The 57,671-nt window shown below is 58.4% G+C and carries 35 protein-coding genes, 2 tRNA genes and 1 pseudogene (1 of these 38 running past the window's edge); 26 read left to right on the forward strand and 12 right to left on the reverse strand.

Annotation, left to right across the window (positions count from 1 at the left end; translation table 11 throughout):
* Window positions 1–325 precede the first annotated feature (325 nt).
* Window positions 326–4,018: a methionine synthase gene (gene metH / locus E8F11_RS10910; protein WP_280288859.1), complete on the reverse strand. Its 3,693-nt coding sequence runs from the start codon at window positions 4,016–4,018 to the stop codon at window positions 326–328.
* A 212-nt stretch (window positions 4,019–4,230) separates the two neighbouring features.
* Between metH and E8F11_RS10915 the strand changes: the two genes are divergently transcribed.
* On the forward strand, window positions 4,231–6,489 hold the full coding sequence (locus E8F11_RS10915; RefSeq protein ID WP_280288956.1) for a fatty acid cis/trans isomerase: 2,259 nt from the start codon (window positions 4,231–4,233) through the stop codon (window positions 6,487–6,489).
* 97 nt (window positions 6,490–6,586) lie between these two features.
* Entirely contained in the window at window positions 6,587–7,171 is a 585-nt protein-coding gene (nfuA, locus tag E8F11_RS10920) for a Fe-S biogenesis protein NfuA (RefSeq protein WP_280288860.1), read from the forward strand.
* Window positions 7,172–8,074: 903 nt separating this feature from the next.
* Here nfuA and E8F11_RS10925 read toward each other — a convergent pair.
* From E8F11_RS10925 to E8F11_RS10950, 6 genes and pseudogenes are all read right to left on the reverse strand, one after another.
* Window positions 8,075–9,241, reverse strand: coding sequence for an MFS transporter (locus tag E8F11_RS10925; RefSeq protein WP_280288861.1), 1,167 nt, complete (start codon window positions 9,239–9,241; stop codon window positions 8,075–8,077).
* Window positions 9,242–9,263: 22 nt separating this feature from the next.
* Entirely contained in the window at window positions 9,264–9,506 is a 243-nt protein-coding gene (locus E8F11_RS10930; RefSeq protein WP_280288862.1) for a DUF1272 domain-containing protein, read from the reverse strand.
* Between the two features lie 10 nt (window positions 9,507–9,516).
* A complete protein-coding gene (locus E8F11_RS10935; RefSeq protein ID WP_280288863.1) occupies window positions 9,517–10,524 on the reverse strand; it encodes a DJ-1/PfpI family protein in 1,008 nt (335 codons plus the stop codon).
* Window positions 10,525–10,613: 89 nt separating this feature from the next.
* A complete protein-coding gene (locus E8F11_RS10940) occupies window positions 10,614–10,742 on the reverse strand; it encodes a hypothetical protein (protein WP_348529763.1) in 129 nt (42 codons plus the stop codon).
* A 58-nt stretch (window positions 10,743–10,800) separates the two neighbouring features.
* Window positions 10,801–11,112: pseudogene (locus E8F11_RS10945) on the reverse strand (DUF421 domain-containing protein); the annotation flags it as partial.
* Window positions 11,113–11,316: 204 nt separating this feature from the next.
* Window positions 11,317–11,586, reverse strand: a complete 270-nt coding sequence (locus E8F11_RS10950; protein WP_280288864.1) for a hypothetical protein — start codon at window positions 11,584–11,586, stop codon at window positions 11,317–11,319.
* A 316-nt stretch (window positions 11,587–11,902) separates the two neighbouring features.
* On the opposite strand from E8F11_RS10950, the gene E8F11_RS10955 reads away from it, so the two are divergent.
* Window positions 11,903–12,571, forward strand: a complete 669-nt coding sequence (locus E8F11_RS10955; RefSeq protein WP_280288865.1) for a PA2778 family cysteine peptidase — start codon at window positions 11,903–11,905, stop codon at window positions 12,569–12,571.
* Between the two features lie 126 nt (window positions 12,572–12,697).
* On the opposite strand, the gene E8F11_RS10960 is transcribed toward E8F11_RS10955, so the two are convergent.
* Window positions 12,698–13,981: an FAD-binding oxidoreductase gene (locus E8F11_RS10960; RefSeq protein WP_280288866.1), complete on the reverse strand. Its 1,284-nt coding sequence runs from the start codon at window positions 13,979–13,981 to the stop codon at window positions 12,698–12,700.
* A gap of 184 nt (window positions 13,982–14,165) precedes the next feature.
* Between E8F11_RS10960 and E8F11_RS10965 the strand changes: the two genes are divergently transcribed.
* Window positions 14,166–14,242 (forward strand) — tRNA-Val (locus tag E8F11_RS10965).
* Window positions 14,243–14,542: 300 nt separating this feature from the next.
* On the opposite strand, the gene E8F11_RS10970 is transcribed toward E8F11_RS10965, so the two are convergent.
* Together E8F11_RS10970 and E8F11_RS10975 are read right to left on the reverse strand one after the other, a co-directional pair.
* Complete coding sequence (locus tag E8F11_RS10970; RefSeq protein ID WP_280288867.1) at window positions 14,543–15,028, reverse strand: DUF1643 domain-containing protein; 486 nt, start codon at window positions 15,026–15,028, stop codon at window positions 14,543–14,545.
* 309 nt (window positions 15,029–15,337) lie between these two features.
* Window positions 15,338–15,694: a hypothetical protein gene (locus tag E8F11_RS10975; RefSeq protein WP_280288868.1), complete on the reverse strand. Its 357-nt coding sequence runs from the start codon at window positions 15,692–15,694 to the stop codon at window positions 15,338–15,340.
* Window positions 15,695–16,067: 373 nt separating this feature from the next.
* Here E8F11_RS10975 and E8F11_RS10980 point away from each other — a divergent pair, with 373 nt between their 5' ends.
* From E8F11_RS10980 to E8F11_RS11075, 20 genes are all read left to right on the forward strand, one after another.
* Complete coding sequence (locus tag E8F11_RS10980) at window positions 16,068–16,274, forward strand: hypothetical protein (protein ID WP_280288869.1); 207 nt, start codon at window positions 16,068–16,070, stop codon at window positions 16,272–16,274.
* Between the two features lie 439 nt (window positions 16,275–16,713).
* Entirely contained in the window at window positions 16,714–17,253 is a 540-nt protein-coding gene (locus E8F11_RS10985; RefSeq protein WP_280288957.1) for a DUF4345 domain-containing protein, read from the forward strand.
* A gap of 497 nt (window positions 17,254–17,750) precedes the next feature.
* Window positions 17,751–19,673: a threonine--tRNA ligase gene (gene thrS, locus E8F11_RS10990; protein WP_280288870.1), complete on the forward strand. Its 1,923-nt coding sequence runs from the start codon at window positions 17,751–17,753 to the stop codon at window positions 19,671–19,673.
* Window positions 19,673–20,224, forward strand: coding sequence for a translation initiation factor IF-3 (gene infC, locus E8F11_RS10995; protein ID WP_280288958.1), 552 nt, complete (start codon window positions 19,673–19,675; stop codon window positions 20,222–20,224). Before thrS ends, infC begins: the two co-directional genes overlap by 1 nt.
* 61 nt (window positions 20,225–20,285) lie before the next feature.
* Window positions 20,286–20,480 carry a 50S ribosomal protein L35 gene (gene rpmI, locus E8F11_RS11000; RefSeq protein ID WP_280288871.1) on the forward strand — a complete coding sequence of 65 codons (195 nt, stop codon included), beginning with the start codon at window positions 20,286–20,288 and terminating at the stop codon, window positions 20,478–20,480.
* 28 nt (window positions 20,481–20,508) lie between these two features.
* Window positions 20,509–20,865 (forward strand): 50S ribosomal protein L20, encoded by a 357-nt coding sequence (gene rplT / locus E8F11_RS11005; RefSeq protein ID WP_068826439.1) that lies wholly within the window; start codon window positions 20,509–20,511, stop codon window positions 20,863–20,865.
* 94 nt (window positions 20,866–20,959) lie between these two features.
* A complete protein-coding gene (gene pheS / locus E8F11_RS11010) occupies window positions 20,960–21,976 on the forward strand; it encodes a phenylalanine--tRNA ligase subunit alpha (RefSeq protein ID WP_280288872.1) in 1,017 nt (338 codons plus the stop codon).
* A 36-nt stretch (window positions 21,977–22,012) separates the two neighbouring features.
* Window positions 22,013–24,391 carry a phenylalanine--tRNA ligase subunit beta gene (pheT, locus tag E8F11_RS11015; protein WP_280288873.1) on the forward strand — a complete coding sequence of 793 codons (2,379 nt, stop codon included), beginning with the start codon at window positions 22,013–22,015 and terminating at the stop codon, window positions 24,389–24,391.
* A gap of 3 nt (window positions 24,392–24,394) precedes the next feature.
* A complete protein-coding gene (gene ihfA / locus E8F11_RS11020) occupies window positions 24,395–24,697 on the forward strand; it encodes an integration host factor subunit alpha (protein ID WP_044874623.1) in 303 nt (100 codons plus the stop codon).
* A complete protein-coding gene (locus E8F11_RS11025; RefSeq protein WP_280288874.1) occupies window positions 24,678–25,034 on the forward strand; it encodes a MerR family transcriptional regulator in 357 nt (118 codons plus the stop codon). The genes ihfA and E8F11_RS11025 overlap by 20 nt, the downstream gene beginning before the upstream one ends.
* An 87-nt stretch (window positions 25,035–25,121) precedes the next feature.
* Window positions 25,122–25,198, forward strand: a tRNA-Pro gene (locus tag E8F11_RS11030).
* Window positions 25,199–25,629: 431 nt separating this feature from the next.
* Entirely contained in the window at window positions 25,630–29,811 is a 4,182-nt protein-coding gene (gene pglW / locus E8F11_RS11035) for a BREX system serine/threonine kinase PglW (protein WP_280288875.1), read from the forward strand.
* Between the two features lie 62 nt (window positions 29,812–29,873).
* Window positions 29,874–33,566 carry a BREX-2 system adenine-specific DNA-methyltransferase PglX gene (gene pglX / locus E8F11_RS11040; RefSeq protein WP_280288876.1) on the forward strand — a complete coding sequence of 1,231 codons (3,693 nt, stop codon included), beginning with the start codon at window positions 29,874–29,876 and terminating at the stop codon, window positions 33,564–33,566.
* Window positions 33,567–33,582: 16 nt separating this feature from the next.
* Window positions 33,583–37,257: a phage resistance protein gene (locus E8F11_RS11045; protein ID WP_280288877.1), complete on the forward strand. Its 3,675-nt coding sequence runs from the start codon at window positions 33,583–33,585 to the stop codon at window positions 37,255–37,257.
* A gap of 4 nt (window positions 37,258–37,261) precedes the next feature.
* Entirely contained in the window at window positions 37,262–40,051 is a 2,790-nt protein-coding gene (pglZ, locus tag E8F11_RS11050; protein WP_280288878.1) for a BREX-2 system phosphatase PglZ, read from the forward strand.
* 15 nt (window positions 40,052–40,066) lie between these two features.
* Window positions 40,067–41,386 (forward strand): BREX system ATP-binding protein BrxD, encoded by a 1,320-nt coding sequence (gene brxD / locus E8F11_RS11055; protein WP_280288879.1) that lies wholly within the window; start codon window positions 40,067–40,069, stop codon window positions 41,384–41,386.
* A gap of 24 nt (window positions 41,387–41,410) precedes the next feature.
* On the forward strand, window positions 41,411–43,522 hold the full coding sequence (locus E8F11_RS11060; protein ID WP_280288880.1) for a DEAD/DEAH box helicase: 2,112 nt from the start codon (window positions 41,411–41,413) through the stop codon (window positions 43,520–43,522).
* Window position 43,523: 1 nt separating this feature from the next.
* The gene (locus tag E8F11_RS11065) at window positions 43,524–43,718 is read left to right on the forward strand and encodes an AlpA family transcriptional regulator (protein ID WP_280288881.1); all 195 of its coding nucleotides are present in this window, start codon (window positions 43,524–43,526) and stop codon (window positions 43,716–43,718) included.
* Window positions 43,719–43,896: 178 nt separating this feature from the next.
* Entirely contained in the window at window positions 43,897–48,951 is a 5,055-nt protein-coding gene (locus tag E8F11_RS11070; RefSeq protein ID WP_280288882.1) for an AAA domain-containing protein, read from the forward strand.
* Window positions 48,951–50,384 (forward strand): hypothetical protein, encoded by a 1,434-nt coding sequence (locus E8F11_RS11075; RefSeq protein ID WP_280288883.1) that lies wholly within the window; start codon window positions 48,951–48,953, stop codon window positions 50,382–50,384. The genes E8F11_RS11070 and E8F11_RS11075 overlap by 1 nt, the downstream gene beginning before the upstream one ends.
* A gap of 139 nt (window positions 50,385–50,523) precedes the next feature.
* On the opposite strand, the gene E8F11_RS11080 is transcribed toward E8F11_RS11075, so the two are convergent.
* Window positions 50,524–50,739, reverse strand: coding sequence for a hypothetical protein (locus E8F11_RS11080; RefSeq protein ID WP_280288884.1), 216 nt, complete (start codon window positions 50,737–50,739; stop codon window positions 50,524–50,526).
* A 3-nt stretch (window positions 50,740–50,742) separates the two neighbouring features.
* Between E8F11_RS11080 and E8F11_RS11085 the strand changes: the two genes are divergently transcribed.
* Window positions 50,743–55,665: a RecQ family ATP-dependent DNA helicase gene (locus E8F11_RS11085; RefSeq protein ID WP_280288885.1), complete on the forward strand. Its 4,923-nt coding sequence runs from the start codon at window positions 50,743–50,745 to the stop codon at window positions 55,663–55,665.
* A gap of 15 nt (window positions 55,666–55,680) precedes the next feature.
* Window positions 55,681–56,817: a DUF3883 domain-containing protein gene (locus E8F11_RS11090; RefSeq protein ID WP_280288886.1), complete on the forward strand. Its 1,137-nt coding sequence runs from the start codon at window positions 55,681–55,683 to the stop codon at window positions 56,815–56,817.
* 113 nt (window positions 56,818–56,930) lie between these two features.
* On the opposite strand, the gene E8F11_RS11095 is transcribed toward E8F11_RS11090, so the two are convergent.
* Window positions 56,931–57,671 carry the final stretch of a helicase-related protein gene (locus E8F11_RS11095; RefSeq protein WP_280288887.1) on the reverse strand. 2,391 nt of this gene lie beyond the right edge of the window, so the window shows 741 of its 3,132 coding nt (coding positions 2,392–3,132); its start codon lies beyond the right edge, outside the window — the gene reads right to left on this strand; its stop codon occupies window positions 56,931–56,933.

The raw sequence follows: 57,671 nt of genomic DNA on the forward strand, positions 1-57,671 counted from the left end.
GAGGCGTGCGGGGCCATGGATGGCCCCTCACGCCGGGCCCCCGGAGCAACGATGGAGCGAGGGAACCCGACGAAGTCGGGCCGGATGCAGGGGCAAGTTTTTTGGTTCCTTTTCAACGATTGGAAAAGGGACTCGCCTGGGAAGGCGAAACAGGGACTCGCAGACCACTCGATAAGCAACTCGGCTCAGGACGTTCTAGCAACCCTTAACGCAGACATAGCCAATTCATTCGCTAATCGGGCCTTCAGGTTCGGCCCGCACATCCGATCGGGGGCGCTGCGCGCCCCTTGGCGAATGAATTCGCCCCCACAAGTAAGAGCTGGGATCAGCTCTCGTAACCCAGGTTCGGCGACAGCCAGCGTTCGCTGACGGCCTGGTCCTGGCCCTTGCGCTTGCTGTAGCTCTCCACCTGGTCGCGTTCGATCTTGCCGACGGCGAAGTACTGCGCCTCGGGGTGGGCGAAGTACCAGCCGCTGACCGCGGCGGCGGGGAACATGGCGTAGTGCTCGGTGAGGGTCACACCTGACGTGCTGTGCGGGTCGAGGAGGCGGAACAGGGTGCCCTTCTCGGTGTGGTCCGGGCAGGCCGGGTAGCCGGGAGCGGGGCGGATGCCCTTGTACTGCTCCTTGATCAGCGCCTCGTTGTCCAGGTGTTCGTCCGCCGCGTAGCCCCAGTACTCCTTGCGCACGCGCTCGTGCAGCCACTCGGCGCAGGCCTCGGCCAGGCGGTCGGCCAGCGCCTTGACCATGATGGCGCTGTAGTCGTCACCCTTGCCCTCGAACTGCTTGGCCAGCTCTTCGGCGCCGATGCCGGCGGTGGTGATGAAACCGCCGACATAGTCGGTGATGCCGCTTTCCTTCGGCGCAACGTAGTCGGCCAGGCAATAGTTCGGCTTGCTGTCGGGCTTGATGGTCTGCTGGCGCAGGTGGTGCAGCTTGGCCAGCGGCTTGCCATGGGCGTCGTAGACCTCGATATCGTCGTGGTCCACCTGGTTGGCCGGCCAGAAGCCGAATACCGCGCGGGCCTTGATCAGCTTGCCGTCGATCAGCTGTTTGAGCATGGCCTGGGCATCGTTGAACAGCGAAGTGGCGGCTTCGCCCACCACTTCGTCGGTGAGGATGCGCGGGTACTTGCCGGCCAGGTCCCAGGCGATGAAGAAGGGCGTCCAGTCGATGTACTTGGCCAGCACCGCCAGGTCGATGTCTTCCAGCAGTTGCATGCCGGTGAAGCTCGGCTTCTGCGGGCGGTAGCCGGCCCAGTCGAACTGCGGTTTGTTCGCCAGCGCGTCGGAATAGGCCAGGCGCTCGGTGCGGGCGGCGCGGTTGGCGGTGCGCTCGCGCACTTCCACGTAATCGGCGCGGGTCTTCTCGACGAAGCCGGCCTTGAGCTCCTTGGACAGCAGCTGGGTGGCCACGCCCACGGCGCGGGAGGCGTCGGTGACGTAGACCACGGCATCGTTGCTGTACTGCGGGTCGATCTTCACCGCGGTGTGCGCCTTGGAGGTGGTGGCGCCACCGATCATCAGCGGCAGCTGGAAGCCCTGGCGCTGCATTTCCTTGGCGACGTGGACCATCTCGTCAAGCGACGGGGTGATCAGGCCGGACAGGCCGATGATGTCGCACTTCTCGGCGATGGCGGTCTGCAGGATCTTCTCTGCCGGCACCATCACCCCCAGGTCGACGATGTCGTAGCCGTTGCAGCCCAGTACGACGCCGACGATGTTCTTGCCGATGTCATGCACATCGCCTTTCACCGTGGCCATGAGGATCTTGCCCTTGGCTTCCGGCTTGTCGCCTTTTTCCGCCTCGATGAAGGGGATCAGGTGGGCCACCGCCTGCTTCATCACGCGGGCGGACTTGACCACCTGGGGCAGGAACATCTTGCCGGCGCCGAACAGGTCGCCGACCACGTTCATGCCGGACATCAGCGGACCTTCGATCACCTCGATCGGGCGCGCGCATTGCTGGCGGCATTCCTCGGTGTCTTCGACGATGAAGGTGGTGATGCCTTTGACCAGGGCGTGCTCCAGGCGCTTGCCCACCGGGTAGCTGCGCCATTCCTCGCTCTCGGCTTCCTTCACCGCGCCGCCGCCCTTGTACTCGTCGGCGATGGCCAGCAGGGCATCGGTGCCTTCGGGGCTGCGGTTGAGCACCACGTCCTCGACCTTCTCGCGCAGCTTGGCCGGGATCTCGTCGTAGATCTCCAGCTGGCCGGCGTTGACGATGCCCATGGTCAGGCCGTTCTTGATCGCGTGGTAGAGGAAGACCGAGTGGATCGCCTCGCGCACCGGGTTGTTGCCGCGGAAGGAGAAGGACACGTTGGACACGCCGCCTGAAGACAGCGCATAGGGCAGCTCGTCGCGGATGTAGGCGCAGGCCTCGATGAAGTCCACCGCGTAGTTGTTGTGTTCCTCGATGCCGGTGGCGACGGCGAAGATGTTCGGGTCGAAGATGATGTCTTCCGGCGCGAAGCCCACTTCGTTGACCAGGATGTCGTAGCTGCGTTTGCAAATTTCCTTCTTGCGCGCGGCGGTGTCGGCCTGGCCGGCCTCGTCGAAGGCCATCACCACCACCGCGGCGCCATAGCGCTTGCACAGGCGGGCGTGGTGCTTGAAGGCCTCGACGCCTTCCTTCATGGAGATGGAGTTGACGATGCCCTTGCCCTGGATGCACTTCAGGCCGGCCTCGATCACGTCCCACTTGGAGGAGTCGATCATGATCGGCACGCGGGAAATGTCCGGCTCGCCGGCGATCAGGTTGAGGAAGGTGACCATGGCCGCCTTCGAGTCCAGCATGCCCTCGTCCATGTTGATGTCGATGACCTGGGCGCCGGCTTCCACCTGCTGCAAGGCCACTTCCAGGGCCTCGGTGTAGTTCTCTTCGCGGATCAGCCGGGCGAACTTGGCGGAACCCGTGATGTTGGTGCGCTCGCCGACGTTCACGAACAGCGAGTTGCGGTCGATGGTGAAGGGCTCCAGGCCCGACAGGCGGCAGGCCTTGGGAATCTCCGGGATCGCCCGCGGCGGGTACTTGGCCACGGCTTCGGCGATGGCCTGGATGTGCGCCGGGGTGGTGCCGCAGCAGCCGCCGACGATGTTGAGGAAGCCGCTGGCGGCGAACTCCTCGACCACCGCGGCCATTTCAGCCGGGGTCTCGTCGTACTCGCCGAAGGCATTCGGCAGGCCGGCGTTGGGGTGGGCGGAGACATGGGTCTCGGCCTTGTTCGCCAGCTCTTCCAGATAGGGACGCAGGTCCTTGGCGCCGAGGGCGCAGTTCAGGCCCACGGAGATCGGCTTGGCGTGGCGCACCGAGTTCCAGAAGGCCTCGGTGGTCTGCCCCGAGAGGGTACGGCCGGAGGCGTCGGTGATGGTGCCGGAAATCATGATCGGCAGCTCGATGCCCAGTTCCTCGAACACGCCCTGCACGGCGAAGATCGCCGCCTTGGCGTTGAGGGTGTCGAAGATGGTCTCGATCAGGATCAGGTCCGAGCCGCCCTCGATCAGGCCCTTGGTGGCCTCGGTGTAGTTCTCCACCAGCTCGTCGAAGGTGACGTTGCGGTAGCCGGGGTTGTTCACGTCCGGGGAGATGGAGCAGGTGCGGCTGGTCGGGCCGAGCACGCCGGCGACGAAGCGCGGCTTGGCCGGGTTCTCGGCAGTCTTGGCGTCGGCCACTTCTCGGGCCAGGCGCGCGCCTTCGACGTTCAGCTCGTAGACCAGCGCTTCCATGCCGTAGTCGGCCTGGGACACGCGGGTGGCGTTGAAGGTGTTGGTCTCGAGGATGTCCGCGCCGGCATCCAGGTAGGCCTTCTCGATGGCCTGGATCACGTCCGGGCGGGAGAGCAGCAGCAGGTCGTTGTTGCCCTTCACGTCGCTGGGCCAATCGGCGAAACGCTGGCCGCGGTAGTCCGCCTCATCCAGCTTGTAGCTCTGGATCATGGTGCCCATGCCGCCGTCGAGGATCAGGATGCGCTCTTTGAGCGCCTGTTGCAGGGCTTGCTGGCGGGCGATGCGGTCGGACATGGGAACTACCTGAGGGGTGGCGTGAACAAAGGCGAGGATGATAGCAAAACCTTAGTAATTTTTAGCTTATCCGCAATTTTCATGAATTCTGCTCATGTTGCCGGCGGGGCGGGCTCGCCGTCCCGCGCTGCAAGCCAGTAGAATCCGCCCATTTGCTCTTCAGGGATTGAGTCATGTCGCAGCGCCTGCTTGCTGTCCTGTTTGTCTTGTTCATGCTGCCGGTCCGCCCGGCCCTGGCGGACGAGCTTTCCTACAGCCGCGACATCCAGCCGATCTTCACGCAGAAGTGCGTGGCCTGCCACGCCTGCTACGACTCGCCCTGCCAGCTCAACCTGGGCAGCGCCGAAGGTGCCGCGCGCGGCGCGAGCAAGCTGCCGGTTTACGACGGCGGCCGTACCAAGGCACAAGACACCAGCCGCTTGTATTTCGATGCCCAGGGTGCCGAGGCCTGGCGACGCAAGGGTTTCCATTCCGTGCTGGACGCCAGCGGTGCCCAGGCCGCGCTGATGGCGCGGATGCTTGAGCTGGGCAAGGCCAATCCGCCGGAACCCAACGCCAAGCTGCCGGCCGACCTGGATATCAGCATCAACCGCCAGAACCAGTGCCCGCTGCCGGGTGAGTTCGATGCCTATGCGCGCAAGCATGTCCGGGCCGGCATGCCCTTCGCCGTCACCGGCCTCAGCGAGGCGGAGTACCAGACCCTGCAGCGCTGGTTGGCCGAGGGCGCCAAGGTGGAAGAGCAGGCCGTGTTGCCCAGCGCCGCCGAGGCGCGCCAGGTGGCCCAGTGGGAGGCGCTGCTGAACGCGGCGGGGGCCCGCGAGGCCCTGGTGGGGCGCTGGTTGTTCGAGCACCTGTTCCTCGCCCATCTCTACTTTGAAGGCGGTGAGCCCGGCCATTTCTTCCAGCTGGTACGTTCGCGCACCCCCAGCGGCCAGCCCATCGACCCCATCGCCACCCGGCGGCCCAACGAGGATCCGGGCAACAGCTTCTATTACCGCCTCTGGCCCATCCAGGGCGTGATAGTGCACAAGACCCACATCACCTATCCCCTCAGCGCGTCGAAGCTGGCGCGGGTCAAGGAGCTGTTCTTCTCCGGCGACTGGACGGCGGAGCAGGTGCCCGGCTATGGCGCACAACGTCGCGCCAACCCCTTCGAGACCTTCCAGGCCATCCCGGCCCAGGCGCGCTACCAGTTCATGCTGGATAATGCCGAGTACTTCGTGCGTACCTTCATCCGTGGCCCGGTCTGCCGTGGGCAGATCGCCACCGATGTGATCCGCGACAACTTCTGGGCGCTGTTCCAGGACCCGGCCCACGACCTCTACATCACCGACGCCGAGTACCGCGCCGAGGCCACGCCGCTGCTGGCGATGCCCGGCCAGTTCGACGAGATCGGCGACCTGCTCGGCCTCTGGCGCGCCTACCGCGATAAGCGCAACGAGTACGAGGCGTTGCGTCTGGACGCATACGCGGATGCGCCGCCGCCCAGCTGGGCGCACATCTGGACCGGCAACGACAACGCCCTGCTGTCGATCTTCCGCCAGCACGACAGTGCCTCGGTGCGCAAAGGCCTGATCGGCGAGATTCCCCAGACCATCTGGTGGATGGACTACCCGTTGTTCGAGCGCACCTACTACCAGCTGGTGGTCAACTTCGACGTGTTCGGCAACGTTTCCCACCAGGCGCAGACGCGGCTCTACTTCGACCTGATCCGCAATGGCGCCGAGGTCAACTTCCTCCGCCTGATGCCGGCACAATCCCGCGTGGCGCTGCTCGACGACTGGTACCAGAACAGCGGCAAGGTGAAGATGTGGCTGGACTACCAGAGCATCGACAAGGACACCCCCAGCGGCCTGACCTTGGCCGAGGCCAATGCCAATGCCAATGCCAAGCGCGCGTTCGCCCAGGAGCTGCTGCAGCGCTACGCCGGCCTCAATGCGCGGCCCGATCCGATCAACCGCTGCACGGGCGCCCACTGCTTCCGGCCGCGAATCGCTCCCGAGCTGCAGCAGGCCGAACAGGCCTTCAGCCGCCTGGTCAGCCGGCCAGCGGCGGGGCTCAAGGTGATCGAGCAACTGCCGGAAGCGACCCTGCTGCGGGTGGAACTGGCCGACGGCCGGCGCGAGGTCTACAGCCTGCTGCGCAACCGTGCCCACAGCAACGTCGCCTTCATGATGGGCGAAGCGTTGCGCTATCAGCCGGGGCTGGACACCCTGACCCTCTATCCAGGCGTGCTGAGCAGCTACCCCAACTTCGTTTTCAACCTCAAGGCGGAGGAGGTGGAGGCGTTCGTCGGCGCTATGGAGCAGGCCAGGGACAGTGCCGCATTCGACAAGCTGGTACAGCGCTGGGGCATCCGCCGCACTCATCCGCAGTTCTGGTTCTACTTCCACGACCTGGCGGCCTACATCCGCGACACCGAGCCGGTGGAGGCGGGGGAGCTGGACATGAACCGCTACCAGAACCTTTGAATATGAGCTGGACGCGAATTATTCCTACTAAATTGGTAGGGCTTTAACCCATGTTCCCCTTTGGCGTACACTGCGCCCATGTTTGCGAGGAGTTGCCATGAGCGCCATCACCATTACCCAAGCTGCCCAGGACTATCTGGCTGACCTGCTGGAAAAGCAGAACGCCCCGGGCATCGGCATCCGTGTCTTCATCACCCAGCCGGGCACCCAATACGCCGAGACCTGCATCGCCTACTGCAAGCCCGGTGAGCAGAAACCCGAGGACAGCCCCCTGGCCCTGGCCGCCTTCACCGCCTGGATCGATGGCGTCAGCGAGCCCTTCCTCGAAGACGCGATCGTCGATTACGCCACCGACCGCATGGGCGGCCAGCTGACCATCAAGGCGCCGAATGCCAAGGTGCCGATGGTCAACGAAGACAGCCCGATCACCGAGCGGATCAACTACTACCTGCAGACCGAGATCAACCCCGGCCTGGCCAGCCACGGCGGCCAGGTGAGCCTGGTGGACGTGGTCGAGGAAGGCATCGCCGTGCTGCAATTCGGCGGCGGCTGCCAGGGCTGCGGCATGGTCGACATGACCCTGAAGGACGGCGTCGAGAAAACCCTGATGGAGCGCATCCCTGAGCTCAAGGGCGTACGCGACGTCACCGACCACAGCAACAAGGAAAACGCCTACTACTAAGGCGTGCGCGATACGAAAAAGGCGACCTGCGGGTCGCCTTTTTTTATTTCACGGATTTCCTTGTTAGGGCGATTTCAATCGCGAAGAGGCACGCCTGGTAGGTTGTGGCTGAACTACGCGAAGCCCAACGTCGGTGGCCCAGGTTGCACCCCGCGTTGGGCCGCGCTGCGCTTGGCCCAACCTACAAAGCGTTGGCGACGTTCGTAGGTTGTGGCTGAGCTACGCGAAGCCCAACGTTGGTGGCCCAGGCTGGACCCCGCGTTGGGCCGCGCTGCGCTTGGCCCAACCGACAAAAGCGTTGGAGGCGTTCGTAGGTTGTGGCTGAGCTACGCGAAGCCCAACGTTGGAGGCCCAGGTTGCACCCCGCGTTGGGCCGCGCTGCGCTTGGCCCAACCGACAAAAGCGTTGGAGGCATTGGTAGGTTGTGGCTGAGCTACGCGAAGCCCAACGTTGATGGCCCAGGCTGGACCCCGAGTTGGGCCGCGCTGCGCTTGGCCCAACCTACAAAAGCGTTGGAGACATTGGTAGGTTGTGGCTGAGCTACGCGAAGCCCAACGTTGGTCGCCCCAGGCTGGACCCCGCGTTGGGCCGCGCTGCGCTTGGCCCAACCTACAAAAGCGTTGGAGACGTTTGTAGGTTGTGGCTGAGCTACGCGAAGCCCAACGTTGGTGGCCCAGGCTGCACTCCGCGTTGGGCCGCACTGCGCTTGGCCCAACCTACAAAAGCGTTGGAGACATTCGTGGGTTGTGGCTGAGCTACGCGAAGCCCAACGTTGGTGGCCCAGGCTGCACTCCGCGTTGGGCCGCGCTGCGCTTGGCCCAACCTACAAAAGCGTTGGAGGCGTTCGTAGGTTGTGGCTGAGCTACGCGAAGCCCAACGTTCGTGGCCCAGGCTGGACCCCGCTCACTCCGCCGCCAGCCGGCGCCGCACCGGCAGCAGCATCAGCAGGGCAAGCGCCAACAGGGGCAACATGCCCAGGTTCACCGCATCCCAGCCGATCCCGGCGATGAGTGCGCCCGAAGCGAAGGAGCCGCAGGCGGCCACCAGGCTGTTGCCGAACTCCATCATGGCCTGCGCCTGGCCGCGCTCTTCGGCACTGTGGCCTTCGCCGAGCAGGGTGGTGCCGGCCACCAGCATCAGGTTCCAGCCGACCCCGAGGAGGAAGGAACTGGCCAGGAAGTGCGCCGGCTGCAAGCCAGCCAGGGCAATGGCAGCGCTGCCGAGCAGGATCAGGCTGCCGAGCAGGGCGACGCGCCGGCTGCCCAGGCGGTCCACCAGCGGGCCGGCGACGAAGGCGGGAAGGAACATGCCGAGCATGTGCCAGCGAATCACTTCGGCACTGGATTCCAGGGGCAGGCCGCAGAACTTCATGGCGAGCGGCGTGGCATTCATCACCAGGATCATCAGGCCATGACCGACGGCTGTGGTGGCAAGCGCGGCGCGCACCAGTGGTCGCGCCAGCAGTGCGCGGGTTGCCACGAGGCTGGCCCGCGCTGGGCTTGGCGCCTGGCCTTCCCGCAGGCGCGACATCAGCAACAGGCCCACCAGTGCCAGGGCCGCGATCATCAGGTAGGCGCCGACGAAGGGCGCGTCCAGGGCATCGCGCGACCAGAGGGAAAGGCTCGGTGCCAGCAGGGCCGCGCAGACGCCGCCGCCGACGACATAGGCGGTCGCCCGGCCTTTGTGCGCCTCGCCCACGGCCTCCAACGCGGCGAAGCGGTAGTACATGGCCGAGGCCTGGTAGGCGCCTATGGGCAAGGCACCCAGGCAGAACAGGATGAAATCCCCCAGCCACACGCCAAGGGCGCATAGCAGGCCGCCCGCCACGCCGCAGCCGGCGCCGAGCATCAGCCCCGGCCGGCGCCCATGGCGTTGCATGAACAGCGACAAAGGCTGCACCGCCATCAGGTTGCCGAGGACCATCAGCGCCAGAGGCAGGGTCGCCAGGGCATTGAGTGGCGCCAGTTGCAGGCCGACCAGTGATGTCAGGGTGATGCCGATCATGGCGCAGCTCCAGTAGAGCGCCTGGCCGGCGAAGAGCAAGCGAATGGAGGGGTTGTTCAGCAACATGGTTCGTCCTTGAAGCGAGTGGTCAGTTGGGGCAGCCGGCAGTCTTGACGACGCGCTGGCTGGAGGCCGGGAACTTCTCCAGCTTCCTCGCCGGGCGGATCGGCCGGCGCACCAGTTCGCCGCCGCAGTTGGGGCAGGTGCCGTGCAGGCGCTGGTCGGCGCAGCTACGGCAGAAGGTGCATTCGAAGGAACAGATCAGCGCCTCGGCCGAGTCGGGCGGCAGGTCCTTGTCGCAGCATTCGCAGTTGGGGCGGAGTTCGAGCATGGCGTCATCCTCAATCGGAGGTTGGGCGTCCGAAGCGTTCCGCATATTCCTGCGGGCTGACGGACAGGTGCTTGTGAAAGGTGCGGCGCAGGTTCTCCGGGTGGCCGAAGCCGGTCAGGCGCGCGACTGTGGCGATCGAAGCCTGGGCGTCCTGCAACAGCGTGCGGGCCGCTTCCAGCCGGACCCGCTCGACGTACTTGCCCGGCCCCAGTCCGAGTTCCTGGACGAAGGCACGCGACAGGCTGCGCGGCGCCATCTTCGCCTGGGCCGCCAAGGCTTCCAGTGACAGGTCCGCGCTCAGGTTGGCCGGGATCCACTCCAGCAGCGCGGCCAGCCGGGGCGTGCGGCTGGGTTCGGGAGTGAGCAGCGCGCTGAACTGCGTCTGGCCACCGGGCCGGCGCAGGAACAGCACCAGGCGGCGGGCCACCGCCAGCGCCATGGGACGGCCGAGGTCCGCTTCCACCAGGGCCAGCGCCAGGTCGATACCTGCGGTGACCCCGGCCGAGGTGAATACATGGGCGTCGCCGTCCCGGCCGGTCGGGTCGTAGGTGTGCAGGCGGTCGCCCTGTACCTCGATGCCTTCATGGCAGCAGAGCGCTTCCACGTCCGACCAGTGGGTGGTGGCCTGGCGCCCCTGCAGCAGGCCGGCCGCGGCGAGGACCAGGGCGCCCGAGCAGATGGAGCCCAGGCGGCGTACCTGCGGCTCTGCGTTCCGTAGCCATTCCAGCAGCGCCTGGTCCTGGCACTGGACGTCCATGGTCATGCCGCCGGGAATGAGCACGGTGTCCAGGCGGGCCGGATCGACTTCGCTCCAGGCCTGTTCAGCCACCAGGGCGAAGCCGGCGGAAGTCTTCACCGGGCCGGCGGCGGGCCCCAGTAGGTGAAGGACGTAGCAAGCTGGCAAGCCTTGGCGTTCGCGCTCGACATTGGCTGAGGCGAACACCTGCAGGGGGCCGGTGACATCCAGGCTCATGACGTCGGCGAAGGCCAGGCAGGCGATGTGGCGAATGGCGTCCATGACAGCCTCGAAACAAGCGTTGGAGTCAGTCTGCAGCGAAAACAGGGTGGCAACAATGACAATAGCCCCACAACTATTGCCAATCCCGTTCAGGCGCTGCCTTCCCTCGCCTCGACCAGCTCTCCCGCGATGAAGGCCTCGACAATGGCGGGATGGATGTAACACTTGCGGCAGATCGCCGGGCTGTTTCCCAGGCGCTGGGCCATCTGCTTGACCACCTCGGTCACCTGCTGGCTAGGGACGCCATGGTGTTCCGGGCGGCATGGCGCAAGCCTTCCAGGTGCCGAAGCGCGGGCTGCGCTCCATTGCGTAGGTGGTCAGGCGGTAGAGGCAGAGCAGGGTGGCGAACACCGCGAGTATCGGCAGGAGCGGGACGTCCTCATAGAAGGACACGTCGCCGGCGGCGGAGCCCGGGGTGAGGATGACCAGGACTTCGAACAGTGACAGCTGGCGCACGCCGCGCCGTCCGGAAAAGCGCAGGAAGGCGAAGACCAGGATGAAGGCGCATAACGAGCGCAGGATCACTTCGCCGAGGAAGGCGAGCGGGAACTCGTCGAGGAAGATGCGTTGCCAGTCGAACGGATTCATCGCCAGTCCGCTCCTTGCATCCAGCACGGGCCTACGGGGGCAGTACAGGGATAGACAGCGGATTCCGGCGACTTGCGTCGTGCAGTGGCTGGGCGGTGCTAGCGGGGGAGGGAATCGGGAAGGCGGGTAAAGCGAGGCGAAAAAGTCGCCGGAGCGAGCAGGGGAGGCCTGCCCGCCGCGCATTGGGCACTGGCGCTGGAGTCGTTACTCCGGCATGGACCAGGGGTCGAGGTCGTAGCCCTTGCGGCTCAGCTCCTCGCGGGATTGCTTGAGAATGTCGGCCAGTTGCTCCGGGTCGGAATAGGTGCTGCTGGGGATCTTCGAGCGGCCGAGCAGGCGGGTGCTGGTGCGGTCGATCACGCTGATGCTGAGTTCGCCGGTGCCGTCCTGGAGGGACCAGGCAACGCACTGGAAGGGTTTGAACGCACGACCGGCGATGATCAGTGCCTCGTTGAAGCGCAGCGGAGTATTCATGGGAGGGGTCTCTCCATATTGTGCCCAATGAAGGTGACGGCGAGGCTGCATGCCTTTATTACACCGTCGTGAATGTGGATGGCGAGACTCGACCAATAAGTCACAGGGCGTCGTGAAAAACTAAGTTTTTGTCGCTGAAATGAACGGATAAGCGACTTTTGTACCGGGCGTTGTGCGTCTTTGCTGCGCCCGGCGGTATACATCGCCCCGTTGGCATTGTCGCGAATCGCCTCAGCGGGCGCTGTGATGTACCGCGCCGGTTCACGCAAGTATCATCGGCGACCATCCAAATTCATTTCGTACAGCGAGTGATGCCTTGCCTGTCCTGAATCGCCTGCTCCGTCCCTTGCTCGTCGCCAGTTGCGTTGCACTGCTGGCGGGTTGCTCCGCCCAGCCGCTGTCGCCGAAGTTGCGCGCGGTCCCCGAGCGGGTCGAACTCAGCGGCGTGCCCTTCTTCGCCCAGAACGCCTACCAGAGCGCACCGGCCTCGATGGCCGCCCTGCTGACCCAGCAGGGAGAAGTGGTAACGCCCGGGATGATCGAACATGAATTGCAGCTGCCGCAGAAGGAGGCCTCCCTGCAGGAAGGCTTGGCGGCGACGGCGCGCCAGCATGGTCTCCTCGTCTACCCGTTGAACAACCAGTTGGATGAGCTGTTGGAGCAAGTGGCCGCGGGCAACCCGGTGCTGGTGCACCTGCGTGAAGGCTTCGGCTGGATGCCGAGCTGGCGCTACGCGCTGCTGATCGGTTACGACCGCAAGAACCAGCAGGTGCTGCTGCGCCAGGGGCATGAGCGCCGCGCCCAGATGAGCTTCAGCTCGTTCCAGTCGAGCTGGGACGAGGCGGGCAACTGGGCGGTACTGCTGCAGGCGCCCAATCAGCTGCCGGCTTCCGTTGAGCGCACGCGCTGGCTGAAGGCCGCCGACGAACTCGCCGCCGCTGGCCAGGCCAACGCCGCCAAGATGGCCAGGCTGCAGATGCCCTGACCAGGTCTGCTTTTGGTAGGTTGGGCCGGGCGGCGTTCCGAGAGCGAAGCGAAGCCCAACAAGGCGGCGCCCGCGCCGCCCAATAAAAACGGCGCCCTAGGGCGCCGTTTTTCATTTCTGGGGCGATCAGACCCCCAGCTTGTCACGCAGGCTGTAGTACCAGGCTCCCATGGCCGTGAAGGGCACGCGGAACGCGCGGCCACCCGGGAAGGGGTAGTGCGGCAGGCTGGCGAAGGCGTCGAAGCGCTCGGCCTGGCCGCGCAGGCTCTCGGCCAGCACTTTGCCGGCGACGTGGGTGTAGGTCACGCCGTGGCCGCTGCAACCCTGGGAGTAGTAGATGTTGTCGCCGATCCGGCCGACCTGGGGCAGGCGGGAAAGGGTCAGCAGGAAGTTGCCGGTCCAGGCGAACTCGATCTTCACGTCCTTCAGCTGCGGGAAGGTCTTGAGCATCTTCGGCCGGATGATGGCCTCGATGTTGGCCGGGTCACGGGCACCGTAAACCACGCCACCGCCGTAGATCAGGCGCTTGTCGCCGGAGAGGCGGTAGTAGTCCAGCAGGTAGTTGCAGTCCTCGACGCAGAAGTCCTGAGGCAGCAGGGACTTGGCCATCTCAGCCGACAGCGGCTCGGTGGTGATCACCTGGGTGCCGCAGGGCATGGACTTGCTGGCCAGCTCGGGAATCAAATTACCCATATAGGCGTTGCCGGCCACAACCACGAACTTGGCCTTCACGCGGCCTTTCGGGGTGTGCACCACTGGGTTGGCACCGCGCTCGATGCGGGTGGCCGGGCTCTGCTCGTGGATCACGCCACCCAGGGACTCGGCCGCCGCGGCTTCGCCCAGGGCCAGGTTCAGCGGGTGGATGTGGCCACCGCTCATGTCCAGCATGCCGCCGATATAGTTGTCAGTCGCGGCGACTTCACGAATGCGCTTGGCGTCCAGCATCTCCAGCTGGGTATGGCCGTAGCGCTCCCACAGCTTCTTCTGGGACTCCAGGTGCTCCATCTGCTTCTTGGTGAGCGCAGCGAACACGCCGCCGTCCTTCAGGTCGCACTTGATGTCGTACTTCTTGATGCGGTCGCGGATGATGCGGCCGCCTTCGAACGCCATCTCGCCCATCAGCTGGGCATGCTTGGCGTTGGAGGTGCGCTCGATCACGTCGATGTCGCGGCTATAGCTGTTCACGATCTGGCCGCCGTTGCGGCCGGAGGCACCAAAACCCACCTTGGCGGCTTCGAGGATGGTCACCTTGAAGCCGTTCTCCAGCAGGAAGAGGGCAGTGGAAAGCCCCGTATAGCCTGCGCCTACGATGCAGACGTCGGTTTCGGTCTCGCCGATCAGTTCAGGGCGCGGCGGAACGGGGTTGGCCGAGAACGCGTAATAGGATTGGGGGTAGGGAGTGTGCGTCATAATGGAATCTCTGTTTTTTATTTTTTACAGATAGAGCGATGCTACCTGAGTTGAAACGGGCCCGCTAGCCTCTGTGCAAAATATTCAACGATGGGCTGAACAGTAAAAAATCCACTTTTTCAGAGAGTTAGCGAAAAAAGGTGTTGACACAAAAAAGATAGCCCGTAGAATGCGCACCCATCGAAGGCACATAGCTCAGTTGGTTAGAGCACCACCTTGACATGGTGGGGGTCGTTGGTTCGAGTCCAATTGTGCCTACCAAATCGAACCCGCGTCACGCGGGGCTTAGAGGGGCGATCCGAAAGGGTCGCCCCTTTTTGTTTGGGGATATTTTTTCCAAACGTCCCACCACCTACAGCTTTAGGTCGGCGTCCGCGCGCTGGTACTAAACGCCCTTCTCCTCGTGGCCGGCCTGATAGTGCTCGGTCATTTTCACGTCGGCATGCCATAGACAACACCTTGCCTCCCAGCGCCTGGCGCCGGGGTGTATCGGTTGAAGTGTTGCTCAGCCGTCTACTCTCGCCGGCAGCTGGTGGGGTAGGTGGGGTAGGTGGGCAGGTGTCAGGCGCTGGGCAGCGTCCAGGGAATCAGGGGCTGGTCGCTGCGGACGTACAGGGGATGGCGGGGGTGGCCATCTTTGGTGGTGCCCAAGCACCAGAGGCGCCCGCCGGCGGCGGTCAGAATGCTGGTCACTGCTGTCACTCGATCCGACCGGGCATTCGCGCCCCAGGCACAGACGATGTCCGTGTATTCCCGGGCAATAGACTTGAGGCGCCAATCGTTGTCCGGGCCTACCGGGTCCGGATGCTTCCAGAGCTCGGCAGGATCCGTTGCGCGCAGGGCGTAGAGGTTCGCCACGGCGATACCGTTGCAGCCCCAGGCCCTGGCGAAGTTACGGCAGCGGCGGATAGTCGGGTCGTCCTCGGTGGCGTCCGCCGTGCTCGGGTTGAGCATCAGGAAGAGGGCAGTGCCCTTCTCGGCGTGCACATCGCCTGGCCGGGTGAGCAGGTAGCGGTAGGTTCCGCATTCGCTGAAGATCGCGCTCACGGCTGCACCTCCGGATATGTGGATCCAGTAGCGCTTCAGGCCTCGGTCCAAGGCTTGTCACCGAGATGAACCCCAACCCGCATGGCCTCTTCTATGAATAGGTCAAGCTTGGCCTTGGCGGTAGGAGATCGGGATGTCGCAACGAGAACGCAATATAGACGTGCTCGCACGCACGATTTGGGGCGAGGCACGGGGTGAGAGACGCTCGCCAGATCCGACCGGCCGGCCGCGCACTGCGTGACCGAAGTCGAGTAGCGGGGCAGGCGTGTGAGCGGTCAAATGAGTCACCCAGGAACACTCGCCAGTGATTCAGTAGTGAAGCCAGGCCTGGTACAGGTGGTAGGAGATCGCCAGCGCCATCCCCCACAGAATCAGCTGCCGAGCCACCTTTAGAGTCAGGGCCCAGTAGATCGCCGCGGCCACCATGGCCCCAAGAATCAGGTTGTGGGTCGGTTCTGGCTGCTTGAGGTAGGTGGCAGACAAGTATCCAGCGGCCAAGGACGCCAATACCTGCAGGATCACAAGGAGGGGAAATCGATCTGCGCCTGGTTTGTGGTGGCCGTCGTACAACTTGCCCAAACCTCGGCATTGACGGCACTCTACCGCGTGGCCATTTTTGAGAATGGTTCGGTTGCCATTGCATGTGGTGCAACGTTGCCAGGTCATGATGTCCCCGTGCCATGTCAGAGTCTGACTGGGATTAACGGTACACCGCCCGGCGTCTCTCAGCGTGACCGCTTGTGTGGGGAAGGCGGCCGCTGGGTGCAATTTACGGCGCCAGCCACTGCAGATTCATGTCTGCGCATCTTCAGGTCAGCACGGCTCATCTGTATTCCTGCGGGTGACCCTGTTGCACATACAGCCAGGCGCCCGGTCCGTGGAGCCTGGCTGGCCTAGTCTTTAGTCGAAACTTCGGTGCGAGATGCTCCGTGGTTGCTCATACTGTGTGGAACAAGCCAACCCAATGGGTTGGCTTTTTTTTGCCCGGTCGATGAGCCGGGCTCCAGTGTCCCAATGCCAATTCGATCCGGAGGCTTCCATGGACATAGCGGTTCAGCGGCTCACCGACCAGGGACGAGATGTATGGCAAGTGGAAGCCTGCGGGATGGCAGTGTCGTTCAAGGATCAGGCTTCGGCCGTCTCCTTCGCGGAGAAGCTCAAGGAGCGAGTGGCTGCACCCCACTGCATTCCGGAAGACGTGCTTCAGCGCTGGGCCGAAGAGCACGCCAGGATGCAGGAGGGGTGATGTAGTTGATCGGGATGGGCTCACCAAGTTTGGAGGAGGGCGAAGCATGGCTTGCTTGATCTGTGGTGGAACTGCCCCGGTATGGGAGTACGGAAGGGGCGGGCTATCCGTTGACTGTGCTGAATGTGGCCGGTACGACGTTTCGGAGCCTGTGATAGAAATTCGAGCCAAGAATGGCTTCGGCTTCGACGTTGAGCAGACCCGGCTGTGGCTGCAGGACCAGCGCCTCACTGGCCGCCATACACCGCTTATCGATACTGGCACGGTGAAGTGGAATATTCCCTGAGCTGAAGGGTGGCCTGGTTCGACTCAATCACTGGTCTCGGTGGGTGGATCAGGTTTCGGCTTCCTGGCCTGGCGCAGCAGGTGGCGGCTGGGCGAACGAAACGCCTTGCAGCGGGTCTCCTTCAGATCGCTGCCGATCAGAGGAGGATTGGTGATGCTACTTGCCCGGCTGATCCTGGTGCTTCAGGTAGTGGTGTTCGCCGGCTTCGGCCTGGCCTACTGGTTCCGCCCTTACGAGATGGCGAACCTCAACGGCATGCTGCTGATGGAAGCCGCCTCGGTGAGCAATGTCCGTGTCTACTACGGCGGCCTGCAGGTGGGTCTGGCGCTTTTCCTGCTATGGTCGCTGCGCGGACGCGAGCTGATGCGCGCGGCTCTGATGATGCTGCTCTTGATCCAGTCGATGCTGATATTGGCGCGCATCGGCTCGCTCTGGCTGGATGATGGCACTCTGCAGAATTTCGAAATCAGCGCCCTGATCTACAAGCTCGTCAGTGCCGTGTTGTCTGCTGTCGCACTGTTGCAACTCGCGCGTTACCCCGAATCGGTAACCGAAACCGAGGTGGCCAGCGATTTCGATGACGACCTCGAGCCCCTGCACCGCCGCGGCATCCGTGGAGATGTGGCGGAGCGCCTCGACGAACCGCTTGAGGCGCCGCCGCGCCTGCCGTCCGATCGCAATCCGGATGCCTGACGCAGGGATTCGCAGCCAGGACGACGCCACGTAGGGTGCGCCGTGCGCACCAATCGACTTCCCAGGTCGAGCCTGGCTTCAATACAAGGTTGTCGCTCGAAATCCCGACATCCAGCGAAGAGGCCGCGCCACACGAAAATTCAACGCTAAGTTATTGATTCCTTTGTGCTAGACTGCGCCCTTTCTTGTTGCCTCAGAAAAGTCCTTTCCCCTTTGGCATCAAGCGCTTAGGTGTATGCCGCTATAAAAATTTGGCGGTGTGCCTTCCGGATTCGGCAAGAAAGGGTCGCCCAGGTGGCCTTTTTATCGTGCGCTTGTCAGGGCGCCGGCTTTCTGAAAGCATCCCGCTCTTCATTTACCTCCAGTGACTCTGGTTCGGACCTGGTTGGCCCTCGAGGCTCCTGCCACCGTATGGCAGGCATACCACCGGATCGCGTACTGGCTCATCCCAACCCACGTGGCCTTTGGTAGAGGTCACCACTAGGAGAGGAGGCGCCATGCCCATCATTACTCTTCCCGACGGCAGTCAGCGTACGTTCGACAAACCCGTATCCGTGCTCGAGGTGGCCCAGTCCATCGGCGCGGGCCTGGCCAAGGCAACCCTGGCCGGCAAGGTCGACGGCAAGCTGGTGGACGCCTGTGATCTGATCGAAAACGACGCTTCGCTGCAGATCGTTACACCCAAGGACGAAGAGGGGCTGGAGATCATCCGTCACTCCTGCGCACACCTGGTGGGGCACGCCGTCAAGCAGCTCTTCCCGAACGCCAAGATGGTGATCGGCCCGGTGATCGAGGAAGGCTTCTACTACGACATCGCCAACGATCGCCCCTTCACGCCTGATGACATGGCGGCCATCGAAAAGCGCATGGCCGAGCTGATCGAGAAGGACTACGACGTCATCAAGAAGATGACCCCGCGTGACGAAGTCATCGAGGTGTTCAAGTCCCGTGGCGAGGAATACAAGCTGCGCCTGATCGACGACATGCCCGACGAGAAGGCCATGGGCCTGTACTTCCACGAGGAGTACGTCGACATGTGCCGCGGCCCGCACGTGCCTAACACGCGCTTCCTCAAGGCCTTCAAGCTGACCAAGATTTCCGGTGCCTACTGGCGCGGCGACTCGAAGAACGAGCAGCTGCAGCGCATCTACGGCACCGCCTGGGCGGACAAGAAGCAGCTGGCTGCCTATATCCAGCGCATTGAAGAAGCCGAAAAACGCGACCACCGCCGCATCGGCAAGCAGCTGGACCTGTTCCACCTGCAGGAAGAAGCGCCGGGCATGGTGTTCTGGCACCCCAATGGCTGGACCATGTACCAGGTGCTCGAGCAATACATGCGCAAGGTGCAGCGTGAGCATGGCTATGTAGAGGTGCGCACGCCCCAGGTGGTGGACCGTATTCTCTGGGAGCGCTCCGGCCACTGGTCCAACTACGCCGAGAACATGTTCACCACTTCGTCGGAAAGTCGCGACTACGCGGTAAAACCGATGAACTGCCCGTGCCACGTGCAGATCTTCAACCAGGGCCTCAAGTCCTACCGCGACCTGCCGCTGCGCCTGGCCGAGTTCGGCGCCTGCCACCGCAATGAGCCGTCCGGCGCGCTGCACGGCATCATGCGCGTGCGCGGCTTCACCCAGGACGACGCCCACATCTTCTGCACCGAAGATCAGGTGAAGCAGGAAGCGGCCGACTTCATCAAGCTGACCCTGCAGGTGTATTCGGACTTCGGCTTCTCCGACATCTCCATGAAGCTGTCGACCCGCCCGATCAAGCGCGTGGGATCCGACGAGCTGTGGGATCGTGCCGAGAGTGCCCTGGCAGACGCGCTGAACGAATCCGGCCTGGAATGGGAATACCAGCCGGGCGAAGGTGCGTTCTATGGTCCGAAGATCGAGTTCACCCTGAAGGATTGCCTCGGCCGTAACTGGCAGTGCGGCACCCTGCAGTACGACCCGAACCTGCCGGAGCGCCTGGACGCCGCCTACATCGCCGAAGACAACAACCGCAAGCGCCCGGTGATGCTGCACCGCGCCATCCTGGGCTCCTTCGAGCGCTTCATCGGCATGCTCATCGAGCACTACGCCGGGGCCTTCCCGGCCTGGCTGGCGCCGACCCAGGCGGTGATCATGAACATCACCGACAAGCAGGCCGATTTCGCCCTCGAGGTGGAGCGGGCACTGAACCAAAGCGGGTTCCGTGCCAAGTCTGACTTGAGAAACGAAAAAATAGGCTTTAAAATCCGCGAGCATACTTTGCTCAAGGTTCCCTATCTCTTGGTTATTGGAGACCGGGAAGTTGAGACTCGATCCGTTGCTGTGCGCACCCGCGAGGGTGTCGACCTGGGTTCCATGCCCTTCGAAAGCTTCTCTGAGCAGCTCGCACAAGCGGTTTCCCGGCGTGGTCGCCAAGACTTGGAGTAATCACTATTAAGCGTGAAATGAGACAGGACAAGCGGACTCAACCGAAGGCCCCGATCAACGAGAATATCTCGGCTCGTGAGGTGCGGTTGATTGGTGCTGACGGCCAGCAGATTGGCGTCGTCTCGATTGATGAAGCGCTTCGCTTCGCAGAAGAAGCAAAGCTGGATCTGGTGGAAATTTCTGCCGACGCGTTGCCTCCTGTTTGCCGGATCATGGATTACGGCAAGCACCTCTTCGAGAAGAAGAAGCAGGCCGCTGCAGCGAAGAAGAACCAGCACCAGCAACAGATCAAAGAAATCAAGTTTCGTCCAGGGACGGAAGAAGGGGATTACCAGGTAAAACTACGCAACCTGGTACGTTTCCTTAGCGAGGGGGACAAGGCCAAGGTATCGCTTCGATTCCGTGGTCGTGAGATGGCTCACCAGGAGCTGGGTATGGAGCTGTTGAAGCGGGTCGAAGCCGACCTCGCCGAACTCGGCACCGTCGAACAGCATCCTAAGCTGGAAGGACGCCAGCTGATGATGGTCATCGCCCCCAAAAAGAAAAAATAACCACCAGGGCACTGGCAGGCCTTGCGGTTATGCGTAATCACTCAATGCGGAGTATCCGAACATGCCAAAGATGAAAACCAAGAGCGGTGCTGCGAAGCGCTTCAAGAAGACAGCTTCTGGCTTCAAGCACAAGCACGCTTTCAAGAGCCACATCCTGACCAAGATGACTACCAAGCGTAAGCGTCACCTGCGCGGCTGCACCCTGGTGCATCCGTCTGACGTCGCAAAAGTAGCGCGCATGCTGCGCGTTCGTTAATCGGTCAAGATTCTAGAGGAAATTACTCATGGCTCGTGTTAAGCGTGGCGTCATCGCTCGTGCCCGTCACAAGAAAATTCTGAAACTCGCCAAAGGCTACTACGGCGCACGCTCGCGCGTGTTCCGCGTTGCCAAGCAAGCGGTAATCAAGGCTGGCCAATACGCCTACCGTGACCGCCGTCAGCGCAAGCGCCAGTTCCGCGCTCTGTGGATCGCTCGTATCAACGCTGGTGCTCGTCAGAACGGTCTGTCCTACAGCCGCCTGATCGCTGGCCTGAAAAAAGCGACCATCGAGATCGATCGTAAGGTTCTGGCCGACCTGGCAGTGAACGAAAAAGCGGCGTTTGCTGCGATTGTCGAGAAAGCTAAGGCCGTCCTGGCTTAAGTCCCCGACAATCACCGGGTTCGCCCGGTGCTGAACGTCACCGATAGGGGAAGGGCCTTGCGCTCTTCCCCTATTTCGTATCTGGAGTCTGTAGATGGAAAATCTGGATGCGCTGGTCTCGCAAGCGCTTGAGGCCGTGCAACAAACCGAAGACGTGAATGCCCTGGAGCAGATTCGCGTTCACTACCTTGGCAAGAAGGGCGAGCTGACCCAGGTGATGAAGACCCTGGGCGACCTGCCGGCAGAGGAGCGCCCCAAAGTCGGCGCCCTGATCAATGCCGCCAAGGAGCGCGTTCAGGACGCCTTGAACACCCGCAAAGAGTCGCTTGAGCAGGCAGCCCTGACCGCCAAGCTCGCGGCCGAGCGTATCGACGTGACCCTGCCGGGCCGCGGCCAGGCCTCCGGTGGCCTGCACCCGGTAACCCGCACCCTGGAGCGCGTCGAGCAGTTCTTCACCCGGATTGGCTACGGCATCGCCGAAGGCCCCGAAGTCGAAGACGACTACCACAACTTCGAAGCGCTCAACATTCCCGGCCACCACCCGGCCCGGGCAATGCACGACACCTTCTATTTCAACGCGAACATGCTGCTGCGTACCCATACCTCCCCGGTACAGGTGCGCACCATGGAATCGCAGCAGCCGCCGATCCGCATCGTCTGCCCCGGCCGCGTCTACCGCTGCGACTCGGATATCACCCACTCGCCGATGTTCCACCAGGTCGAAGGCCTGCTGATCGACGAAGGCATCAGCTTCGCCGACCTCAAGGGCACCATCGAAGAATTCCTGCGGGTGTTCTTCGAGAAGCCGCTCGGCGTGCGCTTCCGTCCCTCCTTCTTCCCCTTCACCGAGCCGTCGGCCGAAGTCGACATGTCCTGCGTGATGTGCAGCGGCAAAGGCTGCCGCGTGTGCAAGCAGACCGGCTGGCTGGAAGTGATGGGCTGCGGCATGGTGCACCCGAACGTGCTGCGCATGTCCGGCATCGACCCGGAAAAATACCAGGGCTTCGCCTTCGGCATGGGCGTCGAGCGCTTGGCCATGCTGCGTTATGGCGTCAACGACTTGCGCCTGTTCTTCGACAACGACCTGCGCTTCCTCGCGCAATTCCGCTAGGTCGCAGCGTCCGAAACGAATCCCAGGAGTAAGCAAATGAAATTCAGTGAAAACTGGCTGCGGAGCTGGGTAAGCCCGCAGGTATCCCGCGACGAGCTGGTGGCTCGTCTGTCCATGGCCGGCCTCGAAGTCGACAGCGTCACCCCGGTGGCCGGTGCCTTCAGCGGCGTGGTCGTGGGCGAGGTGCTGAGCACCGAACAACACCCGGACGCCGACAAGCTGCGCGTCTGCCAGGTGAGCAACGGCAGCGAGACCTTCCAGGTCGTGTGCGGCGCGCCCAACGTGCGCCCCGGCCTGAAGATCCCCTTCGCCATGATCGGCGCCGAACTGTCGGACGACTTCAAGATCAAGAAGGCCAAGCTGCGTGGCGTCGAGTCCAGCGGCATGCTCTGCTCGGCCTCCGAACTGCAAATCAGCGATGAAAACGACGGCCTGATGGAACTGGCCGCCGACGCCCCCGTGGGCCAGGACATCCGCGCCTACCTGGGCCTGGATGACGTGATCATCGAACTGGGCCTGACCCCCAACCGCGGCGACTGCCTGAGCCTGTCCGGCCTCGCCCGCGAAGTGGGCGCGCTCTACGATGCGCCGGTTACCCGTCCGCAAGTCGCCTCCGTTGCGCCGGCCCATGACGAAGTGCGCCCGGTGGAAGTCTCCGCCCCGGCTGCCTGCCCGCGCTACCTCGGCCGCGTGATCCGCAACGTCGACCTGTCCAAGCCGACCCCGCTGTGGATGGTCGAGCGCCTGCGTCGCGCCGAAGTCCGCAGCATCGACGCCGCCGTCGACATCACCAACTACGTGATGCTCGAACTCGGCCAGCCCATGCACGCCTTCGACCTCGCCGAAATCAACGGCGGCATCCGCGTGCGCATGGCGGAGGAGGGCGAGAAGCTCGTCCTGCTCGACGGCCAGGAAGTCACCCTGCGTCCCGACACCCTGGTGATCGCCGACCACACCCGCGCCCTGGCTATCGCCGGCGTCATGGGTGGCGAGCACAGCGGCGTCAGCGCCAAGACCCGCGACCTGTTCCTCGAAGCCGCCTTCTTCGACACCATCGCCGTCGCTGGCAAGGCCCGTTCCTATGGCCTGCACACCGACTCGTCGCACCGCTTCGAGCGTGGCGTCGACTTCCAGCTCGCCCGCGAAGCCATGGAGCGCGCCACCGGCCTGCTGCTGGACATCGTCGGCGGCGAAGCCGGCCCCATCATCGAAGCCGCAAGCGAAGCGCACCTGCCAAAGGTTGAGCCGGTCACCCTGCGTGCCGAGCGTATCGCCCAGATGCTGGGCATGGAAATGGACGCCGCCGAAGTCGAGCGCCTGCTCACCGCGCTGGACCTGAAGGTCACCGCCGAAGGTGCCGGCCAATGGCGCGTCGACGTACCGAGCCACCGCTTCGACATCAGCCTGGAAGTGGACCTGATCGAAGAGCTGGGCCGCCTCTACGGCTACAACCGTCTGCCGGTTCGCTACCCGCAGGCCCGCCTGGCGCCGACCGCGCGCTCCGAAGCCGCCGTCGAGCTGCCGGCCCTGCGCCGCCTGCTGGTTGCCCGTGGTTATCACGAGGCCATCACCTACAGCTTCATCGATCCCAAGCTGTTCGAGCTGTTCAACCCGGGCGTGAAGCCGCTGATGCTGGCCAACCCCATCTCCGCCGACATGGCCGCCATGCGTTCTTCGCTGTGGCCGGGCCTGGTCAGTGCCCTTCAGCACAACCTCAACCGCCAGCAGTCCCGCGTGCGCCTGTTCGAAAGCGGCCTGCGCTTCGTTGGCCAGCTCGAAGGCCTGAAGCAGGAGCCTATGCTCGCCGGCGTGCTCTGCGGTTCGCGCCTGCCGGAAGGCTGGGCCAACGGCCGCGATGCCGTCGACTTCTATGACGCCAAGGCAGACGTCGAAGCCGTACTCGGCGCAGCCGGTGCACTGGACGCATTCAGCTTCGTGCCCGGCGAACACCCGGCTCTGCACCCGGGCCAGACCGCACGGATCGAAAGGGAAGGGCGCCTGGTCGGCTACCTCGGTGCCCTGCACCCGGAACTGGCCAAGGCCCTGGACCTGGATCAGCCGGTCTACCTGTTCGAGCTGCTGCAGGCCGAAGTGATGCAAGGCAAGCTGCCGAAGTTCAGCGAGCTGTCGCGCTTCCCCGAAGTGCGCCGCGACCTGGCCCTGCTGGTAGACCGCGACGTAGCCGCCGAAGCCGTGCTGGCCACCATCCGCGAAGCCGCCGGCGAGTGGATGACCGACCTCAGGCTGTTTGACGTGTATCACGGTAAAGGTATTGATCCGCTTAGAAAAAGCTTGGCGGTCGGCTTGACCTGGCAGCATCCATCGCGCACTCTTACTGACGATGAGGTGAACAACACGACGCAAAACATCGTCACCTCGCTAGAAGACAGGTTCAATGCCACGTTAAGGAAGTAGCGTATGGGGGCTCTGACGAAAGCTGAGATGGCTGAACGTCTATATGAAGAGCTTGGCCTGAATAAACGGGAAGCCAAGGAACTGGTGGAGCTGTTCTTCGAGGAAATCCGTCAGGCGCTGGAGCACAACGAACAGGTGAAGCTGTCCGGATTCGGCAACTTCGACCTGCGCGACAAGCGTCAGCGGCCTGGCCGGAACCCGAAGACAGGCGAGGAAATCCCGATCACGGCGCGCCGTGTGGTCACTTTCCGTCCAGGGCAGAAACTCAAAGCCAGGGTTGAAGCTTATGCTGGAACCGAGTCATAACGACGAGTTACCGCCCATTCCAGGCAAGCGTTACTTCACTATTGGCGAGGTTAGTGAACTCTGCGCAGTCAAGCCTCACGTGCTGCGTTACTGGGAGCAGGAATTTCCCCAGCTCAACCCAGTAAAGCGGCGCGGCAACCGACGCTACTACCAGCGCCAGGATGTGCTGATGATCCGGCAGATCCGGGCGCTGCTCTACGACCAGGGCTTTACCATCGGCGGGGCGCGCCAGCGCCTCTCCGGCGACGAAGCCAAGGAAGACACCACTCAGTACAAGCAGCTCATCCGGCAGATGATCTCCGAGCTCGAGGACGTCCTCCAGGTTCTGAAAAAATAAAGAATCTTGAAAAAAACCTTCCACAATTCAAAAGCTTAATGTATAGTTCGCTCCGCTTCCGGTGATCCGGAGCAAGCTAGAAAACGTCGGGGCGTAGCGCAGCCTGGTAGCGCACTTGCATGGGGTGCAAGGGGTCGAGTGTTCGAATCACTCCGTCCCGACCAAAAATCCCTAGAAAATCCAAGCACTTACGAGTGCTTGGATTTTTTTATGCCTGGCGTTTTTGGTTACCAATTCAAAACGGTCATTCTGGTTGCCAATTGGTTGCCAATTGAGATTGACTTGGCAGATCGGGTGCCGCAGTTGATGAACTCTAAATTGGCTCACTGGTTTCGCTAATCTAGGGCTTACGCCTGCACGGCGAAGGGGTCGCTACACCTGGCGCTATAGGCTGATAGGTGAGACTTCACCAGGTTGGGTTGAGCATGTAATGGCTGATCCTGCGAGTGTTGCCTATCAGGCATGGCCCACTCGAGCTCTGTCTTTGGTGGCGGTTTGCCATCTTGCTGGTTCAGGCGCGTAGTATCATGAGGCTCTTGGGTTTGAAAATGCTTGATCTCGGCTGGTGCCAGCTAATAAGCAAGGATGGTCATTGATGGACAAGCTCTGGAAGCAGATTACCCAATCCGATTACATCTGGGAGAGGGAAGCGCTGGAGTTCGCCAAGCACTTGCTCCCTGATCATGATCCCTACCGTGCCTGGGCAAATTTCGAGTTTATTGCCCAAGATGGCTCCATCAATGAAGTCGACCTCATGGTGCTCACGCCCAAGGGGATGTACCTCATTGAGATAAAATCTCATCCTGGAACTATCAGTGGTGATGCTGCAAACTGGGTTTGGGAAAAGCCCCTGCCTAAGGGTGGGCAGAAGATTTTCGATAACCCCCGTCTCCTTGCGCGTCGCAAGGCGCAGAAGCTGGCTTCTTTGCTGAAGACGCAGCCTTCATTTCATCGCAGCAAGGAAGCAGTACCTTTTATCGATGCCTTGGTGTTTCTCTCAGCCGAGGACCTGGTTATCAAGCTGGAAGGTAATGCTCGCCAGGGCGTGGTGAATCGGCAAGAGCTGCTCCGCGAAATCACGCTTATCGATGAGAGCTGGAAGCATCGGCAGATCACTGCATACGCGGCCAAAGTCATCTCGCGCGCAGTTGAAGAGGCGGGCATTAAAGAGTCCGTACGCATGCGCCGCGTGGGCAGCTATGAGCTTCAGAGCCTTCTAGACGAGTCCGACACCTATCAGGATTGGCTAGCTCTGCATCCAGATCTTGGTATGCAGCGCAAGGTGCGTATTTACCTGACGCAGGGTAAGCAGCAGGAAGAGGTTTCGCGGCTCGAGAAAGCAGCCAAGCTTGAGTTTCGATTGCTCGAGGGGATCGAGCATCCAGGGATTTTACGTGCGCACGAATTTCAGCAGCATGATAGCGGCCCTGCGTTGGTCTACGAGCACGATCCCAAAGCATTTCGTCTCGATCACCTTTTGATGCATCTGGGCAAGGATCGGCGTCTGGATACGGTGCAGGCTGCCTACCTACTTCGTCTCATTGCAGAAGCTGTGCAGTACGCGCATGGGCAAAAGCTTTATCACCGGGGCCTGAGCCCTCAGTGCATTTGGGTCAAGCCGCTTGGTGAAGAGAAGTACAGTGTCAAAATCAGCAACTGGGCTACTGCAGAGCGCATATTCGAGAGCGAATCGCGCAACATCAGCGCGCTAACCCGCTTGAGTAACCTCGTGCATGAAGAGGCCGGGCCATATGTAGCGCTGGAGGCGCACACTGGGGCTGCAGACGGTGTACATCTGGACGTTTTCTCGCTGGGTGCGATCGCCTACCACCTGTTTACAGGTAAGAAGCCCGCACAAACCGACATTGAGTTACTAGACAAGCTGCGCCGCGGCAGTGGCCTGCAGGTTACCGATGAAATCAACGGTGCAAGCGAGGCTATGCAGTACCTGGTGCAGTACGCCACTCATCCTGATGTAGGGAGTCGGCTGGAGTCGGTCAGTGAGTTCATCAAGCGTTTGGATGACTTTGAGGATGAAGTCAGCCAGCCGAACACGCTACGCACCAACCCGACAGAGGCACGTAAAGGTGATCTCCTGCCAGGGGGCTTTCAGGTTATTCAGCCACTCGGCAAGGGGGCATGTTCAGTCGTCTTCTTGGTCGATTACCAGGGGCAGTCTCGCGTTCTGAAAATCGCTTCTACGCCTGACCACAACACCCGCCTTATGAAGGAGGGCGAGGTTCTGGTCAGGTTGCGTCACCAGGCCATTGTTCCTTATTACAAGACCCTGGATATCGTCGGGCATACCGCGTTGTTACTCGACTACGCGACCGAGGGCACCCTGGCCCAGCGTCTCCGCCATGTTGGTGCTGTGCAGCTGGAGCTGCTTGAGCGCTTCGGTGATGACTTGCTCAGTGCCGTCGTGCACCTAGAAGACCAGGCGTTGGTGCATCGCGATATCAAGCCGGAGAACATTGGCTTGGTGATGCAAGGCAGCGTCCTTCACCTGATGCTCTTTGATTTCTCTCTATCCAGTGTCGGTGCCGACAATATCAGCGCTGGCACCTTGGCCTATATGGATCCGTTTATCAGGGATCTTGGTCGTCGTCGTTGGGACGATCATGCCGAGCGATTCTCCGTTGCGCTGACGCTTTACGAGATGGCCGCAGGGGCTTTGCCCGGATGGGCTTCGTCCGAGGGGCTGCCGCATCAGTTGGAAGGTGAGCTGGAAGTCGACCGTACGGTATTCGACCCGAGCATTCGCGATCGCATGGCTGAATTCTTCAGGCGTGCCTTGGTGCGTGATGTGCGCAAGCGCTTTGCCAGTGCCGGCGAGATGCTGCGTGAGTGGCGTAAGACCTTCCACGCCGCGCGTAGTGAGTCGTTGCATACAACGCATCAGCCGCTGGAGCTGACTTGCCCCATCAGTGAAGCCCAGCTGGATACGCAGATCGGCTTGCTGGCACTGACCCCGCAAGCACTGGATACCCTCAGCCGACGCAATATCAACAGCGTTGCCGACCTGATCAAACTGAACCGCTCTCGCGTTCGAGTCTGGACGGGGGTTGGGGTGAAGACCCGTAATGAGCTGTCCGATGTGATTGGTCAGCTTCAGGCGCGCCTCCTCGAAGGCCAGCAAATTCAGCAGTTGGATAGCGGCGACACCAGCGTCGTCAGTGTCGACCGCCTGTTCCATCAGGTCACGCCGAAGTCGACTGATCAGACCCGTCTGAGCTTCCTTAACGAATACTTGGGTCGATTGGACGAGGACGCCCCCAAAGGCATGCATAACGTTCATTGGCCGACACCGGCAGCCATCAGCGGCCACCTTGGTATCGAGACGCTGGTGGTGCGGGAGCTGATCGACAAGGTCCTGATCCAGTGGGGCAAGACCAAAGCCATTACCGATTTGCGAGAGGAAATCGTCGACCTGCTGGAGGATAATGGCGGGGTGATGACGGCAGTTGAAGTTGCCGATGCGATCCTGCTGCGCCGTGGTTCAGTGCAAGACAGTCCGCTGCGCGAGCGTTGGGCATATGCCGTTGTGCGCGCTGCTGTGGAAACGGAGCTGAGTAAGCAGGAGCCTCGCTGGCTGTTGCGGCGCTTTGGTAACCGCTTCCTGATTGCTGACAATCGGCAGGGGCGAGGCGAAGAGCTTGCCGACTACGCCTGTGATCTTGGTAGCTTGGCCGATGAGTGTGCTCGTCAGCAGCCATTGCTGGCCCCTGTTCGTACGCTAGAAAAAATCCGGGCGGTGCCCGCTCCAGAGTCCTTCGCTGGGCTGAGCAACCATCGGCTTATGCGCTTGGCTGCAGCGGCGTCTGAAAGTGCTGCCTTGTCCAGCCGCGTGGAGTTCTACCCGCGCAGTATGTCGGCCAGGCTGGCGCTGGAGTTGGCTCAAGGTGCGCTGCTGGGCAGCAAGGCGCTTACGGTTAAGGATATTCAGACCCGCGTGGCAGGGCGCTATCCGGCGGCGCAGGAGCTGCCAGGCCGGCCTGAGCTCGATGAGCTGGTGCACTCGCTGGATATCGGCTTCCAGTGGAATGGCAGCTTTGAGTTTGCCAATGGCACCAAGGGAGGCTACTGCCTGCCGAGCGCAGGCATCACCAGCTTCGCATCAGCCGGCTCTACTCACTACAGCCAAACTCACCAGGGTGAAGACGACACCACCACACTCAAGTCGGTTAAAGAGCTTGGCTTGATGCTGGAGAAGGTGGTGGACGCTTCCCACTTCCTGGCCCTGACCGTGAGGCCGCGTCAGTGGTGGCAAGCGCAGGAAAAGCTCTGCCGCGACTACCCCTTTAAGCGCATCAGCTTTGATGAGCTGCTGCTGCGCCATGTGCAGGCCGTGTGCGCCAGCATGCCCAAAGCACCGGACTGGCAGGTCGTGCTCAAGGCAGATGCCTGCGAGCGCAACTCCCGCGATTGGCAGAACCTGCAGCGCCTCGTTCAGCGGGCGTTGCCGGCTATGGCTGAGGAAATTCTGCAGGCCGGCCAGCCAGTGCTCCTGACAGAGCCTGGTCTACTGGCGCGCTATGAACTGATTACGACCTGGCTGAGCGATCTGCGCCAACAACTGATGAGCGTGAGTGGTCGCACAGGTATTGCCGTCCCTGGGTTAGCCCTGCTGATAGCTGTGGATGCCCAGCGTTCAGCGGCCATGATCGACGACGCGTTGGTTCCGACTGGCGCTGGTAGCAAAGAGTTTTCCCATATTCCCAGTAGCTGGTTGGAAAGCGATCAGCCTCTACTTGAGGTTGTTAATACCCCTGCCTAAGTGAAATTGATACCAGGCCCAATACCGCAGCGATGTTGGACCTCATGCACAAGGATTTACCTGTGATTATTCGTGCCGATCTACTGAAAAGCCTCCAGGCCCTCCTGCCGCATATCGAGAGAGACATCCTTGCTTATAGCGAGGCTAACGCAGAGCTGAGTGAGCATCTGCAAAGCGAATATCGCGCTGCTGTTGAGGCTGAGCGCACCGCCGAGCACTTCGTATCCTGGCGGGAAGCGCAAATAACCCAGGCCGCCGTGGCCTGGGTGCTGACCTGCGTGTTTGTGCGCTTTCTGGAAGACAACGGACTACTGACTGAGCCGGTGCTGGCTGGCCCGGTGCGTGATGCACAGTGCCGAAATGCCTTGCAGCAGGCCAAAGAACGCATGGTGGCGTACTTCAATGAGCACCCAACTTTTGAGGAGCGGCATTACCTGCTCGATCTATTTGCGGAGCTGGAAAAATATCCGGTGATCGCCGAGCTCTTGGATCATCGACACAACCCCTTATGGCAGATTCCGGTCTCGGCCGATGGTGCCAAGCGGCTGATCGACTTCTTCCAGAAGATCGATGCAGACAGCGGCGAACTTCTGCATGATTTTTCCGACCCGGAATGGGATACCCGCTTTCTAGGTGACCTGTACCAGGACCTTTCTGAGTCCGTCCGCAAGCGTTTCGCACTGCTGCAGACACCTGAATTCGTCGAGAGCTTTATTCTCGATTACACCCTGGAGCCGGCGATTCAGACCTTTGGACTATCGGGGTTGCGGTTGATCGACCCGACTTGCGGTTCGGGGCACTTTTTGCTCACGACCTTCGAGCGAGTGTTCAACCAATGGTTGAAACGTGAGCCTGGCAGTAATGCCCGTGAGCTGGCACAGCGAGCACTGGACGTAGTGCATGGCACCGATATCAACCCTTACGCCATTGCCATCTGCCGATTCCGCCTGCTGATTGCTGCCATGAAGGCTGCCGGCAGCATAAAGATTAAGGATGCTCCTAAGTTTACGTTCAATCTGGCGTGCGGCGATTCGCTCTTGCACGGCCGGCGTTTTGAGTGGCAGGGGCAGGGTATCCAGGGCGGTTTGCTGGATGAGGAAAAGAAACATGTTTACGAAGTTGAAGATCCTGAAAAGCTCGCCAGGATTCTTGGGCAGCGTTATCACGTAGTGGTGGGGAATCCACCTTATATTACAGTCAAAGACAAAGCGCTAAATCAGGCGTATCGGGATAAATATCCGACCTGTCACCGCAAGTATTCTCTTGGTGCTCCTTTTACTGAGCGTTTCTTTGATCTGACGCTATGGCCTGAAGGTAATCAGCCTGCCGGCTTTATGGGGATGATTACCGCCAACAGCTTTATGAAGCGTGAGTTTGGCAAGAAGCTGATTGAGGATTATCTGCCGCGCAAGGACCTGACTCATGTGATTGATACGTCAGGCGCCTATATTCCGGGGCACGGTACTCCCACTGTAATTCTATTTGCCCGTAATCAGAAACCTACGGCCGACGTTGTGCGTGCCGTCTTAGGCATTCGCGGCGAGTCCTCTACGCCGGAGAACGCTGCTCAAGGAGAGGTTTGGTCGTCCATCGTAAGCTTAATGCCAAAAGCAGGAAGCGAGAATGCCTATATAAGTGTGGTGGATCAGGCCAGAGACTCCTTTGTGAACCATCCTTGGAGCGTCGGGGGAGGGGGTGCTGCCGATCTAAAAGCTCTTATTGACAGCAAGGCCGCCACGATCTTGGGAAGTCATTGTTCTGGCCTTGGCTTTGGAATGATTACTGGTGAGGATGATGTCTACTCGCTGCCCAGGAAGGACTCTCGAAATCGTATTGATTCGAATTTTCTTCGAGGGCTTGTTGAGGGTGATGCTGTTAGAGATTGGTCGATTTCTTCAAATATCAATTGCATTTTTCCCTATGATTCAAATGTCGATGAGGTTTTTGATCGTCAGATAAGTAATAAATTATGGCCGGCTAAGGTTGTCTTGAATAGTAGAGTATATTTCGGTAAGACGCAGTGTCAGAGGGGGATGGCTTGGTATGAGTATGGATACATCTCCAAGGATAAATGTGCTGCTGAGTTGCTAATTGCCTTCGCTGAGGTTTCCACTCATAATCACTTCGTTATTGATTTTGGTGGCAAGGTTTTCAATCGTACGGCGCCAGTTATAACATTGAGTTCTGGTGCGTCAAAAAGCGATTACATGTTTTTTTTGGGGCTGCTGAATAGCTCGGTTGCCTGCTTTTGGATGAAGCAGGTATTTCACAATAAAGGGGACTCTACTGATTCCAACGGGGCTAGAGTAACAGGCGATCCTGCGTTCGATACCTATCAGTACGCAGGTACTGGGCTCAAGAAATTTCCAGTCGTAGAGGACTTAAATGGCCTGGTCCTACATTTTTCACAAAAAATGAATGCATTGGTTGGGCAGTTAAATAATTGTTGCCCTGAGTCTGTCATTGATTCGCCAGGCGCCCACCTCGTTGAAATGTTGAGCTCCTTTCATGAACAGGATGTGCAGATTTTTGGCCGTATGATTGCTCTTCAGGAAGAGCTAGATTGGAACATCTATCAGTTGTATGGACTGGTTGACGACGCAATCTGTTACCAAGGTGAAACCCCTACGGTGAAGTTGGGTGAGCGAGCTTTCGAGATTCACCTCGCCCGCAAGATAGCAGCTGGAGAAGCTGACTCAAGCTGGTTTGCACGTCACGGAAGTACGCCGATTACCGAGGTTCCGGACCATTGGCCGGAGGATTACCGAGCGTTGGTCGAACGTCGTTTGCAGACCATAGAACAGAACCAATGGATCGGGCTAATTGAGCAGCCAGAATATAAACGACGTTGGAGCCGCGATAGCTGGGAGTCACGCCTGCAGGCTGCGTTGAAGGAATGGCTGTTAGGGCGTCTTGAGCAAGCCTGCCAAGCTGCGGAGCTACAAACCTGTGCCCAACTCGCCGACCGTCTTCGTCGTGATGCGGATGTCAGTCGTGTGGCAGAGCTTTATTGTGGTTCTGATCTGTTTGATCTGCAGGTACTGGTTTCCGAGCTGGTAGACGCTGACAACGTCCCCCAAATGGCTGCCGCTCGCTTGAAACCAGCATCTATGGAAAAGTTCCGTGCCTGGCAGGAAACCTGGGACAAGCAACGTCTGGAAGATGCTATTGACGCCAAATATGGTGTCGATCGGTCGTTGCCCGAGGAAGACGCCCTGGACCCTGAAAAGAAAGCCAAGTACGACTTGGCTTTAGCCCAAGCGAAGCTTGAGGCGGCCGAAAAGGTAGGGCACATTCCGCTGCCTCCGCAATACAAGTCCACTGACTTCCGCAAGTCAAGTTATTGGCCGTTGCGCGGCAAGCTGGATGTGCCTAAAGAGCGCTTCTTCTCGCTGCCTGGCTGTGAAAAGGGCGGCGATAGCACACTAGTAGTCGGCTGGGCTGGTTTGAATCACCTGCAACGGGCTCAGGCCGTTGCTGCCTGGTATCTGGAGCGCAAAGAGGGTGAGGGCTGGGAAGCTGAACGTCTCATGCCAATGCTTGCGGCGCTGGATGAGCTGGTCCCCTGGTTGAAGCAGTGGCACAACGAGGTGGACCCGGAGTTCGGCGAGCGCATGGGCGACTACTATGAAGGCTTCCTGCTTGAGGAACTGCGTAATCTGGAGATTACTCGGGCTGACCTATTTAGCTGGCAGCCGGCTGCGGTGGCTGGAAAACGTGGCGGCCGCAAGAAGAGAGTGGCCGAGCAGAATTGATTCTGGGGTTTGATGCATGACATTGATTAAAGAGCTGATCGAGATCCCAGAAAAGGTTCAACGGGGTGATTTCGTCCTTAACCTTTCCAGTGGTTTGGCTGACGCGGCTATCAGCCAGACCTTGGAGCAGTATGTGGTGACGCCGCAGCTGCAGCGGTCGTTCGACGACGCCCTGAGCTTTATTAAAAGCACAGTAGTGGGTAACCAGAACCGGCAAAAGGGTGCATATCTGCACGGCAGCTTCGGTAGCGGTAAATCGCACTTTATGGCGGTGCTGCACCTTCTGCTGCAGGGCAATGCCCAGGCCCGCGCGATCAACGAGCTGGCGCCTGCCGTAGCCAAGCATGATGAGTGGCTGCAACAAACCAATATCCTGCTGGTGCCCTACCACATGATCGGCGCTGCCAGCATCGAGGCTGGTGTGCTGGGTGGCTATGCTCGCCATATCAAGCACCTGCACCCAGATGCGCCGGTGCCTGGCTTCTTCATGAGTGGTCGGTTGTTCCACGATGCGCGTCAATTGCGCGGGAATATGGGCGATGAGTCCTTCTTTGCCACGCTTAACAAGGGGGCTGCTGCGGCCGAGGATGATGGTTGGGGCGATCTGTCGACTGGCTGGGATGCAGCCAGTTTCGATGCGGTACTCAATGATCAAGCCGGCGCGGACGATAAGGCACGGTTGGTAGGGGACCTGATCGGCACCTTCTACAGCTCCATGGCGGATATGGCCAACAGCGAATACGGCGGTTACGTCGACTTCGATGAAGGGCTGCGCATCATGACTGAGCATGCTAAGGCGCTGGGCTATGACGCGATCATCCTGTTCCTCGATGAGCTGATTCTCTGGCTGGCCAGTCACCTGTCAGACCAGCGCTTTATAGCCAACAACATTCAGAAGGTGGTGAAGCTCGTCGAGGCCAGTGAGCAACGTGCGCTGCCCATGGCCGGCTTTATTGCCCGTCAGCGGGATCTGCGTGAGTTCGTGGGTGATCAGTACAACGGTGCCGAACAGCAAGCGCTGAGTGACTCGCTCAAGTACTGGGATGGCCGCTTCCACACCATTACCCTTGAAGACCGCAACTTGCCGGTGATTGCCGAGCGCCGCTTGCTCAAACCGATCAATGCTGCAGCCAAGGCAGAAATCGACAGTGCCTTTGCTGCCATGGACGCCGGGTTACGCAGCGAGGTGCAGGAAATATTGCTGACCAACCAGGGCGACCGCGAGATGTTCCGCTCGCTTTATCCGTTCAGTCCGGCCCTGGTGCAGGCTCTGGTGGCATTGTCTTCAGCGCTGCAGCGCGAGCGTACGGCGCTCAAAGTCATGCTGATGCTTTTGGTTGACCAGCGCGACAGTCTGGAGCTGGGTGGCTGTATCCCTGTCGGTGATTTGTACGACGTGATCGCGTCCGAGGCTGAGCCGTTTTCGGAAGTGATGCGCATGCATTTCGACAATGCTCGTCATCTTTTCGAGCGCAAGCTGGTGCCGTTGCTTGAGGAAGAGCACAACCTGAAGCTGGATCAGTTGTTTGAACTCCCAGTTATCGATCCAGGCCGTCGTGCCTTTACCAACGACATGCGCTTGATCAAGACCTTGTTGCTGTCGGCACTGGTTCCTGAGGTTGAGTGCTTCAAGCAGCTCACGGCCAACAAGCTGGCTGCGTTGAACCACGGCACCATCAAGTCACCGATCCCGGGGCGTGAAGCGCAGACGGTATTGCAGAAGTGCCGCAAATGGGCAGGGCGTGTCGGTGAGATCAAGATCAGCGATGACTCCAACCCGGTCATCGCGATTCAGCTTTCGGGCGTGGATACCGAAAGCATTCTTGAGCAGGCTAAGATCCATGACAATGACGGAGCGCGTCGCAAGCTGATCAAGGATCTGCTGTTTGAGGCCTTCGGCGTCCAGGATGATAACCAGCTGTTTATCGAGCATCCCTTCGCATGGCGCGGCACCCGTCGTACCGTTGAGGTGATGTTCCAGAACATTCGTGAGATTTCCGACTTCACCACCTTTGAGGCTCGCGGTGACGATTGGAAGGTTCTGGTCGATTTTCCGTTTGACCAGGGTAACCACTCCCCCGCGAGCGACAGGGCACGGATCCAGGAGTACGAAGCTACTGGCAATGCCACGCAGACCCTGTGCTGGTTGCCGTACTTTTTCAGCCAATCGGCTCAGCGCGATCTGGGCACTTTGGTGACGCTAGAGCATGTACTGAAGACCGAAGATCGTTACAACTCTTTCAGTAGACATCTGAGCTCACAGGAACGAGGCCAGGCACGCATCCTGCTGGACAACCAGCGCAGCCAGCTGCGCCAGCGTATTCGTGATTACCTGATGGGCGCATTCGGTGCTGCGCAGCCGATCCCGGGCTCGTTGGACGATTCGGTACCACTAGAAAGTCAGGTTTATTCACTTGAACCTGGATTTACTCCGCAGCTGCCGATTGGCAGTAACCTGCGAGCAGCCTTCGAACACCTGCTTAACCAGGCGTTGAGCTTCCAGTATCCAGACCATCCCGAGTTTGATGGTGAAGTGAAACTGGCTGACCTGGGCAAGGTGATGGAGCAACTTCGTCGAGCTGTGCATGCTAGCAATGGTCGCATCGATATCGACACGCCATTCCGCTCAATCATGCGCTCGATTGCTCAGCCGCTGAAGCTTGGTGAAATGCACGAGCGGCACTTCATCTTCAAGGACGACTGGCCGAAGCAAATGACCCGTGAGCTGGCCAAGGATGAATACGCCGGGGATCCGGTGACGGTTAAGCGTCTGCGCGCCGCAATTGACCAGCCGACGCCGAAAGGATTGCCGGACATTGTGCAAAACCTGCTGATCATGGTGTTTGCCGAGCACGGCCAGTATGCCTTCTCGTTGCATGGGCAGGACTATGAGCCGACGCTGAAGGACATGCCGGATAACCTGTTGCTGACCAAACAGGATCTGGCTGAGCCGAATATCTGGAAGCAGGGTGTGGATAACGCTTCGGCCATCTTTGGCCTGACGCCTAACAAGCTGCGCACTGCCAACCATCAGAATGCACTGGAAAAGGATGTGCTGGATGAGGTCAAGCGGCAGCTTGGGCGTTGCGAGGAACTAGTTGTTGAGCTCAGAGGGGCATTGAGCCGGGTCAACCAGGGGACGCAATGCAATCGTCTGCGTAACGCCGAGTATGCCGTTAGGCTGTTGCAGGCGCTGCAGACTAAACAGGGTGCAGAGCTGATCGCTGCACTGGCCGATATCCAGCCTCCAACAAACGCGATGGCGCTGGCGAAAAGTATCGTTAGTGCTGCCAGCGTGACCCAGGCGATTCAGGACAATAACTGGCAACTGTTGGAGACAGTGTGGAAGTCTGGTGCTGCTGAAGCGTTGCAGATTAAGCAGCGCGTCAGTACTGCGCTGGCTGCTGATGAGTTGGTCACGGCGCTGGCACAGGCACTTCGCCAAGCGCAGGCTGATGCCACGTCGCAGCTGACGCGCAACGTCGTACCCCCGTCCTCTCCGGATGTGCCGCCTGCCGATACCGGTAGTAAGGGTGTCGGCGGCAGAAAGGTTCTGGAGCAGGTTCAGCAGAGTGGTTTAACCAGTAAGCAAGCGCGCAGTTTGTTCGCCGAGATTGAGAGCAAATTGAAGGACGGCTACGTGCTCGATGTGAGTTACAGCATTGTGGGCACTGATGGGGTTGAGGACTGAGGTGATGTCGATCATGCAGGCGAGCGCGACATTGCCGATGCCGGTGGTGACCCAGCTGCAGGCGGTTTTTCAGCGTGATACTGAGGCGGATTGCGTTGCATTGGTGTGGCCCAACCCGTTGACGACGTTAGCTGTAGAGCAAGTCGTTGAGGGGCGAAAGGTCAGGGCGGTCTACTGCATCTCTGAGTTGGCGATGCGTGAAGCCTTGGTCAAGCACCACCAGGATCGAAAAGATTCCACAGAACGTCTTGTGCTTCTGTCGGGTTTTGCTGAGACGGATCTGGCAATGGATGTGTTGGCCAGAATCTGGAGGAACGAGCCTCAGCGGATAAGCCCCTGGAAGACCCTGCAGCAACTGATTCGTGTCAGGGATATCGACCCACGTCTGACGCGCAAGCATGGCCGTTGGGTGGCTGAAGCGATGCTCAATGGTGTCGAACGCTACCAGGAGAAAATCAGCTTCGGTGAGGTTCTCGATGAGGAGACAGCCTGGCGCGCAATCGCTATGGCTCATCTGAACTACCAAGAAGCGACGCTGGATCTGCAGTCGGTACTGAGCTGGAGCACCAAAGGTGATGTCAGCGCATTGTTCACGGCATTGCCCAGCGATGTTCGGGATAACCTGAGTGACTGGTTGGCCCGTGGCTTACCGGAAACCCATGAACTGGTATCGACGCTGCTGCTGAATGATCAGGGTAGCGATCTACTCCCTGTGGCCTTGGCCTGTTCCGTGCTGTTTTCCTCGGAAATTGAGCAGTTACATGCATTGGATCTGAGCCAACTGCACATCAGTCGCGGGATTTTTCGTGAGCGCTATTTGGGCGGAAAGAAGATCGAGCTTCGCATGTTGCAGCCGCTGGGTGATGTCGCGGTTGCTCTGGTGAGACACTGGATTGGTGCCCTTGGATTCCCTAGCTATGCGCGCTTTTTATCGAAGGCGGAACAGATCCTTGCGAGCTTGGATATGCAGGCAGCCGCTCAGCACTCCGCGCTCTTGCCTTGCGGCCTCAATGCACGCTTTAACTCTTTTGCTGTCGCTTTGGATCAAGCCCTCGATGGGGGGGACTGCATGGCGGCAGAGTCTGCTTTGGAGCAGATGGAGACGCATTGCCTGGCAGGATTGGACCGTTACAGCGAGACGGTTGCCCGGGCGAATATGGCCATAAGGCTTCTGCGCTGGCTAAAGCTGACGCCGACTACTGAAGGAACCGCCGTTAGCTTGATTGGCGACTACATCGAGCAAGGTGGCTTCTGTGATTGGGCGCGGACCGAGATTTGGGCGGGTGATGCTGATGAGGCATTGAGCGCCGTGTACCAGAAGCTCTCTCAGCAAGTAGGGCGATACAGGGAGCGGCAGAATCAGGCCTTTGGGCAGCAGTTGGCTAGCATTGCTCGTGGCGATCATTTGCCTGCTCGACTCATTCCTGTTGAGCGCACCCTGGATGACCTGGTTGCACCATTGGCCGAACAGGGCCAAGTACTACTGCTGGTGCTGGATGGGATGAGCGAAGCGGTCTACCGGCAGCTGAGTGCAGACCTCACCCGGAATCATTGGTTGGAATTGCAGCCTGTTGACGCTCAGGGCGACGCGTGCCTGGTAGCAGCACTTCCCACGGTGACTCAGGTCAGTCGTTGTTCGCTGCTATCGGGCGCCCTTTGCGAAGGCAATGCCAATGACGAGAAGAAGGCTTTCAGCGGTCATCCGCAGCTGAAAAAACTGGCCTCCACCAAGTTTCCGCCGCAGGTCTTTCATAAGCAGGATTTGTCGCAGTCTGGATCCGGCAGCCTGCATAGCAGCGTCAGGGGTGTGATTGCTGGCACAGAGCATCGAATCTTGGCGGTGGTGATCAACGCCATTGATGATCAGCTGTCCAGTAGCTCTCAAGTTAAGGTCGACTGGTCGTTTGAAACCGTGGCCTTGTTTCGCCATGTGATGGAGGCCGCTCGCGAGGCTGGTCGTGTAGTGATCATTACCAGTGATCATGGCCATGTGTTGGATCATGATTCTGTCTACCAGCCGTCCGCCGACGAAAACGGCGAACGCTATCACCCGGTGGCACCCGGCATTGCTCCATCTGAGCTGGAAGTTCTGTTGTCGGGTGAGCGTGTCGTGACCGCCATTAAGCAGGTGATCCTGCCCTGGTCAGAACGCTTGCGTTATACCCGAAGCAAGAGCCATGGCTACCACGGCGGCGGTTCACTCCAGGAAGTGGTGATCCCGCTTGGGGTATACATCAATGCTGCCACGCGACAGGTGCTGGACGGTTGGCGCGAGGTGCCTCGCCGACTTCCTGTCTGGTGGAACTCGACAAAATCTGTTCTGGGAGAGGCTCCGGGTACGACTGAGCAGTCCACGATGCCTGCTGGCGTACCTGCCAAGAAATTAGCCGGCAAGAAGCAGGCTGTGGCTGAGGTTGTCGACGATATGTTCGGTTTTGGAGCTCCGGCGAATACAGCGAGCAAAAGCGTCTCGCAGAATGCCACCAGTGACTGGATTGGAGCGCTGCTCTGTTCGCCTGTCTATCGCCAGGTTCGCGATAGGGCAGGCCGAACAGCGATCAGTGATGAACAAATGCAGGGGCTGTTGAGGCTTATGGAGGAGCAACGCTGGCAGGTCATGGAGGCAGCGCTGTGCTCTGAGTTGCTCATTCCGAAACTGAGGATCCGCGGTTTCCTCGCTGGAGCGCAGAAGCTGCTCAATGTGGATGGCTATCCGATTCTTTCAGTGGAGCGTGACTCGCAAACAATCCGTCTGAACGTTGCGGATTTGAAGACGCAGTTTGAAATTCAATAACTACAGGGTGTAGGAATGTCGATTAGCCAACAACGACGTCAGGATATTCTGGACGCTCTGCGACGCGGAACCGTGCCGCAGTACGGATTAGATGCTTTGGCTGTTGGCTTGCTGCCATTTGAACGCGCCTTTGATGAGGAGCTGGAAAAGGTCCGTCGGGGAGGGGCTGTTTTCAAGGCCATTCGTGGTGAATACGGCAGTGGTAAAACCTTCGCTTCACGCTGGCTGCGTGAAAAGGCGCACCGACTTGGCTTTGCCTGCGCCGAAGTACAAATCTCCGAAACGGAGACGCCGCTGCACCGCCTTGAGACGGTCTATCGACGCCTGATGGAACGCCTGACTACACCGGATATGCCCTCTGGTGCGTTTCAGAATATCGTCGAAGCTTGGTTCTACACCCTGGAAGAGGATGTACTGACCCAGCACGACATCGATCCTAATGACTCCGAAGCACTGATCGACGCAACTGATTTGCTGATGGAGAAGCGCTTGGGCGAAGTGGTGCGCTCTGCACCTGCTTTTGCCCTAACCCTGCGTGCCTATCGAAGGGCTTTACTAGAAGGTGAGGAAGAGATCGCCAACGGGCTTCTGGCCTGGATGGCAGGTCAGCCGAACATTTCTGCCGCAGTTAAACGCTATGCGATGATCAAGGGTGACATCGACCATTTTGGCGCTTTGAGCTTCCTGCAAGGTGTCCTGACCATCCTCAAGGATTCTGGGCACCCTGGACTGCTGCTGGTGCTCGATGAAGTTGAAACGCTCCAGCGCATGCGCGGAGATGTACGCGACAAGAGCCTGAATGCGCTGCGTCAGTTGATGGATGAGGTGGACTCTGGGCGATTCCCAGGTCTTTTTCTGGTTATCACTGGTACGCCTGCTTTCTACGATGGGCCTATGGGCGTTCAGCGGCTGTCTCCTCTGGCCCAGCGTCTGGCGGTGGACTTCACCACTGATGCTCGCTTCGATAATCCTCGCGCCGTGCAAATTCGCCTTCGCGGCTTTAGTCAGGAGTCTTTGGAGGAGGTTGGCCGCAAGGTGCGCAACCTGTATGCCGAGAACAGCGCGATGGCGGATCGCATCCTTCGGCTGGCGGATGACGACTACATCGCTGAGCTGGCAAGAGCGGTGACAGGCAAGCTGGGAGGCAAAGTCGGAATTGCACCGCGAATTTTCCTGAAGAAGCTGGTGGGTGAGGTCCTGGATCGCATTGATCAGTTCGAGGATTTCAACCCGAGGCAGCATTACGCATTGACCATTTCGGATACCGAGCTGACTCCGGTCGAGCGCGCTACCAGTGCAGCAAAATCAGTCGACGATATCGAGCTCGATCTTTAATCTGCTTGAGTGGAGCTTTGCCGCATGAGTGAGTTCGACAAGCTCCATCCTGCCCTGCAGCACCACATCGTCAACTCTCTGGGTTGGAACGGTTTGCGACCTCTGCAGGAGGCAACCATCCAGCCTGTCCTGGATGGCGAACATGCGATCTTGCTGGCTCCGACGGCTGGCGGCAAAACCGAAGCGGCAAGCTTCCCCGTGTTTTCACGCATGCTTAGTGAGAGCTGGGAAGGGCTCTCCGTGCTCTATATCTGCCCGATCAAGGCGCTGCTCAATAACCTTGAGCAGCGCTTGAGTTACTACGGGCATCTCCTTGGCCGCAGCGTCGCCCTGTGGCACGGCGATATCAGCGCTGCGCGCAAAGCCAAGATTGTGGCCTCGCCACCAGACATTCTGCTGACAACACCTGAGTCGCTCGAGGTCATGCTGGTCTCCAATAAGGTTGACCATCAACAGCTGTTTGCCAATGTGCGCACGGTGATCATCGATGAGGTACATGCCTTTGCCGGGGATGATCGCGGCTGGCACTTGCTGTCCGTCCTTGAGCGAGTCAGTGCTTTGGCGGGGCGAGATATCCAGCGGTTGGGACTCTCTGCGACAGTGGGTAACCCTGACACGCTCTGTGACTGGCTTGCCGGTAGCTGCAGTGCACGAAGAAGCGTGATCAACCCTCCTGCTGAGAACAATGTGATTCCCGACGTCCAGGTCGACTGGGTAGGGTCGCTAAAGAACGCAGCGGTTGTGATTTCGAGAATGCATAAAGGCGAGAAGCGTCTCGTCTTTGTAGACAGTCGCTCAAAGGTCGAGGAGCTTGCGGTTGAGTTACGCTGCCTTGGGGTTGCAACCTACATATCCCACAGTTCATTGAGCCTGGAAGAAAGGAGGGCGGCTGAAGAGGCGTTCTCCCAAGGCAATGACTGTGTAATCGTTTCTACTTCGACGTTGGAGTTGGGCATCGATGTGGGCGACCTTGATCGGGTTATCCAGATTGATGCTCCGTACACGGTTGCTTCGTTCCTGCAGCGTATTGGCCGAACTGGCCGGCGCGTGGGCAGCTCTCGAAATTGCCTGTTTCTTGCTACCAAGGAAGATGCATTTCTTCGTGCGTTGGCGTTGTTGCAGCTGTGGCGTCAAGGGTATGTCGAACCTATCGAACCGCCAGCGAGGCCAATGCACATTTATGCCCAGCAAACGATGGCATTGGCACTTCAGCAAAACGGCATCATCGCTGCCGATGTTGATCAGTGGGTAGGGCGTATGCCGGGCTTTGCTGGGGTGGCCCCTGATGACCGTGCTGGCGTGATCAGCTACATGCTTGGAGCCGGGATATTGCACTCTGATGAGGGCCTCATCGGCATTGGCAAGGCAGGAGAGAAGGCGTTTGGTGAGAAGAATTTCATGGAGCTCTTTTCGGTATTCACGACGCCTCCCATGGTTAAGGTTTTCTGGGGCAAACAGGAGTTAGGCGAGGTTCATCAACTGACCTTCGCTGTTCGTGATAACGGACCAGCTCTGCTGACCCTCGGCGGGCGCAGTTGGCAAACGACTTACATCGACTGGCCGCGGAGAAAGGCCTTTGTCGAGCCTTCCGAGGTGCGAGGAAAGTCACAATGGGTCAGTGATGCGCAGCCTTTGAGATACGAGCTCTGTCGTGCGATTGCTGATGTTTTGGTTTCTGATCTCGTGCCAGAGGGGCTTTCATCCAGGGCGCAAGGGCTGCTTGGCGATCTACGGGACCAATACGGATGGCTTGAGGCAGGCAAAAGTACGCTGATTCTTGATGGCGATGGCAATGCAGTTTGGTGGAACTTCGCAGGAAAGCTGCTGAATTCGGCCATGAAGGATCTCCTGGCTGATGAGGCAGATAAGCTCATCGCCGACAACGAGTGCTTGAGCTTTCGCCACGTTTATTCGGACGTAGCGCTGGTGAGTGCTATTCGAGAGATTCTTGCGGGTGACTCGTATGATTTGGCGGTGCTGTTGGATGAAGCCTTTGTGCAAGAGCTGAAATTTGCAGAGTGCTTGAGCCAGAAAGAAATCGATCGTGAGTTGGGAGAGCGCTACGCAGTGGATAGTGATTTCCAGCAGTTCTGTCGTATTTCGCTCGCTGTTCTGAGGATGAGGGAAGAAGCCTGATATGAAAATCATCCGTCTCAGTGGAGTCATCGAGACGACCGGCCTTGCTCGATCAACAATCTACAAGCTCATCGGTGAGGGCGGGTTTCCGAGACCCATCCCATTGGTAGGGAGGAGCGTTGGTTGGCTTGAGAGTGAGATCCAGGAGTGGATTAAGGGCAGGATTGCAGCGCGAGATCTTAACCCTCGCCGATAACTTGATGCCGGCGAGGTCGATTACATTTCGCCGTTATCTTTCAACCAGTCGGCGATCCTGCAATAGATTGTCTTACCTTCGAGCTGAGCCCCGTTTGTTTATATCCGTGAGCTGCGCTCGACACAGAAGTTCTGCTCCGCCTAGATGAGCTGCGGTGGGGCAGTTATGGAGATTAGAAATGGAAGTACGTTACTGGGAAGGAGGCCTTCTACGACATGAGGTCGAAGCTATCGAGTGCATGCGTAAGGCCTTCAAGGGTGAGCCTCAACCCGAACAACCAGGTGCGGTCGCCCCAAAGGCCGGTAAGTCTCTGGCTCAGCAGCTCAGTAATCTGTCTCTGAAAGGCAAGGGGGCAGATCAACCTTCTGGTATGTGGCCTTGGAAGGGGTATGCAGGGTTTCGTTTTGCGGACTCGCGCGGCAAAGAAGGCGAGTTCGATCTCGTCATTGTGACCCATAAGAACGTCATCATAGTCGAGCTGAAGCATTGGAATGGTGTTATCACCAGCCATGGTGGCAAGTGGTACCAGAATGGTGATGAGCGTGATCGCTCACCAATATCGGTTACTCAGAATAAAGTCTTTCTACTCAAGAAAAAGCTCAATGCAGTTAGGCAGAAATTCCCGAAGGGCATTGTCCCAAATATCAAATTTTGCGTGGTCTTGAGCGGTAAGTGTACGTTTGATCAGCTACCCGACAATGAGCGCGAGCATGTAATGCATCTCGATGACTTCTTGAAGCTGGCCAGCGAGCGTCAATTTAATAATAAGTTTCGCCCGCATCCCGAGGCGGCAGGTCTGAATCAGTATTTTGATGTGTTTGATGAGCTGCTCAATCAGGGAAGTGTCAAGCCTAAGGAACTCATGGTTGATGGGTTCCGAGCGCAGGGGGAGCCGATTTTCAAGCATCCCGGCGAGGTTTATGTTGAGTACGAGGCTGCAAACGAAAATAACAAGGCCGATCGTGCTCTTTTACGTTTGTGGGACTTCAATAAGCTCGATGATGTAGATGCCAAAACTCCAGAGGGGCGCTTCAAGATTCTTTCCAGAGAGCGGGATGTTCTGGTCTATCTGGGACAGCGGGATCATGAGTTGGCCAAGCGTTGTCTGCGTCCTATTAGAAACCCCTCCGTGCAGTCCGTCACTCAGGAGTTTTCTGAACTGTGCGAGCTTCCGGCAAGTCACTACCGGCTCAACGAGTTCATCAATCGATATGCGCAGAACTTTGACGAGAGTGATCGGGTAAAGTTGGCCAAGATTTTGGTCGCGCAGTTCGCTGCCATGCACGGATTTAAGGTCGCTCACCGTGATTTGGGCGACCATAGCGTATGGTTCTCGCCATCCAGCGCCATTGCCTTGTCCAACTTCATTGCGGCCTATCATCAGCCAGCAGGAACGGTTGGGCCGCGTCGTGACCAACTGAGTATTGGCTCTATTGCTCTTCCAGAAGATCGTACTGATGAAGGGCACGGTGGCACGCCGTTCCACCGTGACGTTTTCGCGCTTGGACTCCTTTGCTGGCACTTGGCTCAAGCCAAGTCCTTACCTCTCAAGCTGAATGCCGATTACATCGATAGCATTCGGGATGACATCCTGGGTTCGGATACATGGTACGCAGGTGTTCTCGCTAAGGCGGTGGAGCACAATCCATGCTCACGCTACGCCAACGCGGGTGAGCTGCTGGACGAGTTGAACCAGCTAACACCGGAAGATACAGCGCAGTTTGCTTTCGATCAGTCACAGCTTGAGCGTTTTTCCGCTTCAAGTGTCAGGATTTACAAACTTTACCCAACGGATGAGGAAGTCATTGATACTCCTGAGAAGGAGGTCTATCGGTCGGGTGATTGCATTGTAAAACTATGGCCTACGATCCATGCAGATGCTCCGCAGGGAGGGCAGGGGCCTTTGTTGCTCAGCTTTTTTGAAAAGATCGAATTGCTGAAAAAAAGTGGCTACGAGTTTTTGCCAGGGATAGAGCAGTTTGGATACGAGAGGAGCGGTACTCCTTTTCTAGTTCAACAATTTGTCGATGGCCAACACTGGAATCAATTATCAGAGCTGAGCTCGCGGCGAGCCGAAGAGCTGATCCGCAAGTTGATTTCTGCAGTTGAGTGCCTGCATGAGCAGCAGTTGAGTCACGGAGATCTCCATCCTGGAAATATCAAAGTTGTAGTGCCGGCTGATTGCGAGCAGTCTGCACAGATTTACCTGCTTGACCTTCCGGATCTTACAGTTTCAGGAAGCGAACCTTTCAATAATCGATACAGCCCTCTTGCCGAAAATTGCACGCCTTTCGAGCGTGATAACTTTGCTGTTATGCGTATGGCGGTAGAGTTACTCGGTATGGACTGGGATCAGCCTGGGGAGCATGATCTAGCTGAGTTACGTACGGCAATTAGTGAGGAATTGCAGAGCGATTCAGGCTTCGTTGCGCTAGAACGATTTAATGATGCTCTTAATCGCGAGTTCTGTCCGAAGCAAGTTAGGCAAATCATCTCAGTAGCTGTTCGCGGAAATGACCCTCTCAATTACGCAATTTATCCTGACAATGGACGCCTTTTTGTCAGCGTCAAGCCTGATGTCAAGGATGCTAAACAGGCTGTTGTTACTTTTAGTGGCGTAGGCGGAAGTTTTTCAGCTGCATATGAGAAGGCCTCGAAAACCTTTGTTAGGGGATTTAAACCCAGTCAGCAGGAGGCTGTACCGCACTGGATTGAGCGTAACGCAGACTTTGAGATTGATGTCGAAATTAATGTTGCTGTTACAAGCATTAGCAGCCTTAAAGAGCTGTCAGCCTTTATGGGGAGTAATCTGGCTTTCGATGAGCTTGTTGCCAGTATTCTGGGTGCTGCCGGTGCTTCCTCAGAAAATCAGGAGGCCGAAGGTGCGCAAAACTCCACCGATTTGGCTACTGACAGTGATATCCAAGAAGAGCATGTTCCAGAGATAAAAGCGAGGTCTATTCAGACTAGCAAAGTCTGGAAGGCTATTATGGATACAGAGGTCGAGGGGCTGCCAACACTTGAGGTGTCGGGTGAGCCTGTCTTTAATAAAGACAAAACTGGTCTCATGATTCCATATACAGCCAATGGGGAGGTTTTAGAGTCGTTCGAGACTGATGATAAAATTAAGCTCATCAAGAAAGATGGCGAAAAACAAATCAATTTTGGCGAAATAGATCTCCGTAAGAGTACGAAGTCTGCCCTGTGTTTAGTGTACTCAGGAAAAGCCAGGGCTGCTATAAAGACTGATGATGTGCTCTATCTTCAAAGCAATAAGAACAGGTCCTCGCTGACCCGTCGTAAGCGGGCGATAGAGCGTATATTGGGTCGTCAATCAGTTGTAACGGGGCTGGTTGATTATTTTGATGAAGGCTGCAGTATAGTTCCTGATCGATTTTCTGTGCCACCAACTGAGGAGGGTTTCGCAGTCTACCAGCGAGAGACTTCAAACGGGCAGATTGTTGGTCTCAACGATGCACAGAAGGATGCTTTTTCGAAGCTGATAACAAACGGGCCGGTGGGCTTCTTGCAGGGGCCCCCCGGTACCGGTAAAACTGAGTTTATTGCCGCATTCTGTCACTACCTGATAAGTGAAGAGGGGGCTAGGAATATCCTTCTTGTTAGTCAGTCGCATGAGGCTGTTAATACTGCGGCAGAGCGTATTCGTGGCCACTGTCGCAGATTAAATACCGATCTCGATGTTGTGCGTTTCAGCAACCGCGAACAGGTAGTCTCAGATGAGTTGCAGGATGTCTATTCAAAGTCGATTGTCACACAGCAACAATCGAGCTTCAGAGCTGAGCTAAAAAGGCGTTTGTCTCTGATGGCCCCCTCACTTGGGGTTAGTGCCAGATTCATCGCGAGCCTGATTGAGCTTGAGTCGAGGATTCACGGGCTGGTCAAAAGCATTGAACGACTGGATAAGGATCTGCAAGACGCTGGTGAGGGAACTCTCGAGTCCAAACAATTGAGCGCAAGCCTGAGTCGAATGCAAGAGGATCTGCTTGAGGCGCTTGCCAATGACTATGGTATTGCTGCTGCCCCAGAGTCTACTGCTCGGAATATGCTTGGGCAGGCCTATGCCAGTGTTACCGCCAGCCATGGTGTCAGGCCGCATGAATTTAAGCGATGCATGGATCTGATCAAGCTGTCTGAGGAGTTGCTGCAACGTATTGCCACTGATGGCGCTAATTACGATGAGTTTCTGATGCGTGCCAGAACACTGGTCTGTGGGACCTGTGTAGGTGTTGGTCTACCGCACTTGAAGCTTGCTGAAAACCGGTTCGACTGGGTCATTATCGATGAAGCTGCACGTTCCTCACCCAGCGAGCTGGCGATTGCCATGCAGGTGGGAAGCCGAATCCTGTTGGTAGGCGATCATCGGCAGCTTCCCCCAACCTATGCAGACGAGCATCTCAAGGCTATCGCCCGTGATTTGGGACTACATAGTCAATCGGACGAGTTTCGGCGAATCATGCGTAGCGATTTCGAGCGCGCTTTTGAGTCTGCTTATGGTCGAGGTGTCAGTGCCACACTGAAGGTTCAGTACCGTATGCAACCACCGATCGGGGATCTAGTTTCTGAGGTTTTCTACGGTGGTGAGTTAATGACTGGTGCGCGGCCTGTCCCAGAATGCTTTTCGAATACCCCAGATGTTATCGGTTCAATCGTAACTTGGCTGGATACGGGCGTCCTCGGGAAACAAGCTAATCACTCGGAGCAGCAAGGTAGTACCAGCTTGGTAAACCATGCTGAGGCAAACTCCATAATTAGGCTGCTCAAAGATATTGAAAGTGATATGGGGTTCAGCTCAGCGTTGGTTGAGGAAATGACGGAAACCATGGAGCCCCCTATTGGGATCATCTGCATGTATTCTGAGCAGAAGAAATTGGTTCGTAAAAAGTTTGCCGAGAAAACATGGTCGGAAGACTTCAAGAAATTAGTCAAGATCGACACTGTTGATAGTTATCAAGGAAAAGAAAATCGCATTGTCATTGTTTCCTTGACGCGATCCTCTGCAGACCTTTCTCCAGGCTTCCTGCGGTTGCCGAATCGAATAAATGTGGCAATGTCTCGAGCTATGGATCGTCTAATTATTGTCGGTGACATGAGCATGTGGGCTGGGCGGAATGCGGATCTGCCGTTGGGTAAAGTGGCCACTTATATACAAGAGCGTCAGGATGGTGTGCGCTACAGGATCATGTCGGTAGAAAATGCAAAAGGAGCTGCATGATGGCTGGTGAAGCATTGGTTTTGTTTGAGGTTGATATCTGCGTGCCAGCGCAGCAGTTCAGAATTGAATATTCTCTGATTGAGAAGGGGGGGCTTCCATTCGTTTCTGAATTTTTGTTGCGCTTGTTGAAAGTCTCCCCTTTGATGTCGGCTGATATCGCTAGATACTTCGGTTTTACTTCGAAGGAGTTAAGTACGGCGCTGACACCCATTTTTCAAAAGGGAGAGGTTTCTGTCCAGCCAGATGGGCGGATTGGTCTTTCAGAAAAAGGGCTTCGACTTTTCTCAGGAAATGAGGACTCTCCCAGCGTCAGGTCTAGGCATGAGTATCGACGATCATTCACCTTTGACTTGCTAACGTTCTCCTACCTTGGAGGGAAGGTTTCATCTGCAAGTACAAAACGAGCAGTTCTCCTGGATGCAGGTGTTGAAGTCAGGGCCGTTTCACAGGAAAGGGCGGTCGGTGCATTTCAGAATAATTTGCACGAAATATTTCGTCGCGGTGATTTGACAGGACAGGATCAGCAAGATTCTGTCCCGGAGTTGTACAAAATAAGCGACGTGAGGAAGAGCTCAGATGTGTGCTTTCTTGTTGAGGAAGCGTTGTGCCTTGATGCTGATAGTCTCGATTTGAGTTTTGAGGTGAAAAAGGGAATAGCCGAGGAGGAGGAGTATATTGGGCGTCGTGCATCTATGCTGCATAGCCTAAATGGGCGCGACAATCTTGATGATGTTGTTCGATTGGCAGATAGGTTAGGCGATTCAGAAACGATTGATGCTCTTTCGAGTGGATGGATGGATTTCAGAGGGGTTGCTCAACGTGCTTTGTCGTTTGGTTTGGATGAGCGCCGTGGCGATGTAAGAATCTATGGCTCTTTACAGCTGAATAGAAATTGGGATCAGGTGTGTTCGCTATTGAAAAGGCACCATGAGAAAATTTCTGGTTCTGAGCGAGAAGATGCTACAAGACTTACCTGGCTCGCTCCATGCTCTCATGGGTTGTGGGGTAAAAGCTCTCGCCATGGTCAGGCTTTAAGTAGGTTCGTTGAGTTTGCGGGTTTAAAAAGCAAACGAAATGACAGGAGTGCTTTCGAGGCAGAGATTCTGATTCCTCTGTCGTCTAGCAAGGATTGGCAGTCGAAAAAGGCTGCTAATAACGATTGCGCAGAAGCGAAAGAGTATTTGCATGGTTTTGTTGAGTCTGAAGCCTTGGCGCCTCTAGAAGTCGTTATGCTAAGCGGCTGCTTTGCAGCTGTTATCTATCATCTTGTGATGCCTAACCGTTACCCTGTGCCAATTCCGTTTGGCTATGTTACTGAGGATCCGGCTCGCGTGAAGCAAGTTGAGGGGCTGGTTAGGTCTGTTCTTGATGAGTACAGTTTTGAGAATAAGCCAAGGTACTTGGGAGGCTTGGCTGATCTGGGTAGGAATTAGTAGTGGTGTTGACGGTTCGCTCTATGATGTCGGTGACTGCCGCGCTTTGTGAGCACCGTGTCACGCTTTTGTTGCTGGCGTTTTGCCTTTAAAGTGCAATCAGGCATTTGCAGTAGCAGGGATCGCGTCAGGGATGTCATCAGTTCCCCAACCCAAGAGCTTGGTCATCGATCTGGAGGTCGCTCCCGGAAAGGAGGGGCATCCAGATCGTATCTTTAAGGTCGGGGCAGCGCGGCCTGACCTCGGTGTCGAGCTTGATCGTAAGGTCTCGAAAAACCTCCCAGAGATTCTCGCTGAAGTCGATGCGCTGTCCGATGGAGCTGTTTTTCTCCTGGGGCATAATGTAATCGAACATGACTTGCCCATCCTCAAGCAGCAGGCGCCCGAGCTGGAGCTGCACGCACTGCCAGTCATTGACACCTTAAGGCTGTCTCCGCTGGCCTTTCCGCAGAACCCGTATCACCGGCTGGTCAAGGATTACAAACTCATTCGAGACAGCCTCAACTCGCCACTTGCGGACTGTCGTTCGACGCTGGTTCTGTTCAGGGATCAGCGGGATGCATTCGCGCAGTTGAATGAGACCCGCCGTGCTGAGCTGCTGTGCTACCAGGCGTTGCTTGCCCCAAGCATAAAGAGCGATTTGGGGTCATTCTTCGCTTCGCTAACAGGGCAGACTGCAGTTCCGATTGCGGATCTGAAACAGCTCATTCCGAGTCTGTTGGCGGAAACCGATCCATCGTTGGAACGTGATCTCAAGGTATGTAGAACTCGACTGGAAGTTCTCCTGGGTAAGGACCTTGAGCAGAGGGATTTGCATCTGCCCATGGCCTATGCCCTTGCGTGGTTGAGGGTGTCGGGGGGCAACTCTGTTCTTGCGCCTTGGGTGCGGCATCAATTCCCTGCTGTTGGGCGCTTGATTGCTGAGCTCCGGGACGTTCCTTGTGGCCGTTCAGACTGCCGGTACTGTCGCACGACCCATGATCCGCGCCATGAGCTTAAGCGCTACTTCGGTTTTGCTGATTTCCGTTACGAGCGACCCGGTGAAAGTCTGCAGCACGATGTAGTTCTTGCAGGCATGCAGAGCAGACATGTGCTCGCGATCCTGGCAACTGGTGGTGGCAAATCGCTGTGTTACCAGCTGCCGGCGCTGAATCGCTTTCATCGCAACGGCAGCCTGACCATCATCATTTCGCCGCTGCAGTCGCTGATGAAAGATCAGGTTGATGGGCTTCTGGAGCGTAACGTGCAGTGTGCCGCGACGCTCAACGGCCTGTTGACGATGCCTGAACGCGCTGACGTACTGGAGAAGATCCAGATGGGCGATGTTGGCATCCTGCTGGTGTCTCCTGAACAGTTTCGAAACAAGGCTTTCCGGCGTGCGATACGCCAGCGCCAGATCGGCGCTTGGATTTTCGATGAGGCCCACTGCTTGTCGAAGTGGGGGAATGATTTCCGTCCGGATTACATGTACGCCTCACGCTTCATTCGCGAGCACACAGGCGATCACCCCCTGGCCCCCATTGGCTGCTTCACTGCAACGGCTAAGCCGGATGTGTTGGCTGACATTCGTGCGCATTTCAAGGAAGGTCTCGGGATTGAGTTTGATCAGTTCCTGGGGACTCATGAGCGGACAAATCTTAGCTTTGAAGTTCTGCCCTGCAATCGAGGCGAGAAATGGCCCAGAACCCATCAATTGCTTGAGGATCACCTCGGAAGCCAGGATGGTGGTGCAGTCGTTTTCGTTGCAAGCCGCAAGGGCGCTGAAGAGCTTTCAGAGTTTCTGGTCGGGCAGGGATGGTCGTGCCGCCATTTCCACGCTGGGCTTGAACCCAATGACAAGAAGGATATCCAGGACGACTTCAAGGCCGGGCGGCTCCGCATCATCGTCGCCACCAATGCCTTTGGCATGGGTGTCGACAAGTCCGATATCCGCCTGGTAGTCCATGCAGACATTCCTGGTTCACTGGAGAACTACCTTCAAGAAGCCGGTAGAGCAGGGCGTGACCAGGATGCAGCACGCTGTGTGCTGCTTTATGACGCGCAGGATATTGAGACCCAGTTTGGGCTGTGTGAGCGCTCCAAGCTCAGCCTCCGCGACATCCAACAAATTCTGCGCAAACTTCGTTTCGAGTATTCCAGGCGTAAGGGCGGCGAACTGGTCATCACTGCCGGCGAGATTCTCATGGATGAGACCGTCGAGACCTCGTTCGACGCTGATGACAGCGATGCTGAAACCAAAGTGGTCACCGCAGTTGCCTGGCTGGAACGGGGGCAATACCTCAAGCGAGAGGAAAACAGTACACAGATTTTTCCGGCACGCCTGAGCCTGAGCGAATCGGACGCCGAGCAGCGTTTGCTCAAGGCCAATCTGTCGGAGCGGCGCCGTGAAGAGTTCGGCGCGATTCTGAAATACCTCTACCAGGCCGACGCCGATGAGCGGGTGAATACGGACAACCTGATGTCGCTCACCAGCCTGACGTCTGAGGAAGTCGTTAGCACCCTAAAGCAGATGGAAGAGCTGGGGCTGCTCGTCAACGACACCCAGTTGACCGTATTGCTGCGTCACGGTGTGGTGGGGGCTTCCATTCAACGCTTGGAGCAGACCTTGGCATTAGAGGGGGCGCTGTTCGAAGTACTCAGCGAACTGGCGCCAGATGCCGAGGACGGTAGTTGGCAGGATCTCAATCTCGCGGCTCTGACGGCGGGGCTCAAAGCCAGACTAGAGCACGAGGATGTCATCCCGTTGCAAGTGCTTCGCCTGCTGCGCAGCCTCTCTCAAGATCGTGAAAGCAACAGTCAGCCGCGTAGCAGTTTTGAGCTCAAGCAGGTCAATCACGACTACATCAAACTGAAAATTCAAGGTATGTACAGCTGGTCGCAGATTGAGCGCTTTGGTGAAAAGCGCCGAATCATTGCCAGCAAGCTGATTCAGTTCTTGATAGGAAAGCTGGCTCCGGCCTCCAAGGGCAAGGATTTGATGGTGCAGTCCACCTTCGGTGAATTGGTCGGCGTGATCGAGTCGGACCTGGAACTCTCCCAGGTCATCCCCCCGAACCAACGCCACAGAGCAATTGAGCATGTGCTGTTGTATTTGCACAAACAGGAGGTGTTGACGCTCAACCACGGGATGACTGTGATGCGTCGGGCAATGACCATTGAGGTGAACGCAGATAAAAAGGGCAGCTATCTCAAAGACGATTACCTGCGTCTCGATGAGCATTACAGCGAGAAGCGTATCCAGGTCCATGTGATGCGTGAGTATGCCGAGGTCGCGCTCGGCGCCATGGCGAGTGCGCTGGAGCTGGTGCTGCACTATTTCACGGACTCAAAAGATGCCTTTTTGCAGCGCTATTTCGCTGGCCGCGAAGAGGTGCTTAAGCACGCCACAAGTGAAGAGTCCTGGAGATCCATTGTTGAGGATCTGAGCACTCAACAGCGACTCATCGTGGTCGATGACGACGACGTTAATCGCTTGGTGTTGGCAGGGCCAGGATCTGGCAAAACTCGCGTAATCGTTCACCGTATCGCTTATTTGCTGCGTGTCCGGCGGATTCCAGCCAATGCCATTGTGGCGTTGACCTTCAATCGGCATGCGGCCAATGAAATTCGTAAGCGTCTTTTGAGCCTGGTTGGAGCTGATGCCTACGGCGTCAGCGTCATGACCTACCACAGTATGGCCATGCGCCTGACGGGCACTCGCTTTGAACGTAGGGATGTTGTTGACGAAGGGGCTCTGAAACAGGTCCTGGAGGACGCTGTTGAGCTTTTGGAGGGTAAGGGAACTGCCGATGGCGAGGACGACCTGCGGGAGCAGTTGTTGCGTGGCTACCGCTACATCCTAGTTGATGAGTACCAAGACATCGATGCCCTGCAGTACCGTTTGGTGAGTGCGCTTGCTGGTAGGCAGTCCAGTGAGGAAGGGCGTTTGTGCATTTTGGCGGTCGGAGACGATGATCAGAACATTTACGCCTGGCGCGACACCAACAACCGCTACATCGAGCGCTTTCGCGAGGATTACTCCGCCGTTACCAGCTACCTTGTCGAGAACTATCGATCGACTCAACGCATCATTACCGCGGCAAATCAGTTGGTCGGCAACAACCCAGGGCGCCTGAAAGCCTCCTATCCCATCCGAATCAACCGGGAGCGCCAGTCAGAACCTCTCGGTGGTCAGTGGCAGACGCTTGATTCAGGTCGATCGGGGCGAGTTACGCGACTGGCCGTTGAACCCAGCGATAGAGCTGTCGGCAACCTTCAGGCGCAGGCTGCTATAGGCGAACTCAAGCGACTGCTGGCGCTGGAAGAGGGTAGCTGGAGTGGATGCGCCATTCTTGCCCGTACCCATCAGTACCTGTGGCCAGTCCAGGCGCTTTGCGAGCTTACCGGAGTTCCGTACTTCTTGGCCTCAGATAAAGATAGTGCGCTGCCCATCACCCGACAGCGTGATTTCGTGGCGGTTGTTGATCGGCTTCGAGAAGTCAATGAGGCGCTTTCGGCTGCTAAGGCTTGGCAGCATGTGTCTACTGGGGTGAGCGAGAGCTGGCGAAGCTTTTTCCAGGAGGCTTTCACCCAATTGCAGGTCGAGCTGGGTGAGTGCCAGCTCAATAGTTCCTCAATCGTGGACTGGCTCTATGACTACGCTCGCGAGATGCGCCAGCAGGCCAGGAGTGGCCTGTACCTAGGCACGGTGCATTCAGCGAAAGGCCTAGAGTTCAGGCATGTCGTTCTGCTTGATGGTGGCTGGAATGTGCAGTCCGAGGGGCTCAACGATGAGCGCCGATTGTATTACGTGGGGATGACGCGTGCAGAGCAGACACTGACGCTGTGTGAGTTCAGTGCAGCGAATCCTTTCAGTGGAAGTCTGTCGGCTGACATTGTTCAGCACAGCTTCACCGGAGACTACAACGTGGCTTTGGAGAAGCGTTATCTGCAGCTCAGTTTGAAGGACATCGACATTGGCTTTGCCGGACGTAGCCCTGTAACAGCCCCCATCCATGAGGCACTGAGGTGCTTGGAGCCCGGGGCGGAGCTGAAGCTTGAGCAGCAGGGCGAGCGCTACCTGATTTTGGACAGCCAGGGGCGGGCGGTGGGTCGGACCTCCCAGTCCTTTAAGCTGAGCCTTGAGGTTGAGCGGTGCGAGGCTGCAGGTGTAGTGGTTCGCTTCCTGGAGGACACTGATGAGCAGTATCGGTCTCGCCAGAAATGCGAGCGCTGGGAGCTGGTAGTGCCGAGGATTGCTGGCCGAACGGTATCGCGCAACGCGATGCCTGATGCAACCTAAGAAGGGAGGGGGCCAATGTCTCAGCTCTCCCAACTTCGAAGTCCAGTGGCCGTACAGGCGGCCATTGATGAATTTGTGCAGCTGGGGAGAACAAAATTCCTGGCGCGCTATGGCTTTGGCAAGTCGCGCGATTTTCTCGTGCGTGACCCCAAGTCTGGGACCGACTGCGATTCCAAAGCAATTGCCGGCGTCGCCTTCGGCAAGCAGTTTCCCGACCAGGGCCCGCTGAGTGCAGACAGCTTCTCGGGCGGTGAGGCCACCGTTGTGCCTGCGCTAACCTCCCTCGGATTTACCATCATTCGTATCGGCGAAGATTGGTCGGAAGCTGAGGTGGAGGCCACTGTCAGCAACTACTTTGAAATGCTACGCGCTGAAGCCGCTGGATGGCCTTTCAACAAGTCTGAGCACAACCAGGCGCTACGGCGACTGCTGAACGGTCGTAGTAAGTCGTCGGTCGAGCTCAAACACCAGAACATCAGCGCGGTGCTCGACGCATTGGGGCTTCCCTACATCAACGGTTACAAGCCAAGGGGCAACAGTCAATTGCTGCTCCGCAAATCCGTACAAGCGTATGTGCTTAAGCACCAGCAGCTTGTGGGCACCATCGTCGATGCCCTGGAGGAGGTAAAACTGCCCAGCGAGAAAACCTACCTTGCTGCTCTGGTCGAGGCTCCGATGCGCGATGAGCTTGTGCGTGGCCCTGCTCCCGTTCGACAGCGGCTGCCCCGCAAGTTCGACTTTGCCGCTCGTGACGAAGCTAACCGCAAGCTGGGGCGGGCGGGGGAGCAGTGGGTGATCGAGTTTGAACAGCAGCGTCTCACAGACATGGGCAATCCTGAGCTATTCCAGCGCCTGGATTGGGTGGCAGACATGCAAGGAGATGGCGCTGGCTTCGATATTCTGTCGTTCGAAGACGCCGTGCGGCATCGATTCATCGAAGTCAAAACCACCAATGGTAGCGTCGCCTCGTCATTCCTGGTCAGCCACAACGAGCTCGAGTTTTCCAAGGAAGTCGGAGACCAGTTTTACCTCTACCGAGTGTTCCAATTTAGAGAGGGGCCTCGCTTGTTCACTCTCAACGGCGATCTCACTCAGCACGTGTACCTCAAGCCTACGGATTTTCGGGCGAGCTTCCGGAGTTTTGTGGGTTGAAGCTTGGCTAGGAACCATCCCCGTGAGTGTCTGATGTTTTGGTTTTCCCAGCAAAGCTGATGCTCTGCGTCTGGTCAGGCATGAGGTAATCCCACCCTTGCTGCGCCCGTGGGTTAGGGCTGAAGTCTGATCTGCAACGCCTCAAGTTCATCCATCGTCATATCACCCACTAGAAGCCCGCCGAGGTAGCCCAGCAGATCATCTTGGCGGGGCTGGCCGAACGCTAGCCGGTAGACAGTGAGGCTGCGCTTTAGCCATTCGAGGCGCTGGGTTTCGCGGCTGAAGGGTAGGATCGGTACGCGTCGTTCCACCTTCACCGGCCCCTCACATAGCCAATAAGGAGCGAGGTCCGTGTCGGAACCAGCGGACGCCCTAGCTGCAGCGAACATCTGCGCCCAGGGGTCAGACGAAGCAGCGCCGTGCGCCCAAAGCTCATGACCATGATTGTGGGCCACGTTCATACGGACGGCGTGACCCTTAAAGCGATGGACTCGCCCTTCCCGCTGCTCCAAGTCGACCGGATTGCCAGGTAAGTTCCAGTGGTACACACGGTAGCAGTAAGGGTGGAAATCGAGTCCCTCTTGACCTACCGAGGTCGTGGCTAGCACAAAGGGGCGGAACGGCGAGTTGAATGCGTCGCGCACGCCGCCCAGCCGCGCGACCACTCCTTCTTCGTCACGGTAGTCCGCCAGGCGCATGGCGAAACGGCCACGCATTTGGAATTTGTCCACTTTCAGGCGCCCCTCGGTGATTGTGGGATTGTCGACATCAATCTGCGAGGGGCGGATCGAGAGCGCGTCGGCCATGGCTTTGCCGAGTCCGATAACTCGTTCTCCAGGTGACACTGCGCTTAG

Source organism: Pseudomonas sp. BN417 (assembly GCF_029871205.1).
Lineage (GTDB): Bacteria > Pseudomonadota > Gammaproteobacteria > Pseudomonadales > Pseudomonadaceae > Metapseudomonas.

Coding starts and splice junctions, on each gene's coding strand:
- E8F11_RS10985 (WP_280288957.1), top strand. CDS start 16,714: ATGCTACTTGCCCGGCTGATCCTGGTGCTTCAGGTAGTGGTGTTCGCC.
- E8F11_RS11070 (WP_280288882.1), top strand. CDS start 43,897: ATGGAAGTACGTTACTGGGAAGGAGGCCTTCTACGACATGAGGTCGAA.
- brxD (WP_280288879.1), top strand. CDS start 40,067: ATGTCGATTAGCCAACAACGACGTCAGGATATTCTGGACGCTCTGCGA.
- E8F11_RS10980 (WP_280288869.1), top strand. CDS start 16,068: ATGGACATAGCGGTTCAGCGGCTCACCGACCAGGGACGAGATGTATGG.
- E8F11_RS10925 (WP_280288861.1), bottom strand. CDS start 9,241: ATGTTGCTGAACAACCCCTCCATTCGCTTGCTCTTCGCCGGCCAGGCG.
- nfuA (WP_280288860.1), top strand. CDS start 6,587: ATGAGCGCCATCACCATTACCCAAGCTGCCCAGGACTATCTGGCTGAC.
- E8F11_RS11065 (WP_280288881.1), top strand. CDS start 43,524: ATGAAAATCATCCGTCTCAGTGGAGTCATCGAGACGACCGGCCTTGCT.
- pheS (WP_280288872.1), top strand. CDS start 20,960: ATGGAAAATCTGGATGCGCTGGTCTCGCAAGCGCTTGAGGCCGTGCAA.
- E8F11_RS10960 (WP_280288866.1), bottom strand. CDS start 13,981: ATGACGCACACTCCCTACCCCCAATCCTATTACGCGTTCTCGGCCAAC.
- E8F11_RS10930 (WP_280288862.1), bottom strand. CDS start 9,506: ATGCTCGAACTCCGCCCCAACTGCGAATGCTGCGACAAGGACCTGCCG.
- E8F11_RS11080 (WP_280288884.1), bottom strand. CDS start 50,739: ATGTTCGATTACATTATGCCCCAGGAGAAAAACAGCTCCATCGGACAG.
- pglZ (WP_280288878.1), top strand. CDS start 37,262: ATGTCGATCATGCAGGCGAGCGCGACATTGCCGATGCCGGTGGTGACC.
- pglW (WP_280288875.1), top strand. CDS start 25,630: ATGGACAAGCTCTGGAAGCAGATTACCCAATCCGATTACATCTGGGAG.
- rplT (WP_068826439.1), top strand. CDS start 20,509: ATGGCTCGTGTTAAGCGTGGCGTCATCGCTCGTGCCCGTCACAAGAAA.
- metH (WP_280288859.1), bottom strand. CDS start 4,018: ATGTCCGACCGCATCGCCCGCCAGCAAGCCCTGCAACAGGCGCTCAAA.
- E8F11_RS10950 (WP_280288864.1), bottom strand. CDS start 11,586: ATGAATACTCCGCTGCGCTTCAACGAGGCACTGATCATCGCCGGTCGT.
- rpmI (WP_280288871.1), top strand. CDS start 20,286: ATGCCAAAGATGAAAACCAAGAGCGGTGCTGCGAAGCGCTTCAAGAAG.
- E8F11_RS10915 (WP_280288956.1), top strand. CDS start 4,231: ATGCTGCCGGTCCGCCCGGCCCTGGCGGACGAGCTTTCCTACAGCCGC.
- E8F11_RS11045 (WP_280288877.1), top strand. CDS start 33,583: ATGACATTGATTAAAGAGCTGATCGAGATCCCAGAAAAGGTTCAACGG.
- E8F11_RS10975 (WP_280288868.1), bottom strand. CDS start 15,694: ATGACCTGGCAACGTTGCACCACATGCAATGGCAACCGAACCATTCTC.
- thrS (WP_280288870.1), top strand. CDS start 17,751: ATGCCCATCATTACTCTTCCCGACGGCAGTCAGCGTACGTTCGACAAA.
- E8F11_RS11090 (WP_280288886.1), top strand. CDS start 55,681: ATGTCTCAGCTCTCCCAACTTCGAAGTCCAGTGGCCGTACAGGCGGCC.
- pheT (WP_280288873.1), top strand. CDS start 22,013: ATGAAATTCAGTGAAAACTGGCTGCGGAGCTGGGTAAGCCCGCAGGTA.
- E8F11_RS11075 (WP_280288883.1), top strand. CDS start 48,951: ATGGCTGGTGAAGCATTGGTTTTGTTTGAGGTTGATATCTGCGTGCCA.
- E8F11_RS11025 (WP_280288874.1), top strand. CDS start 24,678: ATGCTGGAACCGAGTCATAACGACGAGTTACCGCCCATTCCAGGCAAG.
- ihfA (WP_044874623.1), top strand. CDS start 24,395: ATGGGGGCTCTGACGAAAGCTGAGATGGCTGAACGTCTATATGAAGAG.
- E8F11_RS11060 (WP_280288880.1), top strand. CDS start 41,411: ATGAGTGAGTTCGACAAGCTCCATCCTGCCCTGCAGCACCACATCGTC.
- E8F11_RS10935 (WP_280288863.1), bottom strand. CDS start 10,524: ATGGACGCCATTCGCCACATCGCCTGCCTGGCCTTCGCCGACGTCATG.